Below are 57,671 nucleotides of genomic sequence, written 5' to 3'. Positions count from 1 at the left end.
AATATGGATAAAAATATTTCAAATTCCGATAAGATTGCAGAGAATTATATTCCTGGAATCAACCGTGTGGTAAAACTGGATATTGTGATTGATGGTAAAATCATCAAACATTTCAAAAATTTCCGTCTGCATCAAAGTGTCAGAAAACATCATGAGTTTGAACTGGTGCTTGTGAATGATACACTCTCTGAAAAGCAAAATCATGAGCTTGAACAGGCCAACAGATTTTTAGGAGGAAGATTAACCATCAATATCAGATACAAAGATGTTGACAACAGCCCCGAAAGAACTTTTGTCGGGGTAATTACCAAAGTTGGATTCAGCCAGGAAAATCACAGTCTTGGAAACATTGTATTGAAAGGATACAGCCCAACCATTTTATTGGATGCTGCTCCACATACCCAGAGTTTTGGCGGAAGCCAGCCTGTCAATATGGGCATTATCGCAGCCGATATTATCAAACAGGGAATTGAAAGCAGCAAGTTTGATGTGAAAATCAATGCAAAAGCTTCTTCACAGATTCTCTATAGTGCTCAGTATGACGAAACCCACTACAATTATCTTTGCAGAATGGCAGAAGCATACGGAGAACAGTTCTATTACGATGGAGAAGTTTTACATTTCGGAAATATGCCCCCTCAGAATAAAGCATTGGAACTGATCTACGGAAGCAATGTTTCCGACGTTAATGTTGAATTAAAAGCAGTACATATCAAACCCAGTTTTTATGGGTATAACAGCAGTACCAATGCGAAGCTCAGCTCAGGAGCAACATCAATACAACATATGGGGAATTTAGCAAAAACAGCTTATCAGAATAATGAGGGAATATTCAAAACACCGTCATTACAGGTTGCTCCTATAAAAGCGGCCACTGATATGGATGTGGTTATTTCCCAGACTTCTACATCAGGAAGCAAGGCCGTGGAAGTTTTTACGGTATCCGGAGGTACCACTCTTCCTTTTTTATATCCGGGCTGTATTGCTGATATTAAAATGCGAAAAACGGATAGCAACCAGACCGCCTATTTTACAAAACTGATGATGACTGAAGTCACTCATGAAGTTGATACTCTGGGAAATTATAGTGGAAAATTTGAAGCCATAGCTTCAGATACAGGATATATACCAAAACCGGACTTTACGGTACCTATTGCACAGCCTCAGATCGCTACGGTCATCTCCAATACAGATCCGCAGGGACAAGGCAGGGTAACCGTAAGATTCGACTGGCAGATGAATGACAATACCAATTTTATCCGTATGATGGCTCCCGATGCCGGAGGAACAGATAAGATCAACCAGAACAGAGGATATGTAGCCATACCCGAAGTCGGTGACCAGGTGATGGTAGGTTTTGTGCATAACCATCCGGACAGACCTTTTGTAATGGGAGGAATGTTTCATGGGGGAACCGCATTAGGAGGTGGAATAGACAATCATTTAAAATCCATACAGACTAGAAGCGGAATCAGAATTCTAATGAATGATACGGAAGGAAGTGTGACTATTATCGATCCGAGCGGCAACAATTATTTCATGGACGGAGCCGGAAATATTACGGTTACAGCTCCTAAAAATATGATATTCAATGCGGGGGAGAACATGACCATTAATGTTGGAAAGGATATGAAAACAATTGTAGGAAATGATCATACCACGAATATTACAAATGATCATCAGTTCACTTCAAAAAATTATAAGCAGACCGTTAATGAAAATAAAACGGTCAGTATAACAGGAGATTTGAAAGAGACGACTTCTACAACGACTCATCAGGCAAAGAACGGTGATATTTTATTACAGAGTGCCGGTGTTGCGAAAATGCTGGGTAAAATAGACGCCAAAGTGAATAAAGGTTAAAATTGATGATCATTAATATTTGATCAATCAATCCAATGTATGACTGTGTAAAAGAGTAATTTTCCTAAACAATGAACAAATCAATACAATATTTATTAAGCTTATTATTCTTCATTCAGATCTCGTGTCAGGAAAAGAAAGAGCATCAAAAAACAAAAGCTATGACAAAATATGAATGGTTGGATGCCACTTCGGCGCCTTTAGGTTACCCTGTTGATGTGTATCGTGGAGGATTTGAATCTGCAGACGGAGAATTTACAAGTTTGTTTAGCGGAACGACAGGCGGAATATGGGGAGATGCCAACAGAGGAATGAGTAATGGAGAAAAAAGCATTCCCAATCATTTGCATGTGATTTGGGTTTCTTATGCTGAGAAAATATTTTATGAGATCGACACTGATCTGGATAACGGGAAAATGACCGATCTTTTCAAAAACGGCTATTATACCCCTTCCAGTGGAGACAATCCAAATCCAAGGAAAGAAAATTATAACAAGATTATTGTAGGCTTTGCGCCGGGTGGTGTGGTTGTGCTTTGGCTTTCCGGACCGGGAAGACAGGTGGAAATAGGAAGATATCAGAGTAAGAAGATAGTCATACCGCAGTCTGAAATAGATGCTTTGAGCCCGGGACCTCAGAAAAATATGTTTGATGCTGAATACCAACGTAAAATTATACATGAATTTGGAATTGTTCCGGCGGAAGTGGCCAAGGCAAACGAAGGCAAGCCGATTCCTTACGGATTGTGGGACAGTTATAGAGAAGAATATAATTGGACACTGATAACAGAATTGCCTAATAATATGAAAAATAAAGATGTTGGTGTTTATGCTTACAATGGCAGTTGGGAGGAACTTTTTGGAGAAACATTAATTCAAAAATATCCAAAAATAATCCCAGACAACGTCAAATGGAATACCCCTACAAAAAGGGCCGTTCCAAGTAAAGTTGATTTTTCATGGGTAGATGAGAACAGGTATTACTGTGAAATTGAGTTTGATGGGAATGAAATATTTCCAGCGTTCAAGGAAATTTCTTCCGATAATCCTAATGCTAAAGTCGAATTAAGGGTGACAGTTAATATTCCCAAAACCTCTGCTTCGGTAAAGTTAGTGAATGGAGATAGGCAGGTTTGGTTGAAAAATAGTAAAATTATCGTACGTAAAACTAAATACAAAGACTAACCATGGGTAAAACCTTTGTTTACAATACGGGCAATCCGTTGCCAGATCCACCGGGAACTTTAAAAATTACCTGTGGAATATTCTTTGATGGAACCAGAAATAATCTGAAAAACACCGAGATACGTAAAAAGGTTCAGGGCAAGGGTGAGTTTCGCAATATTTCAGCATCAGAAGAAGAAAGAAAGATTTTTGAAAAATATGCTAAAGATGACAATAGTTTTGGTAATGATTTTACCAACGTTGCCAGAAAGTATATGTGTACCGAGAGAGCAAATTATTCAATTTATGTCGAAGGTATAGCTACCATTGATAAAGCAGATGATGAGGGGGGAGGCTTTAAATATGGCCGTGGAAAAACGGGAGTAGTAGGAAAGGTAAGAAATGGATCTCAAGCTTTAGCAAGAAAAGTTGTTGATTTAAAGAAAAAAGATACAGAATCGATTGAATTAATTGTTGATATTTTTGGATTTAGCCGTGGTGCAGCGGCAGCGAGAAATTTTGCCTATAATTTACAGATGGGAACGTATGCGCCAAAAGCCTATTATCCACCTGTACAGGGTGCATCAAGAATTGACGTAGACCATGAGACCAGTGAATTCATGTCCATAGACAAATCCTGGGTGAAAGATGGCAAACTTCCTGAATTTGGACATTTCGGTACTGCGCTTTTGCAGGCGGGATTATCCCGTGAACTGGTAGATTCCATGACCGTGAATGTTCGATTTATAGGGATTTATGATACGGTAGCTTCTTATGATCCTACCTGTCTTCTAATTCCGAATTTCAGGAAAAAAGTGGGTGAACTACACCTGCATCAGCTGGGTTCCCCAAGAAAGGCAGTGCATTTTACAGCAGCAGACGAACATAGAGAAAACTTTTCTCTCTCAAGATTTCTGCCTGTAGATCTTAAAACAGGCATAGAAAGAAATTTTCCGGGAGTGCATAGCGATGTGGGAGGAAGTTATAACCATGATGTAATGTCATCAGCAGAACTCAGTCAAAGCGGCTATCAGCCGGATCCTGTAGAAGGAGTGACGGAAAGGGAATATGTCTGGCTTGAAAAGGCTTATTTTTCAGGCTCGTTGGATGCTTTTAGGGATGAACTCATCGAGCAGGGCTGGTTTAAAAAAGAACAGTTAGCTATTGAAGCCCATTGGAAATATACACTTACCGGAACCCGTTATCTGTATAGAGGATACAGTTTTATTCCGCTTCATTTTATGTGTGATTATGCCTTGCCTTATCTTAATGAAGATAATAATTACCTGTTATACTCCAAAGTCATGGCAGATTATGCTTTGAATGATACTTTCCTGGATGAGGTAAAAGCCTATATGAAAGATCACATTATAGAAAAAAATGAAAGGTGGACGCTTAAGGGAAATTTCAAACACGAAGAAGAACCAGAAGTTGAGGAAGAAAGCCCAGTTGAGACAACCTCTGAAACTCCTGTTCAGAATCCGGTAGCGGCAATACAGTTAGAAGAGATAGTGGTGACTGCTTATAAATCAGATTATCTTCTTCGAAAGCTTAAAAACAAATATCTGCACCGATCTGCAAAAATTAATACGTTAATGGACAGTCTTGCTTATTCACCAACGGATGACCGGAGAAGAATGGAGTTTTAACCCAGAAACAAATTGATATTGGAACATCCTCTAAAGAATTTCAGCAAAACGTATAGATTGGAAACGATAGTTGTTTCTAATCCTGATACTTCTTACCGGACAGAAAAAAGTTATGTGAGAGTAGCTGAGGTTTATTATTTAGGGAATGAAAAAGACTATTTCAAATATCATGTTCTAGTGGTTGATTTCAATTTTTCAAACGATGATAATGCAATGGGGAAATTTTTAAAACAAATCAGTTATTTGTTTGATGAGCTGGAATTAGCAGTTGATAAAAATGGACATATTGTTGAAATTAATAACCTTGATTTTCTTCGCTTAAGATGGATGAAATTAGCTGCCAGGCTTTCGGAAAACCATGAAGGTGAAGCCATAAATAATTATTTCAGTCAGATAAGCAGTGTGCTTGAAGAGGAAAGCCGGCTGATCAGTTTTCTGGAAGGTTACAATATGTTTGGACTGCTTTTCAATGGCTTATTGCAGCCATTAGATACAAAAATAAAGAGAGTATCTTCTGAAGGGTTTACAGAAATTATTACTCCTGTGAGAGACGGAGATAAAATAATTCTAACAACTGCTGCTGAAGATCCGGAACCAGCTGGGATTGACCATTTCAGAGGCTTGTTTGTATTCAGAGAAGGTCACAATGAAGAAGGTTTTACGGAAATCAAAAAAGATAATACCCATTTAAAACATTCATTGCTATGGATAGGTTAAATACAGAAAATGACTCCTCTGCCGGACCACCTCAGGATTCTTCTCAGCAACCAAAGGATCCGAAAGCTGAAAACAGCCAGAAAATGGAGGAAAAGCGTTCCGAAAATGAGAAAAAAGATAAAAATGAAGAAGGATTGCTGTTGGCAATACATGGAGCAAAGATAAAATTCAATGCCCATTTGGGTGAATTTAAAGTTTTAAATGATGTTCCTACCACACAGGGAAAACTTACTGGAACAGTTGTGGAAAAACAGATTCCCAACTTTACATTTTATGATGGCTTTAAGATGATATCCCTCACAGCGTGGCAGGATTTCGGAACTGCAAAAGTACAGGACAATTATGTGTTATTAAAAAAATCAACCTTACCTGGAATAGGCAAAATGCCAGGTAATATACCGCCTGAAACCGGAAAGATAGAGTTTGTAACTTCAGGGCAGATCAATGAGCCAGAAAGTGTTGATGCGAAAGGTGCGCCGGCACCTCCGCCTCCTGTTTCAGTAAGTATTGGCAACGTAATCAGGGGAAATCCATATGTAGAAAAAAATGCATCAGTAGTAGCAGGGATGCCAGACAGTGTTCCTTTAAATAAAACCTATGAAGTGGAAGTTACAGTAACAGGAACAGGTTCTGTGGACTTATCAATTATAAATTCAAATGCAGACAACGGGAATGCCAGTGTTACACCTTCTACTATTACAGCTACCACTACAGTAATTATCAAGGGAACCGCCAAGACAAACCCGGGGCATGGCGGACAGCTTAAAATTGAAGCTAAAGTAGCAGGTGTTGTAAAGGCTACTTCACCAGGTTTTACGGTATGTTGCCATCCTATTAATTATACTGATACGTATGCGGGTGAAGTATATACATCTGCCAGATTGGGTGTCATTGTTCAGGATGGATGGAGTTCAGATAACGGTGTTTTTGCAGATTTGAAAGAAATAGAAATCAAAGAAGTGGTAGATTATGTAGGAAAAAATGACAGTCCTCCTTTTCAACCAAGAGGTGGGGCTGCAAGTAATTCAGGATACCTGCCGGGAGATCAGTTGACTCAGGATACCCATTCAATTTCAAGAGCTGGTATTACTTTAGGTAAGCCAGGAATTACAGAGGCCAACCAACTATGCATATATAAATGTAAATGCTGTGGTGCTAATGATATTGTTCACCCAAATTCAGGTTTTCAAAGAATTCATGAGGTATTTAATTCAGGGACAGCAACAGCTCCTCAGTGGAAACACAGAACTAAAAAAATAGGAGCAGCAGTTACGATCAATGGATTTATAACCGGTGCGGGAAATGCAAACGTAGTAAGCCTTGAGCATAGTTTACCATAAAAAAAGATTATGAAAAACTTAATAATAATTATTATCTTATTCATCAATGCACAATGTGCTTCACAAAATAATATTAAAATGAATAATAGCAACACTATACATATCAGCATGACACAAGGTCATGAGAAGAATCTACTGAATGGAGTCGTATCCTCTATTTTGACCGTTACAAATAATTCCACTCAGGATATTAGTGTTTTATTGTTTTATCCTAATCCTAATGACCTTTCTTTTAAATCACAGTCTTCTTTAGTAAAAATAAAAGACAGGGAATGGAATGATAGTGAACGCTCAATACCCATTAAAATTCCTGCAGGAAAATCTTATCAGGTAACTTATTTTTTAAACAGATATTTTGAGTTTCTGGAAGAAGGGGAGGTGACCATAAATTATGCTTTAGATTTATTTGTGACGACTGATGGAGGTTCTCCAAAAAGTACAGCGTACAACGGAACATTTAATCTTAAAATTAATAAAGGTTCAAAAGAAGAAATAGAAGAGCAGTTTTTAAATTACCAAACTAACCTAAAATCTGAAAATCTGAAAATAAAAATGGAAGCTGAAGAAGCTCTTCTTTATTTAAATGCTGTGAAAGATAAATAATTCTGGAAATAGCAATTATCATTTAAAACATTCATTACTATGGATAGGTTAAATACAGAAAATGACTCCTCTGCCGGACCACCTCAGGATTCTTCGCAGCAACCAAAGGATCCGAAAGCTGAAAACAGCCAGAAAATGGAGGAAAAGCGTTCCGAAAATGAGAAAAAAGATAAAAATGAAGAAGGATTGCTGTTGGCAATACATGGAGCAAAGATAAAATTCAATGCCCATTTGGGTGAATTTAAAGTTTTAAATGATGTCCCTACAACACAGGGAAAACTTACTGGAACAGTTGTGGAAAAACAGATTCCCAACTTTACATTTTATGATGGCTTTAAGATGATATCCCTCACAGCGTGGCAGGATTTCGGAACTGCAAAAGTACAGGACAATTATGTGTTATTAAAAAAATCAACCTTACCTGGAATAGGCAAAATGCCAGGTAATATACCGCCTGAAACCGGAAAGATAGAGTTTGTAACTTCAGGGCAGATCAATGAGCCAGAAAGTATTTATGCAAAGGGGGCGCCGGTAGTAGAAGATGAGAAAAAAATAAAAATAAAAGGCAAACAGGCTTCCTATACTGTAGTATTCGATAAAAGTGGTTCCCTAATGTCCGGATTTCCTATACTGGAATTTGAAATTGAGGATGGGATCCCTAATAACCTGATAGATATCCAAGCGGTAAAAGTAGATCAGGGATTATTAGCCCATACAGTGGGAATAGGGAATAGTTGGGATAAAACCAAGTTACCAAAAGACAGAGTGGTGGCGAAAGCATTCAGCAGCTATACGCATGGAGATAGGACGTTGAAACTGGATGGTTCGGGAAAAGCTACCTATAAAATGCCTTTGGATTGGTGGCGGGATTTGGCGAGACAACCTTTGAGTCAATTTACGACCATGAAGATATACTTTAAAGTGCTATCATTCCAGAATTCGTCAACTGTGAAAGAAGAGAGTCTAGTTTCAGATGCTGAGGTTTCCAATAATTTACAAAGTTTACAAATAGCAATAAACAGGTATGTCAATGAAGGCGGTATCGAAAAAAAGCATTTTGAACTGAATTTTACTGTTAAGGAAGCCAATACTACAGAAATGTATACGTTTGTTCAATGGAAAAAAGGAGGCAGAGAGAACTGGGATAATGCGAAAAGAATGTCGAGACCCAATGTGATGGATTATAATCAAACGCATACAAGTGATTATCCTTCCTGGACGTTAGACAGACTTAGAATGAATCCCCGATATGCAGATGGTGTGTACAATATTTCGAATGGAGGAAAAACCGCAACTTTGCTGGATAAACCTTCTTCCAGTACTGCAAATGCTGCCATGCCATGGACCTTTACGCATATAGATTTTGAATCCAGAATTCATCTTGATTTTGATGTTCCAGCAACTCTTCTGGTTGTTAACATTGCAGGAGGGAATATCAAAGGAATTATACCACCTCCAGAACCGTTGATTTTAAGCAGCCAGACCTGGAATACAAGGATTTTACAAATCTGGGATTCAGTAAGATCAAGAGTGACCATATCTCATCCAAATAATTATACAGGACCTTAAATTTATTTATATGAAAAATCTAATGGTAGTCATGACATTTATATGTTTAATTTCGTGTTTTGGGCAAGATGTAAAAAAGAATAATATGGATAATAAAGAATTAATACAGCTTATTTTGAATACTCAAAATGATTTGCATTCAAGAGTAAAAGCAATACATGATATAGATATTTCGGGAGAAAAAAGCAAAATAATTGTTGAACTTAAAAATATTTTGTCCCGTAAAAAAAACACAGAACAGGGTACGATGGATTGGGATCCTGCTGCTGAAGAAAGAGTAGTGGATATCCATGTCATTGGAAAATTGAACCAACTAAATGATGACTCGGAAAATCAGAAGATAGTTGAAATTGTTTCAAATGCCGTTCCTGATATAAGAGAATTTGGTGATGAAAGGAAAGAAGATGCAAAAGTTATCCAATCCATTCATCAAAAGGAAGTTTATGCCATGATAGTCAATTTAACTCAAAGTAGAAAGCAGAATGTAGCAGAGAATGCTGTTGTGGTCCTTAATCATTCCAAGCTTCCAAATGCACCGGTAGGCGGAGATGTAAAAGGTATTTTCCCAGGGACAACTTTTACATTTAAATACAGCCACTTAAAAGATGAAATGGATTCCTATGTACAAGCATCTGAAGGCAAAATTCAATTATCTGAAGGCGTAAAAAAGTATATTGGCGATAATAATACCCAACTTGCCAATGATGGTGAATTAATTACAATTCAAAGCACACTTAGTGATGCCGTAGAAAAGAATTTTAACAGTACCTTTAATTATTATATCGAAAACAATAAACTTATTATTTGCACCTATCAGGAAGCCGCTAAAAGATGGCTGGATTGGTGGAGTAAAAATGAAAATACTATCAAATAAATAAGAGTAGATTGTGTTGAAAAAGTGATATTAATCTTTTTTCCAAAATATCCTAGGAAATTTTCAGCAGTAACAGGAATTACCATTTTAAAACACTCATAACTATGGATAGGTTAAGTACAGATATAGAAACTGCCATTCCGGAGACTCAAAACCAGGTTGCAGAACAGGATAGCGATCAAATAAAGGCCGCCAATAGCCAGAAAATGGAGGGAAAACGTGCTGAAAATGAAGAAAAAGACAAAGCAGAAGCCGGACTGAAAGTAGTTATAGATACCGCTACTTTGGATTGTATACTATGTACCATTCCCAAAGGAATAATGAAGGTTAACTTCGATACCCCTACTATACAGGAAAAGAAAACGGCAACGATAAAAGAGAGAGGACCTAAAAGTCTTGTTTTTACGGGGACCTGCAAAAAAAGTCCACAAATGGCGGCGCCTTGTGCTTCTGTTATGAATGTAAGAGACTGGCAGGATGTGGGTACATATTTGTCCCAGGATCAATTTGTACTGTTGCAGAAAAGCACCATTCCTTGCACCTATGGAGGGGTTAATATTACCATTACTGACAGTGGACAGATTCATCAGCCTGAGACCATTGATGCAGCGGGAGCACCAGTGCCTGAATCGAAAGAAAAAATAAATGGCAACTTCTATAATTATAACGGAACTTATGAAGGTAGCGTAAAAGGCCAGAAAAAAGGAAATGAGACAGATGTATATGCCTGTGAAGGAAAAGGAGCAGAAGAGGATATCTATAAGAGCCCTAAAAAGCTGAACATTGTCCACAGCGAGTTCCAGAAAGTTTGTAACATTATTAAGCACGAAGGCTTATCAACAGAAAAAGAAGAATATCTGTATATAGCACATACCAATTATAACGAAGCAAAAAGAGTTGGAAAAACAATGTTTCAGTTATTAAATTCCAGCTATTCTAGTGTAGAAGCCAAGGATAAGGTTGAAATGAAAACGACGGAAAAAGACACCATATCTTTGCATTCCAGAGCAGGCGCTATTGATGCTCTTTTAAGGGATGTAGATGATGTGAAAACTGATCCTACGGATAATGCAACACAATGGGACGGCGAAGACTTTTTGGCGTGGGGTATTGATACTGACTTAAAACCCGACAGTAAAACAAAATATGGTCATAATAAATTTGATGAATATGATTATATAAAAATAAGCAAGAGCTTATACGATTCATTTGTAGCTAAGGTGACAGGAAGAAGAGGCTCAACTCTTGCATACACCTCAGTTCATGATGAGGGCTGTGATAAAGGAGTTCATACGCACAAAACGGTAAAGGAAAAAAATAAAGCAGTTTATGACCTTCCTAATGCAGATTTTGCAAAAACAGACTATTGGACTACAGGTGATTTTTACTTTAAGAATGCCACTAAACAATCTTTCGGTTTAGAAGCCACCCGGGTCGCCGGATACACTATATTTTGGAAAAAAATAAAAGTTTAATTAATGAAAAACTTAACCTATTTATTACTTATTCTGTTGACCGTTCCTGCATTTTTTTTTGCACAGGTACCCAAACCATATACCATAACTTACATCGTTAATAAAACCATTGACAAGGGAGAATATGTGGATGACCGGAGAATAGATAAGAAAGATAAAATAAGTACCAATACCTTAATTTACATATTCAATACAAAAAAAGACAGTATATCTTTTTATGATTTCAATGACTCTCAGGTATCAGAAAAGAAAGTTCCCAATTTATGTACTTTAACCAGGAATCAGAATGTCCTTTCGTTAAATTATAAAAATGAAAGTTACACTACAAAACTTAATATTGCATTCAAAGATGATGATAAGGCAGTGTTAATTGAGGATAAAGATATCTTCTACCTAAATGATTCTTATTATAAATATATCCGTAAAAGCATTGGTAACAATTTAAATATTCCCGATCTGATTGACTTTTTAGAAGACTTTTTGCCAGGCTATAATCTTGATGATTTAAAATATATTTCATCCTACGAAAAATATAAACATAAAGATTTTAAAATACTAAAAGGATATATGGAATCTTACAGAACGCAGGCAAGTGACTATCTGGATCAATGGAATATAAAGTTTTTATATAATGAAGCAGGGATTCCGAAATATACCTTAAAAGAATCTAAAGAGGGAGATCAGGAAATAGAGAAAAAACTGGTTTCTTCATCTAAAGGAATTTTTAAATATACAAAGCATACCAATATCGAAAGCAGACTTATAACTGACCATGAAATTCTGATAGATACTAACAAAAAGACTTATGAAGAAAAAGTAACATCACTTCAGGTGGGACTGGGCAAAGAAACTAGATTTGAAACTAAACCGATCTCCTATAGAAGTTTTCCTTCAAAAGAATTTATTCTAACCTCAGGCAGTATTTCAAAATTAAAGTCAGCAAAATAAATTAAGATTATAAAAAAAGTTCAGATAAGTTGCTACAGTGAATTACTGTCCCGAAAGAAAGAAAAAAGGCTATCCCAAATCTGGAATAGCCTTTATTATACTTAAGTCATCGCAATCTATTGAATCACAAATGTCTTTTTCTGTGTCGTATGCGCTGAGAAATATCCCAAAGCACCATTGTTGATATTACTTGGAGGATTGGAAGGCGTAACACCTGCTCCTCCGTCGTCTGTGATCTGAAGTAAAGCAGAATAATAGGTGAAAATATTGTGGTCGATAGACTGCATTTCTACATAAATCGTATCTCCCGGCACTACTTTATGATCAGTAGGATCTTTGTCATCATCCTCGTTCGGAAGGAAAAGAGGTCTCTGATTCACCATTCCGTTATTGATATTATCTGAAAATACTTCAAAGGTCTTTTTCGTCATATTATTGACCGTAAAATTGAAAAGATAACGGTTTCCTAATGCGATCGGATCTGTAAAAACAGGTAAAAGCGTATACGTAGTTTCACCTCCGAAATTAAACGAATCCTGAGTCAGACCATCAAAACTCACCACTTCAGGCATCGTACTTTGAGCGGTGTATTCCTTTCCTTCAGCCTGAATTTTCAACGTATAGGTACGCCCTGTTACGCCTGTAAAACTGGTGGTTTTATACTTTCCGTCACCTACGTACTGTAAGGTTTCCGTTTGTCCGGTATTATCGCTTAAAACAACCTGAGCTCCGGTAACTGCCGGATATTGATTGTTTTGCGTAAATGCCACCGACTTCGTTATTCTTACAAAATAAGGTCCGGCCTGATTCGTGATATTACCTTCTATAACGATGTTTCCGCTCTTGTCGTCCAGGTCCAGATCAATCTCCTTTTCACAAGAAGTTACTATAAACAGGGACAATATGATAAAAATAATATTCTTCATGATCTAAAATTTGAAATTATAAGTGATGTTCGGTACCCAACGGAACAGTGAAGTTTGCATAGCTCGGGTTGTTCCCGGATTGTTCGGATTGTCTTCAAATGTAATGGTGTAGGCATTTTCACGGCCGTAGAGGTTATAGATACCAAATGACCACGATCCTTTGAAACGTTTGGTAGATTCCGGCTCATACGTAGCACTCAGGTCCATTCTGTGGTAGGCTGGCATACGGTCCGCATTTCTGCTGCTGTACTGGAAAATAGTCTGTCCGTTCAGTTCGTATTTCGCAGTAGGGAAAGTCACCGCATTTCCTGTGCTGTAAAGGAATAATCCTGATAGAGACCATTTTTTACTCAATTCATAGGTCGCCACGATAGAAAGATCATGGGTCTTGTCCATTCTTGCATTGTACCAGTCATTATCATTGATGCCGTTTATTTTTCTTTCTGTTTTAGACAGGGTGTAAGAAATCCATCCGGTCAGTCTTCCGCTTTTCTTCTTGGCGATCAGTTCCAAACCATAAGCTCTTCCTTTACCGTACAGTAATTCACTTTCTACATCGGCTGCTGTATCAAACGAGATTTGGGCACCGTTTTTAAAGTCGATCTGATTCTGCATGGATTTGTAATAAATCTCAGCATTCACTTCATAGTTATTATTCTTGAAATTTCGGCTGTATCCCGCACTGATCTGATCTGCTATTTCCGGCTTTACACTGTAGCTGCTTCCGATCCACTGGTCGGTAGGATTTCCGCTGCTGCTGTTGCTCAGAAGGTGTAAATTCTGTGTGTTTCGGGAATATCCGGCTTTAACGCTGCTTACCTGATTGATACGGTAGTTGGCTGTCACTCTCGGCTCAAGATTGAAATACGTTTTTCCAAATTTTCCTTTCTCTAAAAACCTGCTTTCCGTAATCACATCGCCTTCGTAGGTATTATAAGTATCACCTCCTAAAACACTGAACGTAGAAAGTCTTAAACCGTAATTAACCGTAAGTTTATCATTGGCTTTAAAATCATCATTGATATACACCGCATTTTCCCACGATTTTCTCGGATTTCTTGGAAAACTGCTCACACTCGTTCCCGAAGCACTGCTTGGCGTAATCGTATGGTAAATAGACTGTAGTCCGAAACGTACAGAATGCTTATTTCCGGCAAACCATGTGAAATCCTGCTTAAGGTTCCAGTCCTCGATCTGTGAATCTAAGCCAAAGGTATTATCATTGCTTTTAAGGCTGATTTTATAATTGTAATTGCTGTAAATAAATGACGTATTGGAGAACAATTTACTGTTAATAATGCTGTTCCATCTCAAGGTAGCCGTTGTATTTCCCCAGTCCGTAGAAAAGGTATCTCCTAAGCCCAAAACATCTCTTCCGAAATATCCCGACAGATAAAGACGGTTGTTTTCATTGATCTGATAATTGGCTTTTAAATTTAAATCATAGAAATAAAGCTTGCTGTCTTTGAAATCCTCACTTCCTTTAAGAAAAAGGTCAGCATAAGTTCTTCTTCCTGATACAATGAATGAAGATTTTTCCTTTTGAATAGGACCTTCCACGCTCAGTCTGCTGCTAATCAGTCCGATCCCTCCATTCACATTGTAATCCTTATTGTTTCCGTCCTTCATTTTAACGTCCATCACAGAAGAAAGACGACCTCCGTACTGCGCCGGGCTGTTTCCTTTGATGATATTGGCATCTTTCAAGGCATCACTGTTGAACGTACTGAAAAATCCAAGTAAGTGGGAAGCATTATAAACAGGTGCCTCATCCAGTAAGATAAGGTTTTGATCCGTAGCACCGCCTCTTACACTGAATCCACTGCTACCTTCACCGTTGCTTTTGATACCCGGTAAAAGCTGAATCGTTTTCATCACATCCTTTTCCCCGAATAAAACAGGCAGTTTTTCTATGTTTTTGATGCTTAACGTTTCAGTTCCCATCTGGGCTGTAGAAAGGTTTTTATCCTTTTTAACCCCTGAAATAATAACTTCATCAATTTTTCCTACTTTTTCGCTCCCTTTTTCCTCCTGATTTAGCGGAAGATCCAGTTTGGTATTCTGTTCCACTTTTACAGGCAGTTCAAAATCCTTATAACCGGGATACGAAACAATCAAAGTGTAATTTCCCTCAGGAAGGGATAATGAGTAAAAGCCATATTCATTGGCAACCACCGCAATAGACGGGTCTTCACTCACTTTTACGGTAACCCCGATCAGCAGTTCCCCATTTTTGTGATCTTTCACGGTACCGCTTACGGAGTATTTTTGCTGCGCAAAGGCCAGGGAGCTGAAACAGAGGACAGCAGCCGTAGCGGCAGTTTTAAAAAACAATTTTTGCATTGAGTTTAAATTTTAATGTAGTAGAAGTCTATCAAATAGTCTATTTAATGGGGTGGATGTTACAGAAAATTAGAATAATGAAACTTTAAATGTTAGATATAGGGCTTTCAGTTTACTGTCAAACGTAAAAAAGCAACCGATATTACTGTCTTTGAAAAAAAAATGTGGTATTAAACACCTGGAAGCGAAATATTTGTTCTTCAGTGCTTTGAGTGGAGGTTTGTTGTGGGAAGGTTGTGCTGGAAAAAGAGTGTTTTTTTGAGATCGTATTGATACGCCCCGGCTTTCCGTTTTTGGGTAGAATAAATAGGCTGCATGTGGTCATCTGGTTCATAGTTTTGGTGGTTATTCTGAAAAAAGTGGAAAAATCCCTCTTTCGGGAATACAAAAATAGCAAAATACCTTTACCAAGCTTATAATTAATTGTTATCTTTTGGTAATAAACGGGATAGCCCGACAGTTTTGGAGAATCTAGCTTTTCATTTTCGATACGCATAGGGTCATTGTATGGCGCTAAACTATGCTTAAAAAAGTCTACAGATGTTCGGAGTTATCGAGACGAACGTATTTTTTTATCCATTTCAGGATTTTAAACCTTGATAGAGTTCTCCAGAGCAAATAATTATGAAATGATGTATATTTGTCAGTGAATTTTTTTAAATGCCGGGTAGCATTTTCCCGGTTACGTTCCACACAAATAAATGACCGGTAAACGATGATTCCACTTCACGACCTTCTGTTTTTTGTTCTGGCTGCCCTTATTTTAGTCATAAGCCCCGGACCTAACATGATTTATTTAATTTCAAAATCAATCACCCAGGGGAAAAAATCAGGACTTATTTCACTGGCCGGCGTAGTTTGCGGTTTCCTGTTTCACATTGTCATGGTTTCTTTTGGGCTTACAGCGGTATTGCTGGCGGTTCCGGTGGCTTACACAATTCTGAAAACACTTGGAACGGGCTATCTTTTATATCTGGCTTATCAGGCAATTAAACCAAAAAGTAAAAATATATTCGAGGTAGATAGCACCGGCAGACATGATGGTCCTAAAAAGCTATTCACCATCGGCTTCCTGACGAATGTCCTAAATCCAAAAGTAGCCATATTCTATTTGTCTTTTTTTCCACAGTTCATCAAGCCAGAATATGGTTCCGTCCTCACTCAAAGTCTGGAACTGGGAGTGGTACAGACTTTTATAAGCTTCAGTGTTAATTTTATCATTGTTCTGACCGCTGCAAAAGTGGCTGTATTTTTTGCAGGAAATCCTTTCTGGGTAAAGGTTCAGAAATGGTTTATGGCGAGTGTTTTAACCTTTTTAGCGGTAAAAATGGCCTTTTCAAAAGCTAAATAGAATAATTATAAGTTTTTCCTACCATTCTTCCAAAAGAGCAGGGACGGAATGATTTCTATCGAATTTTGTTGTCATCTTTTAACCTTTTCCGTCTCGAAGGAGAGGCAGGTTTATCCTTTTGATTTATATGAAAAAAACTGATTAGAGTCAGCCTCCCTCTGATAAATCTGTAGAAAGGATTGTGTAATTTTGCGGCGTGTTAGAAATAACACCAATTATAAAAAAACAATAATCATTATTCAATGAAAAAAATTATCTCTTTTTTAGCCTGCATCCTTTTTTTGCAGAGCTTTGCCCAGACCATGGCGTGGAGCAAACGTGACCATCTTAATGGTATGTATTCCTATTCCCAGACCACTAATAAAGTAGACAGTAACGGGAATGTATACCTGTTTTTTTCATCCGACCCTTCCCGGTACAGCACAAGCACACTTTATATAGAAAAATATACCCCACAGGGAATCCTTGATGCTAATTTTGGAACCAACGGTGTTCTCAATATCAACACTTTTTTAGGCTATCCAAGCACTGAAGAGCCGCACATATACTCCTTTGAAGTCACGGATAACGATAAACCGCTGCTCTTTATCGCTACAGAAGATGGTGGTAGTCCAAAGCTTTTGCGTCTGAATGCAAATGGCACCCCTGATCAGAGTTTTGGAGTTTCCGGGATTAAATATATTTTCACGGATACGTCAAAATACAGTAGCCATTACAGATCTGGTCTGGTTAAAACCAACGGGAAATATTTTATTTTTCATAATTATTCCGACCTTCAGAACAAACCAAAAACTGAAATCGGGTGTTTTAATGAATCAGGAGAACTTATTACAGGAATTTTTGATCAGGGCCTTAAGCAGATTGATTATGGAACCCCTTATAACTATACCCAGTTAGAAAGTTTGACAGTTGCAGGACCATATTTATATGCTCAGGGTATTGGATATCCTGCTATGAACAGACGGATAAGCAAAATAGACACTTCTTCCGGGATCCAGGATAATTCTTACCCTGATAATCTAGGCCTTTATCTGATGGGCAGTAATGATAATATTTTTCCGGATGGTAAAACCGTTGTAGGAAGGAATGTGACTGTAAGTCCATCGAGAACGGATCTGGAGCTTAAAAGATATCTTGCAGACGGAAGTGTTGATCCATCTTTCGGAACCAACGGCGTGAAAAGATTAGGTTATCCCTGGATAGCCCTTGATTTCGCTAACATAGTGAGTCTTCCTAACGGAGATTTTCTGGTCGGAATTTATTATGTGTCTACGGCAAGTTCGGGCGGAAAGCAGAATGCTTTGATTTATATTAAAAATAATGGAGAGGTGAAGGACAGTTTTGGAGGGAATATCCCCAATAACGGAGTTCCTATTCCCGGTATTTTTGGTATGGGATCTTATGCCACGCCCGAGTCATACAGTTTAAAACCGGATTATATTATTGTGACCTCCTCCAGAACATATATGGGGGCAAGTCTTAACACCTCAAAGGTCAATTTTAATTACAGTACATTGTCTACAGATGAAGTCAGTAAATCATATACTTTCAGTTTCCATCCGAATCCTGTGAAGTCAGTGGGTACGTTAACAGTAAAGGATAACAGCGAAGCTACCTTCAGTCTCTCTGATTCCAGCGGAAAGCTTATTTTCAGAAACCAGACCTTCAGAAATAAAACAGAAATTGATTTTTCTACGCTCACAAGTGGAGTCTACTATCTAAATGTTAAACAGAAGGATAAAGAAAGCACCCAGAAGATTATAAAAGAATAATCATACGAAAATAAACGCTCAGGTAATATATTTATCTGAGCGTTTTATTTGCAGTCATTCGCTGGTTCATTGCCACAATTTTATATTTTATTTAAAGGATAATTGCTTTCAGTTTCGTCTGTTCTAATGAATATTTCTAATTTTACACTACTATTGAAAGATGAAACAAAGCATCCCAACCTATGATCTCACCGGCATTACGCAGCATGGTATTCTGATCGAAAGGATTGAAAAACGCACGATGAGTACGGAAGACAATCTTTTTGATAAAGGAATTCACCGTGACAGTCATTATATCTTTACATTTCTTGAAAGTGGACGTGCTAAAATGATGGTTGATTTTAAAACGATTGAAGCTCATGGTTCTGCTGTTTTCTTTCTGCTTCCGGGACAGGTTCATGAAGGCATTTTAATGGAAGATGTTAGCGGATGGTTTATTGCTGTGAAAGCAGATTTGCTGTCCGATACTGTGAGATCTGTTTTTGAAGAATCATTGGTGGATATTCAGCCTGTTTCAATTGATGACGATTGGCTTGAAAAACTGAGTTCATGTGCCGGAATACTGAAAAGGTCCTGTACTGAAGAAATGCTGAGTTCAAAAGAAGGGTTTCTGGTGGTCAGATCTTTAATAAATGCTTTTACAGGAATGTATGCGATGGTTTTTTTAAGCGAAAACAATTGCAAAATATCCGGTGAAAGCCGCGCTGTCCAACTGACCAGAAAGTTCAGGATTCTGATACGGAAAGAATTTAAAACCATGAAAAGCCCATCAGTCTACGCCGGACTTTTGAATATCTCCCCGGGTTATCTTTCTGAAGTGATTCGTGAAGTGACCGGGAAATCTGCCCAGCACTGGATACAGCAGGAAATTTTAATAGAAGCGAAAAGACTCTTGTCGTTCACTCAGCTTACCGTTAAAGAAATTGCTTACGAGCTTGGATACAGCGATCATACCTATTTTTCAAGGTTATTTTCCAGAACGGAAGGTTTTCCGCCATCTGAATTCCGGGACAAAAATCGCAGGAAGAAGTAAACCGCGAATAGTCCAACCAATTCCCTGAAACAGCTATCGGTCTGCATTCGTTTTGCGCTTTCCTTTGCATTAAAATTATTTATGCCAAGCTTACCAAAATGGATCAATGATACTTTAGAAAATGTCATGTCCTCCAAGTTTAAAGAATGCACCGTTATCCATACAGAACCCGTTTCCAATGATCTTCGCCTTGTGCGTTTTGCTTCCGATCTGGAAGATGTTCCTTTTGAACCCGCTTATGCCATAGGAATAAGAGTAAACGAAAGGGATTACCGTAATTATTCACCATTCAATTTTAATAAACATACCGGCACTTTCGATGTAATATTTCATCTTCATGATACGGATTCAGTGGGCGGCCGCTTTGCCAATAACCTTTCAGAAGGAGATACTACAAAAATTTTAATGCCACGCGGAAAACGTTTTTTTGAAATTAACGCAGAAATTCATTTCTCCATCGGTGATGAAACCTCTCTTGGAAGCTCCCTGTCTATCAAAGAAGCAGCCGAAGAAATTGGGGGCTCATTTGTATGCCTCCATGAACTGGAAGAGGCTTCAACACTGAAAGATCTGGAATTATATGGCTATCATGCACCCAAAAATGATATACAGAACATTATGGAAGCGCTGGACGACTTTCTGAAAGAGGAAAAAGAAGCTGTCTACAATAACGAAGCAGTTTTCTATCTTACTGGAAACGGAAATACGATGTCTGTCATCCGGAAATTCCTTAAAGCCAAAGGGGTTGACGGCAAGTGCATCAGATCACAGGCCTATTGGATAGAAGGGAAGAAGGGGCTTTAAAAGTTGTTCATATTTTATCCAGAACCTCCACAGAACTTAAACCGTCATTGCGAGGAGCGCAGCGACGAAGCAATCTCAAAAACAGGTTGGAAAATTATTCAGATTAATTGTTAGTACTTGTTCAAACCTTATAGGTTTCGAAAACCTATAAGGTTTATAAATTGACAGCTACATTCTGCTTTTAGAAAAATTAGAGGTTTGTTGGTTAATCGCAAAGACGCAAATTTTAATAAACACGCTGTTGTAAGGTGCAATGATTTTATCTCCGATAAAATTGTATACCGTATATCATTACGGAAGAAAATAATCCCATAAAAAAGGATAGAATGATTGTCATTGGTCTTTACCTTGCTGAATATCTTCGATTTTCTTGCGCCTTACATACATCATGTGGGGAAAACCTTTGTGCCTTCGCGTTTAAAACCATTTTATTCCAATAAGTTTTAACACAAAATTCTTAATCTATATTTAGAAGCAAGCAGTTTATCTGTAATAATATTGAAGAGTACAGTTGCCTGTTTTTCATTGAATCAAAACCGTTAACATTGATCGTGACGGTTTTTTTATGCTCGTAATTTGCTTAGATCCCCATTAATAAATGGGTTTGTCCAGTTTTAAGTATTTGAAAATAAGGCTTGATTACTTTTTTATCACATAAAAGGGAAATACCTGAATTTCTAAAAACCAGTAAATTCCCTTAATGTGGATATATTTTTCTTTTGGAAATTTGTATCAGAAGAAAGAGAGAAACAGAAAATGAAGAGGAGGGAAGGCGTAGAACAGTAAACCGGGAGAAAAGTTCTTTAAAGATAAGAAGAATGAATGATCCTCAGAAATGTAATAACCATTAAAACCAAGTATATGTCAGATACAGTAAATAACAAGGTCACCGATGCGGTAACGCAGACCAATGTTACAGTGCTCGGCGAATCACCGGCTCAGGCAATGAGTATGTTGTACCAGATGGCGATGCATGCCAGCGGAATTTCGATACAGAACTCAGTAACCAACCAGCAGAACCTTAACCAGCTTAATCCGGCCATTGTAGCAGATGCCATTAAGATCTTAAAAGGATAATCTAAAACTTTAAAACCATGGGAACGCAAAATTCAGAAGGAGCCAAACCTACCAACGCTGCAGAAGAAGCGGTAGTTTTCATCAACAAAGAAGTATTGTCGCCACCGACAGCTTCCCCAATGACCGGTGCAGGAAAAGTAATGATCGATCAGTCGACGGGGATGATGGTTCAGGATCTGCAGTCTTTTTTAAAGGGATTTGAGCAGGTAGGTCTTATCGCACTGAGCAGATTGGCCAATAATTTCCTGACCTACGGAACGCCCAGCGAAAATAAGCCGCCGCCAAAGAAAAAACTTACGGAAGGAGCAGTTGAAGAGACAGGTAGTGAGACAGGCAATGAAATGATGCGGGATCTTTTTAAAATCGTGAGCGATTATGCTGAAGTGAAAACGAAAATTTCTACCGCGATTTTTGCTGTTAACAGCAATCTGAATCCTCCACCAAGTCCGGCACCCATCGAAGATCTTCCCACAGAAGATGCTGAAAAAAAAAACAATTGACATCAGCGCCTGTCAATGAAAAACCAGAAGAACAGGACAGCATGGGAAATAAAAATTTTGAGGCTGACGGCGGAGACGGAAAATTGGTACTGAAATCTATAAAGCTGACTCAGCCACTCGTAAAACCTAAGATCGAAGAAGCGGTCATTCCTGCAGAAGAGCCTGAAAAAGAAGGGCCAGGGAAGACTCTATCTATGCAAATTACAGACAAACTTAAAAAAATAGGATATGGATTATTCAAAAGATCATAATCTCAAAAAAATAGATCCGGCCGTTTACGAAGATGTTCCCCTTGATGAAGAGCAAAATGCAGCTGCAGTTGAAGAAACAGAGGAAGATAACCCTGTTGTAGAAACAGAACGTAAAGCCGTTGGAATAGACATCAGCGCCATGCCGTTTGTTCTGAGTCATGAAGATGAAATCATCAACTACATCAAAGACAAGGCAACCAAAGAAACCCTGAAATCTTTAGCACCACTGCTGGAAAAGCTGGAGGAAGCCGTGAAACAGCAGGAAGCGTATCAATCACCCGCTACAGCCAGTCCTGTAACAATGAACTATGATGACCAGTTAAAAAAACTGCAGGAAGCTTCAGTGGTGAAAATTAAAGAGAAGGAATTAAGAATAGCCGAAAGAATGAATAAGCTGCAGGTGAGATTTGCGAATATGAGGAAGTAGGAGATTAGGAATTAGGGATTAGGGATTAGGAATTAGGGATTAGGGTGGTTCTTTAGGTTCAAAAGCAGAACTTCAGAGCAATTATATTAAATTTTTGAAACTGTTAAATCCATTTTTTATAAATGATAGAAGTCAGTTGCCTGATAGTAACTTCCATCCTCCCTCTTCCAGCTTCCATCAACAATATACCAACCCAAAATAAAAAATAATATGAACGAAATCAATACAGCAGTAATGGGAATGTCTGCCTCTGTGCCCGCTGCCATTTCTATGCAGGTCAGTGCACATTCCACAGGATTAATGCATATCAATTCAGCATTGAACCAACAAAGGGACACAATGCTTGGAATGAGCAATTACGTCATGGGACTCAAAAAGATGAGCTCCGGAAAGGTAAGAATCAAAAGTTCAATAGCATTCGGAAAAGGCCGCTTTTAAAGCAAAAACTACGGATGCGGTGTATTTCTCTGTAAAGATAGAAAATGGTGCCCTCAGCATATATACAGTCAAGTTAGGTCAATATTTATTTCCACATCGTTTTCTAAATGCTCAATTTGCAAAACCGTCAAAGCATCCTCAATCCCCGATAGATCACATACAGCATACCTACAGAGTGATAGATAGTAAGGAAATAGATCCCAAAATCTCAACCGCATCCTTTCTTCAACATCACACAGGATGGCTGAAGCTTACAAAATATAGATTTTAACTCCTGCAGATTGTACAGGTCATGATTTCAGCCATTGTATCGAGAATCATCCATACAGCGAAACCCAATACCAGTCTGCAACAATGCCTTGAAAACCTGTTTCATCGTATCATTTGCGGGAGCTTAAAATAATCAGGAAACTAGTTTAAATCAAAATAATTTATTAACCGAGATCAGATCTCAAAAAAAACAATTACAACTATGGCAACAGTAAACGAACAAATCACAGACGCAGTAACGCAGTCGAACGTGAAAGTAGTGGGAGAATCTCCTGCAATGGCTTTAAGCAACGTCTATCAGGCAGCTGCACACTCTACGGGAATCATGTTTGAAAATGCAGTGAATACACAAAATCAACAGAACATTTTAGGACAGGCAGCCACTACTCAGGGTATTATGCAGATTTACAGCATGGATACAGTGGCAGACGCTGTTTCTATAGCTAAGATCCTGAAACCTTAATTTTTTCTGAAAACGTAGAAATTAGGCTTAAATCCGGCAGATCCGGTGTTTTTAATCCCAACAAACAATACTCATTATGGCAACAGTAAACGAACAAATTACAGACGCAGTAACCCAGTCCAATGTAAAAGTAGTAAGTGAATCTCCTGCAATGGCTCTAAGTAATGTGTACCAGACAGCGGCGCACTCTACAGGAATCATGTTTGAAAATGCGGTGAATACGCAGAACCAACAGAATATTGTAACTCAGGCAGCCACTACACAGGGCATTGCTCAGATCTACAGTAAAGATACCATCGCAGATGCAATTTCTATTGCTAACATCCTAAAACCTTAAAAGTTTTCATTTCATCCTAAAATAATCATTACAAACCGGAGGTACCGGTCAATTTTTAACCCAAATAAATAATAATCATTATGGCAACAGTTAACCAACAAATCACAGACGCAGTTACCCAATCCAACGTAAAAGTGGTAGCAGAATCTCCTGCAATGGCTTTAAGCAACGTGTATCAAACAGCAGCGCATTCCACGGGAATCATGTTTGAAAATGCAGTGAACACTCAAAATCAGCAAAACATCGTCACTCAGGCAGCCACTACGCAAGGTGTTACGCAGATCTACAGCCTGGATACAGTAGCCGATGCTGTTTCTATTGCTAAAATCCTGAATCCTTAATACATTCAGCAAACAACGAACATTAATCCTTATCACCGGGTGATCCGGTTTTCTTTTAACCCAAATAAACAATAACCATTATGGCAACAGTAAACGAACAAATCACAGACGCAGTAACGCAGTCGAACGTAAAAGTAGTAGGAGAATCTCCTGCAATGGCTTTAAGCAACGTGTATCAAACAGCAGCACATTCCACAGGAATTATGTTTGAAAATGCAGTGAACACTCAAAATCAGCAAAATATCGTCACTCAGGCAGCGACTACACAAGGTGTTACGCAGATCTACAGCCTTGATACCATAGCCGACGCTGTTTCTATTGCTAAAATCCTGAATCCTTAAGAGATTACGGCTAACGGCAAAAATCCCCCACAGCCGGATCATCCGGCTGTTTTCTAAACCCAAATAAACAATAATTATCATGGCAACAGTAAACGAACAAATCACAGACGCAGTAACGCAGTCGAACGTAAAAGTGGTAGCAGAATCTCCTGCAATGGCTTTAAGTAACGTCTATCAGTCAGCTGCACATTCTACAGGAATTATGTTTGAAAACGCAGTGAATGCGCAGAACCAACAGAATATTTTAGGCCAGGCAGCCACCACACAAGGCGTTATTCAGATCTACAGCATGGATACAATCGCAGATGCAGTGTCCATTGCTAAAATCTTAAATCCTTAATTATTAGCGTGTTTTTTAGATTCCAATCAGGGAGTGCATATGGTGTACTTCCTGATTTTTGTTTGGGGGAAGGGATGGGTTTGAGTGTCGGAGAGTTTTAGGGTTTGAGGGTTTTAGCGTTTCGTGGTGCGGGATACGGGTTACGAGGCTTCGGGGTGTGGGATACGGGTTTGTGAGTGAATAGAGAAGCTTTTGAGATCCGAAAGTAAAATTTCAATGTAATTTTGTTGTATTGTAAAAAACTCAAACCCTCCGACTCTCAAACTCTCCAACCCGTATCTCGCAACCCGCACCGCGCTTCCCCGATTACTTATCCAGCAAAACAATCTCATTCGCATCAATAATCCGATTCTGTACCGCATAAATAACCAGTCCGGCCATATTCTTGACACAGGTTTTGATCATCAGATTGGTCTTATGGGTTTCAACGGTTTTTGGAGAGATAAACAGGGCATCTGCAATTTCTTTGGTGCTCATTTGCTGACAAACCAGTCTCAGTACGTCGATTTCCCTTTCCGTAAGATCATCTTTGGAGTAGGCGTGAAATTCAGGAAGTTTATTGGACAGCTGATGCCTCATCACTTCTACCTGATCATTTGAAAAATAATGACCGTTTTCATGCACCGCATTGATGACAGCCGGAAGTTCACTCAGTTCGATTTCTTTCGATAGGAAAGCATGAGCCCCCATTTTCAACATTTGTCCCATAAAAGAACGCCTGTAAAAACTCGAAAGGACAATGATCTTCATTTCCGTATCAGTCTGTGATAATGCAGAAAGTACGTCAAGGCCGCTGCCGTCGGTCATTCTCAGATCCAGGATCAGAATATCCGGAGTGTTGGTTTCTATTTCCCCGAGGAAAGCTGTTCCGCCGGTACAGGTGAGTATCGTCTGATAGCGGCCATCTTTATCTATATAATCCTTTAAAAGCTGAACAAAGAGAAGATCATCGTCCACAATACCAATCTTTATTTTTTCTGATTCTTTCATAGTTTAATTTGATTTAAATGCCGTCAGGATCATCCATTGCGTTCCTTTTTCCGGCTTGGTTTTTAGTTTATATATTGCGTTGATCTGCTGGGTTCTTGACCGGATGTTTCTGAGGCCTATTCCTCCGTATTGGGTTCCTGTTTTAAAACCACAGCCATTGTCTTTCACGGTCAGAACAAGATATTGAGCTGAAATTCTGAGCCGTATTTCGACTTTTGTGGCTTGAGCGTGTTTCAGAACATTGCTGATCAGTTCCTGAACAATCCTGAATACATTTAATTTTACAGAGCTGCTGATCCTGCCTCCATGCGTTCCGGAATGATGAAAAGCCACGGGAATATCTCCAATCTGTTCAAGATAATCTGCAATAAGATCCGGGAGTTCAATGTCATCCAGATCCGGTGGGGTAAGGTTGTGGGAAAGTTCGCGGATCAGCTGCATGGAAACCCTGATGTCCTGGCTGAGCTCGTTCACGCTTTTAGTGGCTGTATTTAAACGGATGAGGTTTAATCTTGAAATAATATTATCATGAAGCTCCTCTGCCAGACGTTCTCTGTCTTTTTCCTGAATATAAAGCGTGTTTTCCCAGCATTCCGTCTGGGTATTTCCGACCATCTGCATGACTTTTCTTTTATTTTTTTTAATACTTTTCAGATAAGTGGTGGTGAGTACCGTTATAAATAAGGTTATTAAGAACAGCAGCCCAATCCCGATCCATATCCACAGGACTACTGCCAGATTCTGATTTTCCCGGTACGGCATCCCAGATTAACAATAGCAAGATAAAAGCACAGCAAAAGCACTCCTCTGAAAAGCCATACAGGAGCCACCCATTCCATATGGTTGTTGATCAGAAAATTAAAAGTCGTGGAAATCACTGTTTCAATCGAGAAAAACAGGAATACGGCTACATTCACAATGAATAAAGTGGTATCTGTTTTGGCCTTTCTGATCACCTGCAGAAAATAAAGCCCTCCAAAGCTGCAGATCACGATATTCGGGATGATATTTGAGTAGAAGGTAAGTGCTTCAATGCTCTGATGATACAGTATGTTGAATGTCAGTAGGATCAATGCGGAGACATAAATGGAGACTCTTATCCTTGGAGAAATTTTGTAGAAATAGGCATTGTAAATCTCCGTCAGGGCAAGCAGGCTCAAAAACTGGCTTAATGAATAATTGTAAACATTGTGGGTAGTCAGTCGCATTAACCTTCCGATAAGGTCGGAGAGTTCCAAAGCAGCTTCACCCAGAAAAAACAGGATCAGCAGGAGTTTTTCTCTTATTCCATTCATCATCAACAGGATAAGACCCGACAGCAAAACCAGGTTGATCAGGACTTGTAAAAATAGGGACAGGCTGTTATACAATGCCATCACTTTTGATCAGAAGTTGGAAATTTTGCTGGTCAGACATCGTGAATGGCGGTCTTGGCGTGGAAAAATCTTCTGCTTCTTTACTCATTTCATTCACTTCAAGATGCTTTACGGTGATAAATTCTATGTGATAATCCGAAAGGGAACTTCTGTCTTTTAACAGGGTAGTCAGCCCCAGGAAACTAATGCACAGCTGATCTTCCTCAAGACCCAATTTCTCATAATCTGAAAAAGGAATGACGATGAGCCTGAAAAACGGTTTTTCCCTGTTGAGGTCAAGCCATGTACTGCCGAACATATTCCACCTGAAATTCCTGTTGACGGCAGATTCCCAGTCAATGGACGGAGCTGCCAACGCTTCACTGAAATACTGCTGCCACGGATCCACCGAGTCGCGGGTAAATTCTTTCACGAGAATATGACTGAAATCTGCTTCTGCGTCGCTTTTGGAATCGATCAGGAAAAACTTCAGACGGCCTTCATCAATGCCTGCATACGCATGAATAGTCTGGATTTCTTCATGTTCCAGATTATTTTTCCAGTCCTGAATTTCCTTTCCCGTCACACTGAAATGCGTCCCCTGATTAAGCGCATTGAGGATCTCCTGTTCACTTACTTTATTCCCGATCTGATACAATTCCGTTAAAGTATTCCATTTCCTGATGGCATTGCAGATGTTCTCAATTTCCATAATATTGAATATTTGTGAATGATATTTCTTTATGGTTGAAATTTACGAAAAAAATGGATTTAAATCACGTTGTTTAGAAATAGGTATTGTGAGTTGTGAATAAAGAGGGCTTAATATGTGGGGATGTTTATCATGAAACCAAGGAATGTCTTGTATCTGACCAGTTCCTGTTAAAAAATTACGTTTTCCCGTAAGCACAATCAGATTTTTTTTAATATTATTGTTATAAACTATATAATCTGCTATGAAAATAAATCATTTCAAACTTTCTTTAGGCATCAAACGGCTATTTTCTGCATGAGACTATTTTAAACCGATTTATTTTTCTAATAGAAATATCTAAATTATACTTTAAGACTACTCAGGCTTCTCATTGAGAAATCTGTATAATATTAAATGAAAAACTCAAGATGAAAATATGATAGAAAGCCTTGCTGAAATAGAAAAGCAGGGGTCTTTAACTGTTGATGATTTCTTTAATCAATTTAAATTGAAAATATCCGATTATCAAAGACCCTATGTATGGACCGGAAAACAGATCATCAAACTCTATAGTGATTTGTTAAATTATTCACGAAAAAACAAAAATAAATGTCCGTTGTATTATCTTGGGACGGTCATTCTGGTTAAGAATAAAGAGGGGAAAACTTACGATATTATAGACGGGCAACAAAGAATTTCTAGCCTGTTGATTTTGGCCCATCTGCAGGAACAAAGTGTGGGATTAAATGATAATTTTTGTGTACAATCAGAGATTTCCAGAAATAATATTAAAAAGAATGTTTCTTCTCTTAAAGATCATATTGATGGTTTGAAGTTGACCGGGGCATATAATGGAATTGATTTTTCTGATATCAATATCACCTATATTATTGCAGAGTCTCAGGATCAGGCATTTAAATTTTACACGACTTTGAATACATCGGGCAGACGGTTAGATGGAATCGATATTATCAAACCGTTTCATCTGCAGGCTCTGGAGAAATCGAAGCAGATAGAAAAGGCTATAGCGTTAGAGTATTATCAGTTTGATTCTGCTAAACTGAACCAGATGTCTGAACTGCTGTTAAAAGCCAGATATTGGCAAGGGATTAAGTTCAGAGAATTTCCAAGACATAATTTCCAAGAATGGAAGCTGAGGCTGCCAGAAGAATTTGCGTATGAAGACATGCTGCCTGATGAAGATTACAAATTCGCGGAAGCCCGTTTGTCAAAGGGAAAGCTTACCGTGGACGCTCCAAATTATAAAGTGAGACAGCCCTTGTACAAGGGGGAAAATACCATCCATTACCTGATATACTATTGTGAAATCTGGGACCGTCTTGAGGAGAAGTTAAATTCAGATCATTCAGACATTTTGAATAGAATTAAAAAGCTACGTGGATGTGAATTTAATTATGAATATTATCAGATGGCTTTAATTACTTTGATTTCCCGATATGGAGAAGGTTTTATTGAAGATAGAAACTTCATGGGTATGGCCCAGCTGTTATTTAAAGTGTGTTTTTTCACAAGACTTTCGAAACCAGTGACCAAGAAAATCGTACATAATTTTGAACAGGGAGAAAAACTTCTTGACCGGATCTGTTATTCTCATAATGAGGCTGAAATTATTACGTACTGCAAAAAGAAGAAATACAGGAATTTATCAATTAGTAAAGATCATAAAGAAGGTGTTGTGGGGAATTTCTATCATGAATTCAGAGATATTTTAACGAATAAACAAATTGATAATGTGTAAGTTTGAAATTGCTGCTAAGCGGCTGATTCATTTTGATTATACGGTGAATGTGCCGGTGTATCAGAGACCATACTGTTGGGGAGAAGAAGAAATCGAAAGACTTCTGGAAGATTTTTTAGAAAATCAGAAAGATCCGGGATATTTTATTGGTAATATTATTGCCGTTGATAATGGTGGGATTTATGATTTGATAGATGGACAACAGCGTTTTACGACATTATGGATTCTGTGTCTTTATCTGGCTCATCAAAATCAACATAACGGGCAGTACAGGAATTTGCTTCAGTTCTGCGGTATAGGCTATAAGCCCAGACTAAGCTTTTCAATTAGAAAACATACGAATTTGTATCTGGAGGAGCTGCTTAGATCTCATGAGCAGATGGTAGAAGGGAAACGGTTTTGGGAAATAGATCATTTGCTGTCAGAAAAGAGTGGAGATAAAAAGCTCAAACCGGAACTGGAACAAAACAGAAATATAGCAGCAGCTTTCTCGATTATTGAAAACTGGATAAAAGACCGTAAACAAAATATTTCTATTGAATTTTTGCTGGAAAAAGTGAGTTTTCAGTTTTTAACGGCACCAGCAGGGAGCGATGAAAATAAACTTTTTATTCAGATCAATACCAATGGTACACAATTGCAGCATTATGATATCTTAAAGTCTGAATTAATCAATGCGATACTTCCTGGACATAGGATAGAGTTTGCTAAAATATGGGATAAGATGACGCTGCTGTACTATTCTAAAGCTGAGTCTAAATATAATGAAGATCATGCTTCACAGACTGCATTGAAAGATATTATACAGGATGTAATGACCAGTAGTTGTGAAACTGTAGATGAGAATGAGGAAGATGAAAAACAGGACGTAACACAGGATTATCACTATGAGTATATGACAGATTTTAATACACTGCTCATTCATACCTTATACATTTTTCAGAAAAAATATGGTAGCCAATATCGTATTGAGGGTCCCGAGATATTTGATAAAGAACAGTTGCTAAAGGTGTTCGGTAATTTCAGAAAGATGATCAGCGATGATAATCAGGAAGATATACGGCATCAGATTGCAGCGGATTTCATCATTGTTTTGAGAGAAGTAAAGAATAAGATGGATCGGCATATTATCTTTAAGGATCTTGAAGATAATGGGTTTGAACTATTAGATGTCAGTGTGAAGGAAAGTGAGGAAGAACATCAATATTCTGTCAGGAAAAAAGAGTCTGAACAGCTTCAAAGAATGTTATATCACAGCAATTGGGATAAAAAACATTTTTGGTTGGGATTATACATAGATTTCCTGCTGAATAATGAAAACGAAGATGATGATTTAAAACGTCTTGAAATTATAGATAATGCTTTATCCGGGTCTGTAAATGCATTCAAAATTTACGCATCTTACTTTAACGAAAATGTTTCCTTAGAGTGTGGACGAAAAGATTTTAAGAAAGCAGAGGATTTTAAATTTGAAAAAATACAGAGGTACTGGTTTTACAAATTGGAATATCTTCTCTGGAAGAATAACCGGGTGAAATATCCCAATTATAAAATTACATCACGAAGTTCAGTAGAACATGTTTTGCCTCAGAGTAAGCATGACGATTTTGATGAAAAAGAGATTGATATCCATACGTTCGGAAATCTCACTTTACTGTCTGTATCCGAGAATTCATCGTTCTCAGATGATCATTTGAATGACAAGCTTAAGTATTTGAATGGTATGAAAAACCCGCCTTTAAAACTCAAAAAACTTTTTGAAAAACTGGAAGAAAATGATCTTATTAAGGATTTTAATTTTCAGAAAGATACAGTGTCCTATGATTTTTCCGGATTAAAAGAGACGCTTAGAGAGCATGAGACCGAGATGCTTGGTCTGTTAGAAAGTCATTATACTGAGTAAAAGAATTAAAAACTGTAAAAGATAAATAACATGAAAATAAATGATTATCAGGATGTCATCACAAAATTCGACAGAGATATAACAATGCATGTAGAGAGTCTTAAAGAACACATTTCAGATATCCGTTTTGATACAGAGAATGCAGTTTGTTTTACGCTTTCCGATGATTTTGATTCTTCTTTGTTTTTGAAAAAAGAGAAAAAGCAGGGACTTTATATGTTTGAGCTAAATCTTGATACGTATTTAAATGCAGGAGTAAGAAGGGAAACGAGGATAAAAAACTTTGCACAGGCCTGGAAAAAGAAGAAGCAGGATTCTTTCTTTTCTTCCAGTACAATCCAAAAGAGGCTAAAAGTCAGAGAAGTGTTTAAAGAACAGTGGCTTCCTATTTATATCGGAAAAAATAAGAATATCTACTGTAGAATACGGGAACATATAGATTTGTCACCACAAAAACAGACGTATGCGATGAAGCTAAGACACAGAACAAATCTTCATGGACTGGAGTTCAGGGTGTCTACTATTGAACTTGACGTAAAAAATTATGACTTCATAGTTCCTTACGTAGAAAAATCCTTAAGAGAAGAGTATCATCCTATCATAGGTAAGCAGTAAAACGTAATATAGCTTATCTATAGACTTTTTAATAAATGACCAAAAAAAATGGCAGCCTCAAGGCTGCCATTCATATAAAACATTGTATTAATACATTTTATTTCTTAATAATCTGGTGGGTTTCAGATTTTCCGTTGTAGATTATTTTTAAAGTATATACACCTGGCAGTAGACCCGATGCAGACATCGTTCCTCTGAAATTATTCAGTTTAAGACTTCCGCTTCTGTTTCCTGTTGGATTGTATAATTCTGCCTGAATATCGGTTTTGATTTCAGATGTGTTGGCTGGATCCAGTAAAGAGATATTGATGATATCGTCTGTCGGATTGGGAGAAATCGTGAAATAGTTTTCTACCTGCATCATTCTGGAAGAATAGATATTCCAGTAGAACCATTTCCATGGACCCCATCCGCACGCACTTTTGGCTCTTCCTTTGAAGGCAAGGGTACTGTTACTTCCTGTTGCCTGAAGATTGGCCATTTTACCTTTACTTCCGTTTCCGTTGTTCTGAACATCGGCTACGTAAGGAGAACTTACAAATTTGAAGTTACCCATTACTTTTTCCCATTCCCAGGTATTTCCTGAGTGGTCTGAACTGTCTAATCCGGCGGCATCAAGGCTTAAAGATATCGTAGACCCTACCGGGAAAGAAGTCGTAATCCCCTGTAAATAACACATGGTCTGACTTGGATCTGTACAGTAATTCTGCATATAAACCATTGGGGCACCTATCCAAACATCTTTTGTGACACTGTTGCTGGCACCGTCTCCGGAAAGTGATGCCTGAAGTCTTACATTTCCGTTAGCATATGGTTTTGGCGTGAAAGTAATCTGAGGCAGATCGGTAGGCCCATTGATATCAACAAGACCTGCTCCGTTAATGATAGACCACGAGATAGACGGTGCAAAACCTGTAGTATACGTAAGAGGGGTAGCTCCACATGATGCGGCATCTCCTCCGATCTTGATTTTGGATCCGCACAGATAAGAAGAAGTAATTTTCTGATTCTGTACAGCCGTATTTGTTGAAAGCTGGTTCAGGATAAACTGCCCGTTTCTTGCGCTGAAAGTAATGTGTTCCTGATTGGCATCTACTTTTTCTGCAACAAAATTCGCGAAAGGAACATTCGCAGCGTCATCAACCGGAGAGAATGGTCTCTGATAATCTGCCTCTGTTAAAACGGTATTTCCTGATTTGTAATCCAGTGCACTTGGCGTAGGAATAAAGCTGAATGGAGTGGTGGTAAGATTCTCAGTTACGTATGATGGCAGCTGGTTTTGAGCCAGTTTAAATTTACCGCCTCCATATTTATCTATAGGAAGAATACCTCCCGGCTGTGTTCTGCTTCCTCCAAGTAAGGTTACCTGAGCATTGATCAGCCAAAGGACTTTCTTTTTATATTTAATGCTTCCGTTGTACACCTGTGTTCCGGCATTAAGCTGTGTCATAGGACGTACCGTGAAGTCAAATACATACTTAGAGCTTCCTGGAACAGATGACAGTAAAATCATATCCAGACGGTTAGTGGCTACTCCCACTAATGCGCCTATGATATCAGAGAATAAATGCTGTTTATTGGTTTCTTTGTAAAGACGAAGTAAATTGGAAAGAGTCTGATCCGTTCCACACTCACTGCCGTTAGATATGGCTACATTTCTGGTCAGCTGAGGATAACCTTTAAGTTTAAGCTCGTTTTGCCAGTTGTCATGGATCGTATTGTTAAGCTGATAATTACGGTCAGCATAATTGATGAGCATTTGTCTGGCAGCAGGAGTATCCGTCAAAGTAAGAACATCATTGATAGAGATCCCCTGATTAAACATCGGAACAATAAATTCTCCGATTCCCGCCACTAAAGGAGTCCTGATATAAGCTCTTGCAACATTAGTCAACATATACTGCATTCCCAATGGAATATTCGCACCCAGATGCGGGCTGTCATCAGAAATAAAAAGCTTGGTCACATGAGGGATTCCTTTTTGCTCCATGTCTTTCAATGCATATCTGGCTACAAGGCCACCCATACTTTGCCCGATCACTACGTTAGGCTCCATTCCGGACTTCTTTGCATTCACCCATTGGATAGCTGTTGAAAGCAGGGCTGCGTTATTCTGTATATAATCTACACCGTTATTCCAGTCTACATAGATGATATCATAACCGTTATTAATATCAAAATACAGTGAAGAGGATCCTCCCCAAAGACTTGAAATAAAAGTATCGATATTCGTCAGACCAGCTTCCTGTGTTGGAGCGACAATAGCACCCATGTCAAAACCTTCTGCTAGAATAAGCGGTTTGGTAATTTGGGTATGTCCCGGAGCAAGCTTGATGTACATCGTAGCTCTGTTGGCACCATTAAAAATCACGTTCTTGGTGTATTGACCTAAGTTCGTGTTTTTAGATTCCATGGCAGTATCCACATATTTCCCCATGTCTCCATTGACTGTAAATTGGGTATGGGTATACAGTACTTCTCCTGAATTAAGAGTAAGCTTGAAGGTCCAGTGATACGTTCCCAATGCAGCATAACTTACATTAATCAACTGGTTGTAAGGCAGTAGCTCATAAGGAAGCTGATCACTTAGTTTATATTCAATTTTCTGGATCTGTGAAGTCTGATTCGTCAGAAACAGATTGTTAGGAAGCTTAATCTTAAAATTAAGCTTATTGTGAGAAGATACGGAAGGAGAAAGAGCCAGTACATACTTTTCTTCATATGGATTTTGCCATACTCCGTTCACATATTTATCCTGTACCGTGCCGTTGTTAACGGTTAAAGTACCCGGATCTCCTGTATTTTGCGCATTCTGCTGAGTAGCCTGTGAAAACTGGCTGTACTTGTAGAAAACGCCTCCAAGAGGAATAATATCCATCTGCTGTTCCGCTTTCCATTGAGAAACAAGATCGTCGGAAGTATGCGTGATGCTGGCGTTGGCAGAAAGACGGCTCATAAGGACCGTATTGTATATATCGGCTACCAGTTTAGAGCTGGTATATGAGCTGTCGGGCATCGTACCGTCGTATTTTTTAAGATTGGCGAACTCTATCGCTGCATCCAGAAGAAGGCCGTTGGGAATTCTGTCCTTTTCCAGATTGGCAAAAACAGACTGCAGGGTATTGTCCTGAATATCCCTGACCCTGGGGATGACTTTTTTGGTCTGGCCGAAACCAATGAATCCCGATAAGGATACAATAAAGAGAAAAACTTTTGTTTTCATAAAGGTATTAGTTAAAAAAAATTATTGATATTTTCTGTCGAAACGGCCATCAGTAATGGTTACTGTATCTCCGTCGTAATAGTATTTGGCTTTAAAGCTGAAGGTTCCTGAAATGATTTTATTGGCTTTGTCAAATTTGGTGATGGATAAAATTCCAATATTGTCATGATCCGTAGAATACATTTGGGATGAATGGTAATACAACCCGTGATCATTTTCAGTTAAAGGATAGTCTCCAACCCCGAAATCCTGGCCGCTCACCATTACTATCTGAATGGTATTCCCGGATGGGTTTTCAGCATTTCTTAAATGGATTTTCAGTGAGTACTCATTGTTCACAAATTCATAGGTCGTATTATTTCCCAGTGCGGCAACGGTGGATTTTTCAATTTTGGAAACCCATATTTTTCCGTTTACCAATGCACCTCCGGTATCTGCTCCGGTTTGTGTGGCCTGCGGAAGTATAGGATCGGGATCATTGTTTTTATCCTTGCATGAGGACAAAATTCCTATGAGAGAAAGAGTGAGTAAAAAACTCTTCATAGCTTTCAGGTTATATGATGTTTTAAATATAAAGCATTCCCCAAATCTGTTAAAATTAAATTTCATTCATAAGGGAAATATTTTTTAAAGATATAAAAATATTTAACTTTTGGCCCTTTGTTACTGGGAAAATGACCAGTATTGCATTTATTTACATTGAAATTTTTTCTTTATTGTCTCATATTGTGGGAATTAACCGGAGATTTGTTAGATCAATAAGTCTGATCCATTTCAGATACAAAAAAAAACAGTCGGTGAAATATAAAATCTCATCGACTGCATTTTTGAAAATAATATATCAAGAATCTAATCCCGGATAACCATTTTTTTAGAACCTGTCACTTTTCCGTCTGTTGTCATTTTATAGACGTAGGTACCGGATGGCAGGTCAGAACCTGAAAGCTTAATGGTTCCGTTTCCTCTCTCACGAAGAGGAAGGGATTTCACCAGCTGACCGGAGATATTGTAGACTTCAATAGATGCTGTTTTTGCATGATCGGGAAGGTAGTAGCTGATGTTCGTTCCGTTTCTGGTAGGGTTGGGAACATTTTGAGAAAGCTGAGCGACATCTGAAGAGGTAAGGCTTGTTGAAGTTCCTTTATTCAAAAGCATTTGTTTCAGTTCTTCTACGGTGTTTTCAAGATTTTTAATGCGGTTTTCCAGCAGCTGGATCGTTTCATCGGAAGCAGCCGTTTTGCTGAGTGGAGTAGTTGAAACCATTACATTTCCGCTGACATCTACAACCAGGGCATTTCCACTTCCTGTTGGCAGACTTTCAAATCTTACCGTTCCTACCGTATGGAAATTGGCCGTAGGAGAGAGTGTAAGAATACCTACACTTTTATCCTTGATCAGCATAGTAGCAGTAGGAGATAAACCAAACATAATAGACAGCGGAATATTATTCGTCAGTTTCGCACTTCCTGTTCCGGATCCGATCACAAAAGAACGGTTTCCGGTAGCTGCCAGATCAATTCCGAATCCGCCGGAATACACATCTTTAAGATCGATGCCTACGCCCAATGCAAACTGGTTTGAGTTTCTGATAATGTTTTTCCAGCCTAATGCTACAGACTTTCCGGCATTATTCATGACCACATTGGCCTGTCCGCCAATAATATTGGCTCCTCCGCCATTGCTAAGGTCGTTTTCCCAGCCGCTCACTAAGGAACTGCTGGCCTGTGAACCCAAAACATTGGAAATACCGTTGACGATACTTCCTTTTACTTTAGCAACATTAGAGTTATTAACTGCGTCAACAATGAATGAACCTGTCTCGTTTAAAATAGCCTGCCCCGGATTGGACGAAGCCCCGTTAGTTCTGAGAAAAAATGGCCTTGGATCTACCGTGCCGGCATAATTGGCTGGAGTGATTCCTCCGTTTCCGGTAACCTGCCACTGTTGTGCACTTGCAATTCCTGTTAAAAGCAGCATAGCAGCTGTCAGACCATTTTTCATGGATAATAGTGATGTTTTCATAAATTTTGAATTTTGATGGTTTTTAGTTATCACTAATGTAGGAAATATTATAACCATAAACTATATTAATCACTTCTATGTGAATTTAAAATGTACTTTTGATGATTAAAATTCAGTGATAAAAGGAATAGTTTGTATTATTTGTAATTTCTATAGCTTTTATTTGTAAAATCTAATTTACTGAAAAACCTTTTCAATAAAGGGAATACTTAAACATCTGGTGGAAAATTGTTAGTCCAGACCTGATAACCATAGTTTCGATTTTTAGTGTTCAAACTAAATACTCCAAAGTGAAATCCTCTTATTTACCTTTTTAGATGATCTATGTTTCATATTAAATTATACAACTCAACGATATAGTTTTCAAAAATAAAAATCATTTTTTTTCACCACCATTTAAGTGCCTTCTATGCCGCCAAATAGGTTTGTTTAATTCAAAAAATAATAGAGCAGATAAGGGATGGAAAACGAACTTTGGTATGCATCTTGTTCAGTGATTTTGTGATGTAGAATTTTATTTTTCCCTCTTTATATTATGTAAAAAATACTAATTTATTATAAAATCATATGGATAATTTAAATTTTAGTGCCATTAATAAGAAATTCATTTTCTTGTTAATGGCTCTTTTTTACGGCATTGTGGATGCGCAATGTACAGCTTATACAGGCCAGGCCATGAATCCTGGGCAAACCTATTGTCTTACCGGAAACCTTACTTTAGTTAATGATATTATGATTCCTGAGGATGCACTTTTGATCATCCAGCCGGGAGCTGCACTTATCGTAAAAGGAATTACGGTGAATGGAAGTTTGGAAATTGGTGATACAGGAAGTGTAAAATCAGAAGGCTCGATTCTGATAGGGGTTTTCGGAAGTCAGAAAAACTCAAAAATAAAGCTGGGAACAAAAGCCTATCTTTCGCTTACAGGATCGGTATCCCAGGGAGATCCTACATTTTTAGGAACATTTCCGGGATCAATGTCAACGATTGACATGGGAACCTACAGTGTTGTGGAAATATGCGGAACATTCAGCCAGCAGTCCACCACTTATCCTTTTGTGAATTATGTGGGAGCCCCTTTGGGAAAAGCCTATTGTATTGCAAAAGCACAGGTGAGTGGAGGAGGAACTTCCATATTCAGTAATGACAGTCAGATCGTAGCCATCGCCATGGATACCGTAACAGGATTGTTGCCTGGAAATGCGAGCTTCTGTGGACCTAATGCTACCAAAGCTTCATGTCCAACCCTGTGGCCTGATGGGCTTCCTGAAGATAAGTTCGCTTGCGGGTTCGCAGATGAGATTGTTCATGAATTAGATGATTACTGTACCAAACCTGCAACTTTGGGGACGCCAGACGGCTTTACTAAAATGGGAATCACCATACAGCAAAAAACGACTGCCTGGCCGGAAAATGTTCCAAATGGTTTTCTCGCATTGGAATCAAAAACGAAAGGTTTCGTTATTACCCGGGTACAGCATGTAAGCCAGACACCTCAGTTGGGAGATGCCGTTGCAGAGCCGAAAGAGGGAATGCTGGTGTACGATATTCAGGACCATTGTGTAAAACTCTACAATGGAACCCAATGGAAATGTATCGAAAGAAGCTGTAATGATTAACTTAATTCGTGAATAATATGAAACCTATAAAAAACATAAGTATAGTCCTCGCATTAATAGTTTTTAATACTTTTTACGCTCAGATAGCTATAGAAAAAGAAACGATTGACGGCAACAGCACAGTGTTGGATTTCAACAATACTCCAACGAATACAAAAGGTATAATTCTTCCTGCTACACAGGGACTTCCGACAGGCAGTCCGGCAAACGGAACCTTTGTTTTCGACAAATCAGACGATAAAATAAAGGTATACGAAAATGATATATGGAAACCTCTAAGTGATACGGGGAATTCATCTGCAGTTTCCGTTAATACTTCGGATGAAACCGGTAATGGAGTAGTGATCGGCACTCAGGGTGGCAGCGCAGATGGAGTACTCGTCCTGGAATCACCGGATAAAGCGATGATTCTTCCTAAAATATCGGCGCCCCATCTCAACGTGAAAAATCCGTATCCCGGAATGATCTGTTATGATACTGCCAGTAAAACATTTGCTGTCTTTGACGGAACCGTTTGGAATTACTGGAAATAATTACAGTGTCAAACTGTTCAAAAAAGCCCTGCATGAATGATACGCAGGGCTTTTTTTATTTTTTCCTTCCATACAGAAGGATTCTTTTAAACGCATAAATGGCAGGAAGTTTCGGGAAGCTCTTCTCAATACGCTGTTTAAATTCTGTCGTAAAGATGGTCTGCTGTTCCTCGTCAAGTCTTTCCAAATAAGGAATTAAAGCTGATCCGGAGATAAATTTGAATAAAGTTTCATGATCTTCCGCGATAATAGGATACACCTTTTGTGATAAATTCAGATCTTCAATACCATTCTCAAACAAAATCTGTGCATATTCATCGATGGTAAGCACGGCAGACGGGCGGTTCCAGCCATTGAGCTGTGTACGGAAAGGCTCCTCAGTCGCCAGTTCGGAAAGAATAATATTCAGCGTGTTTCCTGGTTGGTAAGGCATCTGTACAGCCAGCTGACCGCCGGTATTCAGTTTGGAAATAAGTTTAGGGAAAAGTTCCTGATGGTTGTCGGACCATTGGAGAGCTGCATTGCTGAAGATAAGATCCCAGTTTTCATCAGCCTCTAGCATATCTTCTGTTGTTGCGATCCTGAAGTGTAGGCGTTCATTTTCCAGCGCTTTAGATTTTTCCAGCATTTCAGGAGATGAATCAATTCCTGTAAAGGTGGCATGAGTCAGTTTGTCCGTAAGTATAGACGTTTGTTCACCCGTTCCGCAGCCCAGATCTACTGCTTTCATCTCTTTTTCGTTAGTGATCAGTTCGGCAAGATCGTAAAACGGTTTAAAACGGATATCTTTAAATTGATTGTAAACATCAGGATTCCAAGGCATATTCAGTGATTTTAAATGAGACTTCAATTTAGTAATTACTGAATAGAACAAAGAATTTTAAGTATTAAAAGATTCTTAATAGAAGGAAGCGGGAAGATGGGAGCGGGAAGTTACTGGAAGGAGAAAGGGTAATCACTCCAGTTTTCATTGAATTTTTAAAGCTTATTAAATGAACCTGAATTTGGAAAACCCATGTCAAGGTTCAAAACCTTGACATGGATAGAAAACGTAAGTTAGCCTGAATGTCAGGTTAAGCTAAATAATTTACATGAAAAGTCTTAGGATTTATTGACAGACTAAAAGTGCTCCCATCTTCCCGCTTCCATCCTCAAACTCCTACAAAATCTGTACACTTTCCTTAATGCTGTTCATTACAAAAATACTCTTCGTCTGCCCGATGCCTTCAATTTCAGAAAGCTTATTGACAAAAAACTCATGGAAGTCATCCATATTCGGAGCAAGGATCTTAAGCATAAAATCAAAATCCCCGCTGATGTTGTAAAATTCTACGACTTCTTTCAGCCTACCGACTTCTTCAATGAATTTTCCTGCTGTTTTTTTATTGTGAACATTTAAAGCGATCATGCAGATCACCATCATGCCTTTATTCACTTTTTTACGGTCAACTACGGCAGTGTATTCTTTGATGATTCCGAGCTTTTCCATCCGCTTGATCCGTTCGTGCGTGGGTGTGGGGCTTAAATTGATCCTGGCGGAAATATCACGGACACTCATTTTAGCGTCTTTCTGTAGCAAACGCAGGATGGAAAGGTCTTTTTCGTCGGGTGTATATTGTTCTGCAGTCATTTGTTCTGTTTTTAAGCTTGTCATGAAGGGTTATAGTGCGTTTGTTCTTTTTAAGTTTATTAAATTAATAATTCGTTCCAAATTTAACATAAAATTTTGACATATGTTCTTTTAGAATTAATTTTGCAGGAAATTTGAATCTATGAGTACAAGGAAAAATTTAATATTAATTTTAGCATCGGTAGGAACTTTTGTAGAGGCTTTGGATATTGCCATTATTAATTTAACCATTCCTTCTATTCAGGAGCAGTTCAATATTGGAGCGGAAACGGTACAGTGGTTACAAACCCTGTATGTATTGTTTTTTGGAGGTTTTCTGATCATTGGCGGAAAGCTTTCCGATCAGATTGGACGTAAAAAAGTATTCCTGATCGGAGCTCTTATCTTTATGCTGACTTCTTTGGGTGCCGGACTTTCGCAGAGTTTTGAAGTTTTAGCCATATTCCGTGCCCTTCAGGGATTGGGAGCGGCTTTGATCATGCCTTCCGCTTTGTCTATTGTGACGAATACCTTCAGAGGTGAGCAGGAACGTAACCGGGCGATCGGGGTTTTCAGTTCATTTGCTGCCATCGGTTCGGGAAGCGGACTTTCAGTGGGAGGAATTATCAGTACGTATCTGAGCTGGCATTGGGTTTTCCTGATCAATGTTCCTATTCTTTTACTGACTCTGATTTTTGCGTATCAGTATCTGCCTGCGGATGAAAAGAGCGAGGCCGGACAAAAAACAGATCTCGTTTCAGGAATGCTGCTTGTTTTCGGACTATTAAGTCTTACCTACGGAACGCATGAATTGATTCATATCAAAGAGAATCCCATAATGATTATCGGTTCTCTGGTACTTGCTGTTCTGCTTTTAGTTGCTGTATTTATTCGATTGAAATCTGTAGCTCAGCCACTGATTGATCTGAAGATATTTAAACACCGGTCTTTAGTGATTTCTAATGCCGTTTTCCTCACATTAGGAGCGTTTTTCATAGGATTTTTGTTTCTTATTTCATTAATGCTTCAGAAAGATATGGGACACAGTGCGGCTTCGGCTGGACTGATGCTGGTGCCGTTCAGTATTATGTCTGCATTGGCAGCGAAATTTATACTGCCTTCTGTTTCTAAAAGACTGAGTTCTTCCCAAATGGGTGTATTCGGTTGGAGTTTTATGCTGGCCGGAGCTTTATCCTTACTGATTGCTGTGTATACAGGACATCCGCTGGCCGTTGTTTTACTGGGAGCTGCATGCATTTCAGGGATCGGAATGACCTTCTGTTTTACGGCACTTTCGGTGATGGGAATTCAGGATGTAGAACCTTCTCACTACGGGGTGGCATCAAGCTTGAGCTCTACCAGTTATTTTCTGGGAGCGGGTATCGGACTTTCGTTCATGACTTTGATGAGTCAGATCTTTCCGTCAAAATATGCGGTTGGAGATTTGAGTTTAATTATTCTGGCAGGTTATGCATTGCTGGCTCTTGGGATGCTCTTGTATTTTATCTTTAAAAGTTTAAAAATCAGAGAAACGGAAATTGCGGTTTCGTAAACGGATTAAAATATACAAACTATATGAAAAAGGATCGGCATATTGTGTCGGTTCTTTTTATTTTAGCAGAATGAAAATACAGATCATCAGCGACCTTCATCAGGAATTCGGATCAACTGATTTATGTTTTGATCAGGCAGATGTTGTCGCATTAGCCGGAGATGTTAATCTTGGGACCAAAGGTATTGAATGGATCAAATCAAAAATAAAAGATAAACCCATCATCTATGTTCTGGGAAACCATGAGTATTACAAAGGGTCTTACCCAAAAACGCTCGATAAAATCAAACACGCTGCGGTAGACTCAACCGTATTTGTTCTTGAAAATGAATCCGTGGATATTGACGGCGTTCGTTTTCACGGAGCCACGCTGTGGACGGATTTTTCTATTTTCGGAAATCCTATATACCACGGAATGGTCTGCCAGCCGGTAATGAATGATTATAAAAAGATCAGACGGGATCCTTCTTATTCAAAGATGAGGACTATTGATACATTTAAAATTCATCAGTTCTCAAAGCTTTGGTTACAAGAAAGCCTGGAAAATTCTGCGGGCTTACAAAATATTGTCGTTACCCACCACGCACCCAGCATTCAGTCTGTTCCGCAACAATACAAAGAAGATCCTGTGACTTCTGCTTATGCCTCCAATCTGGAAGATTTTATTACAGAACATCAGCCTCTATATTGGATTCATGGGCACATCCATACGCCATGCAGATACACCATTGGGAAAACTGAAGTGATCTGTAATCCACATGGCTATATCGATGAAAAATATAATGGCTATGAAAAAGAGCTGATTATTGAGATATAATGGTTAGTGGATTTCTTCCATAAACTTTTTTAATGCCTCATAAGCCTCTGTTTTATTGGTCAATGCCGGATAGATTTCCACTTGTGCAGCACCGGAATCTTTCAGCCATTTTTTCCAGATGATTTTCATAATCTCAAAATCTGTAGGTTGTACGGTTGTTGCTCCGTTTTTATCCAGAGAACGGTCCACCATTTCGAATACAAGAACATTGAGCTGATTAAGGTCTGAGGTTTTCCTTATGAGGTATTCTGGTTTTGATAGAATGAATTTTTCAAAATCAACAGAACCGCTGCTTACGAATTCCCTTCTGATTTTTTTTATAAGATCCTGGTCTAATCTAAATCCGGAACTGTTGTTGGCACTCTCAATATATCCATCCGTAAATAGAACGGCAATATTTCTGGTGCCTGTAATGACAAATTCATCTTCTGCAATTTCGACTTTTTTATCAGGTTCATTGATCATCGAATTTTTGATATTCTGATTAAAATAATTCCATACATCCGATCCGGCAGAGTGGCCCAGTGAATACTCATACACCTTCGCAATATTATTTTTAAAGGATGTAATATCTGTCTTCAGGTCATATCTTTTGTAATGGGATGCATCCTGTGACTTGTTTTTGAATTTTCTGAAATTGATTTCCATATGCTCCGTGTCGGCAATATGCTGATTGAGTATTCCCCGGTTGATAAAGTCAAATTTATAAACATCCAGCTGGTTCATCTGCCTGCCTTTTATTTTCAGCAAATCGTTGATGTGATCAGCAATTGTATTGATCAATAAGGTGTCACCCAGTGGTTTTGGGTGTATTTCAGGATTAATTCTGTTCGACAGATCCGGAACAATTAAGACATTATAGTCGTAAATTTTAGGTAAATTTTCCTGTTTAAGTAGTGAAGTATCTTCTTTGTTGCAGCAGGATGTAATGAATAGTATAGATAATACTTTCAGAATACCGGATATTGATTTTGTCTTTGTTTTCATCTGATGGTTTGGATTAGTTTTGAGACATTTCTGATGCGAAATTTTCATTAAATGCTATGATATTCAGCCAGTTTTCACATTCCCTGATGGCTTCTGTGGTTTTGATCTCCGCTTTATTCACAGAATAGATTTCGTACAGATATTTGCTCCAGCCTTCCATGAAGATATTCACCCTGTTTTCCATTTCTGGTTTTGAAATCGGAAGTCGGTCATTGTCAACCTGACTTTTATAAATTTGTGCAAGATTTTCCACCTTTTCCCTGAATGTAAGCAGGAGTTGTTTCAGATTGTTTATTTTGGTGTTGGTCAGTATAGGAAGATCCTGAAGCTGCTTATTCATCGTAGCTTTATTTCTTTCCAACCCCTGGATATCACCGTTCAGTTTGTTATTTTCCTCTTTTAAACTGTTTACCTGTAACTGATGCTCTTCTTTTTCCTCTTCAAGCTTGCTTACAATGAATGCTGTTTTTTCCTGATGGTGGGTTTTGGTTCTTTTGTGATAAGAATGGTAAAGTTTATCAAGCACAAGACCGAAAAGATAAACACTTAGCGTTCCCAAAGTGAAAACCAGTAAAAAGTTCTGTGAAAAAACAATTTCTGAGAATGTCGCTTTTTGATCTGTTTGGTTAATAAGGTATTCAATATCATTGATGTTTTTGGCCACTTTATATGCAATAAAACAGTCTACGAGAAAGATCAGCAGTAAGCCTTTATTTTGATCCAGAAAAAGAATAGTTTTTGATTTCCTTTTCTGCTCGCCGGTGGCAGGATCTGTAATATCCGTACTCTCCGGTTTGATAAGCTTCAGCATCCCGAGAGCGAGAGGTATACTCACGAATAGGAAAAGAAATAATATTCCCCCGGCGCCTTTGTTCCAGATCTTTGTTATAGCATGAGCATTAAAAACTTCCGGCATTTCCGTCACAAAACCTTTTCTGAGCGCAGCAGTAATGTCCTCCTTCGAAAAGATAAAAATATACGCTACTGAAGAATAGAATATAAAAATATACAAAACGAGCATCAGCGTAATGAAGCTTAATAATATAGTAAGCGGCCAGTTCACGGGAGGCTTTACAAAGTCAACTTTCAATTCGTTTATTTTTTGTGCCAACCCATTGATTTTGTCCTGGATAAAAGGAATTTTAATACTTACGTTAGATTCAATACTGTGCTTTTTATCTTCCATACTTTTCTCGGTTTCCCGGATGTTATCTTCAATATTCTGGGTTTCAGAAGTGAGATTGTAATGTAAGGTATCGGTTTCATTCTGAGTTTTCATTTCTACATTGCTGATGCTCACTTTAAGCTGCTCTTCAATCCTGTTTTTCAGTCTGGTTTTCTTTTCCGTGATCACTTCTATTTCATTGATGAAGTTCGAATACAAACTGTCCATCGCCTGAGGAAGCACCTGGTGGTCACCCTGATTTTCAAAAGCTCTCTGATATGCGTTTTCCTTTAAAAGACTTTTGTCAAAAGAACCTACTTCCGTAGCGATAATATTGTCCAGAACATCTTTAAACTCCTTCAGAGACTGTTCCTGGAAGTTCAGAGGTGTTGATTTTGCTTCCGTTTTCATCATGCTTAAGGGGGCTTCTGTGAATGCTTTTTCCTCTCTTTCAATTTCTTCCATGCTAAGCCCGCTGTTCAGTTTTTCAATCCTGTTTTTAATCCTGGAAAAGCTTCCGATGAGTTCGTGTACCGTTTTGGGGAAATTAGTCACCAAAACCTGTTCATGATTGTTTTTGGCGTTGTTGGACCAGTTGTATGAACCTGAAATGGCTATAGAACGGTCAATGACACAAAACTTGAGGTTCATCATTCCATAGCCTATATTTTTTATTTTTGTAAAGTTTAAACCCTGGCTGACCAGAATATCAAAATCCAGTTTTTCATTATCCGGCTGATCTGAGAGGATAAGAGAAACTTTTACATTTTCATGCAGTTTTTCCCGGATAATGGTGTACAGATCCTGATTCGTAAACCAGGCCATAGCAATAAGTATTTCTGATTTTGCATTTCGCAGTTCCGATTTTATTCTTTCCAGGATCTCATCAGTATTGGAAATAGAATCTTGAATCATTGTATTCATAGGTAAGGTTATATCGTTTAACTTTTTTTTGATCTTATGTCTTTTCAGTCACTTTTATTAACGATTCAAAATTAAAAACATTAAAAACCTGATTTTTACGGATTCCCGTAAATCAATGAATAGTCTTGAAAAAAATAAACTTCAGTTGTTTCTTTAATTAATATAAGTTTGGAATAAGAGACGGGTTTCAGACATCGGACTTGCAATTTGAATTAAAAACGTCAATGGTGAATTTTGCTTCGCAAGTGAATGGTGAATATAGAGTTGAGAATAAGGAGAAAAGAACAAAGACTTTTAGACATCAGATGCTGAATTCATTAGCTTAATGATTACAAACCAGCAACTAACATCCAGCAACAAAAAAAACCAGCAACCAAAACATCCCCCGAAACTCATAACTCTCAAACCTCTTTTGCCTCTTTCACTCAAATACCCTAATTTCGCAGTCTAATCCATCCTTCATGGCGAAAAAGTCCACCGCAGACCCCTCAGAATTTGTCTCCCTGTTTACCTTTGAAGAACTTCTCCGGGACGTAGAATTTGATCTCAGGGTAAAAGAATTTGTGGTCATGGAAATTGATAAGGCGAATTATCTCATCAAGCTCAATACACCGTACCGCTCAGATTATTTCTGCATTTTTATGGTGCAGGAGGGAAGTATCCGGTTCAGGCTGGATGACAAAAGCTATGACGTGTCTGAAGGGGATGTGATTTTCTGTCCTTTTTCAGAAATCTTCTGGGTAGATATGATTTCAGAGGATTACAGGGCGAAATACATCTTTTTTTCCCTGGACTTTATTTCTGATGCCGGGTTTAATTATAAATCAAATAATGTCCTGAAAAGTCTTTCATCAGATCCTACCCACATTATCAGAAATGAACCTGATCTGTACCGGAGAATGAATTTCCACCTCGATGAACTGAAAACCCTGAACAACACGGAAAAGGAAGATTATTACTTCAATGAAATGATCTGGCATCACTTTTCGCTGGTAATTTATGAGATTGACAACTATTTCAAAAAGATTGAAAAACCGCATCAGGTGACCCATCGTGAAGATGAGCTGACGACCAGTTTCTTTACTTTGGTCCGGGAACATTTCAAAGAAGAACATAATGTACAGTTCTATGCCGACAAACTCTGTATCAGCCGGAAATACCTGACTAAAGTGATCAATAAAACCATGTTCAAATCACCGAGAGATATTATTCATCAGGTACTGGCTGTAGAAGCACGACTTCTTCTCAGGAATCCCAACCTGAATGTCAATAATGTAGCTGTACAGCTGAAGTTCTCCGATCAGGCGTCTTTCAGCAAATTCTTTAAAAAACATGTAGGCAAGTCACCTTTGGAGTATAAAAAAGATGATTTGTACTGATAATCAATGATTTATGTTTTTGTTGGTTTAGAAATTGATGTCTTTTTGCTAAATAAACACTGTTTTCTGATACAAAAAATGGAATTATGTTATTTATATATTCTATTAAAGGTAAATAGTGACATTTCTCATGTTTTAAGAAATAAGGAGTCTTTTTGACAAAATAAGGAGTTTTTTGAATATTTCGATTGAATTTTTTTAGGGCGAATTTTGCCCGGTAAATTTAAAAGGAATATTGTTATGCAGAGATTTTTTATCCAAAAATCAACTATACTTTTCCTCTCGCTGATCGTTTTTACAGGGTGCAGGAAAAATAATCAAAACCAGGCTTACCAACAGCAGGCCCCTGAACTTCCGGTAGAAAAAGTGAAGCAGGGAGACGCTTCTGTTTCCAGAGAATATGCAGCTTCCGTGGAAGGAATTTCCAATGTAGAAATCAGACCACAGGTTACCGGATATTTAAGCAAAATCTTCGTAGATGAAGGAGATTATGTGAGAGCGGGACAGCCTCTGTTCAAAATAGAAGACCAGATCTTCCGCGAGCAGATGAAAAGTGCTCAGGCAGCCCTGATCACCGCACAGGCCAATCTTTCCACTTCTAAAATTGATCTCGACAGAAAAAAGGAATTATTAAGAAACAAAATGGTTTCTGATATCCAGGTGAAAGAAGCGGAAGCCAGTTACAACGCTGCAAGAGGAGCGGTAAGTCAGTCGGTTTCTGCCATTGAATCCGCAAAGATTAATCTTAATTTTTCCACGATCAAAGCGCCGGTAAGTGGGTTTATCGGAAGATTCAATTACCGTTTGGGAAGTTTAATGACACCTTCCAATCAGGATCCGATCACACTCTTATCTGACATTCATGAGGTGTATACCTATTTCAGCATGAGTGAAAATGATTTTAACAGCTTCCAGAAACAACAGGCAGGAAGTAATATCAATGAGATCATCAAAAATACACCTGCAGTTTCTCTTCTGCTTTCCGGAGGTGAAAAATATGCACAGACCGGGAAAATAGATGCGGTGGAAGGACAGTTCAACAAAACCACAGGCTCCATCACTTTAAGAGCGAAATTCAACAACCCGGAGAACCTTTTGAGAAGCGGAAATACCGGAAAAATCGTAATGGATCAGTTTTACAGCAACGTCGTTCTTCTTCCGGTAGCTTCTACGAGAACCATTCAGGATAAGATCTTTGTGTTCTCCATCAAAGGAGGAAAAGCAGTGATGCTTCCGGTAGAAGTCACTGGAAAAGCGGGTGATAACTTCATCATATCAAAAGGATTAAAAGCGGGTGACGAGTATATCGTAACAGGTTTCGACAGACTGCAGCCGGGAACTCCGGTAGTCGCTCAGAAAAAGAATGCTCAACCGAAAAAAGCGTAAGAAAAAATCATGTTAAAAACAATTATAAAAAGGCCCGTACTGGCAACGGTTATCTCCGTATTGCTCGTCATTCTGGGTATCGTCGGTATGATCAGTCTGCCGATTACAAAATTTCCTGATATCGCACCGCCTACCGTGATGGTAACGGCCGCCTATCCGGGAGCCAACGCGGAAACGATTGCGAGATCCGTAGCACCGCCTTTAGAAAACGCTATCAACGGGGTTGAAAATATGGACTATATTACGTCCACAGCCAGTAACGACGGTACTTTAAGTATCACTGTGATCTTTAAATTGGGTACAGATCCGGATCAGGCTGCCATTAACGTACAGAATAGGGTAGCGCAGGTGACGAACCAGCTTCCTGCAGAAGTTATTCAGGCCGGAATCACAACGGTGAAGAGGCAGAACAGTATGATTGCGATGGTTTCCTTAACCAGCAAAGACGGTAAGATGGATGACCTTTTCCTTGAAAACTATGCTAAAATCAACATCGTTCCCGACCTGAAAAGGGTAAAAGGAGTAGGAGATGCCATGGTATACGGAAATAAAGATTATTCCATGAGAGTATGGCTTGATCCTAATAAACTGACCTCTTACAATCTTACGCCGGCAGATGTTTCACGGGCGATCCAGACTCAAAACCTTGAGGCAGCGCCGGGAAGATTCGGGGAAAGAAGCAAGGAAGCCATGGAGTATGTTCTGCGCTACAAAGGAAAATTCACAGAGCCTGAGCAGTATGAAAATATTACGATTAAAGCACTGAGCGACGGTTCTGTTTTAAAATTAAAAGATGTTGCCAAAGTAGAATTCGGGGCGTATAGCTATACCGTTTCTTCTAATTTCAACAAAAAGCCGTCGGTGACGATGGCAATTTTCCAGATGGCAGGATCTAATGCGAATGAGGTACAGATCGCCCTTCAGGAAAGAATGAAAGAACTTGAAAAATCCTTCCCGGAAGGAATGGCGTATGAAATTCCTTATGCGACGAAAGAAGCTTTGGACCAGTCTATAGATCAGGTAATTCATACTTTGATTGAGGCATTTATCCTGGTATTCATCGTGGTGTATATCTTCCTGCAGGATTTCCGTTCAACACTGATTCCGGCGATTGCGGTTCCCGTGTCTATTGTGGGAACGTTCTTCTTTATGAATTTGTTTGGTTTTTCTATTAATATCCTGACGTTGTTTGCCCTGGTACTGGCCATTGGTATTGTGGTGGATGACGCCATTGTCGTCGTGGAAGCAGTCCATGCTAAAATGGAACATAAAAAGCTTAACCCAAGGGCTGCGACCATGTCGGCGATGAGTGAAATCACAGGAGCTATTGTTTCGATTACGCTGATTATGTCTGCGGTATTCGTTCCGGTAGCCTTTATGAGTGGTTCTACAGGATTATTCTACCAGCAGTTTGCATTAACACTGGCGATTGCAATTGTCATTTCAGCGATTAATGCATTGACATTGAGTCCGGCTTTGTGTGCTATATTTTTAAAACAGCATCATCCGGGAACGCATGAGAAAATGAATTTCAAAGACCGCTTCTTTGCCGGTTTTAACGCAAGTTTTAATAAACTGACCTTCCGTTATGGAAAAGCGATCCTGTTTTTATTAAAGAGAAAATGGGTGGCAGCAATCATCATTGTTGGGTTTGGAGGTTTGTTCGCATGGATGTCGATGACGACACCTAAAGGATTTATTCCTGATGAAGACCAGAGTTTTATCATCGTAACGGCTAATCTTGCGCCGGGAGCTTCGAAAGACAGAACGACCAAAGTAGTTTCTGATACGGAAGACCTGTTGATAAAAAATCCGGCAGTAGAAAAAGTGATTTCAGTGGACGGGCTGAACTTATTCAGTGGATCTATGTCATCTTCGGCGGCTTCTATTTTCGTTAAACTTAAAAAGACAGAGCAAAGAGGAAATGTAAGCAATATCAATGACATTATCGGTCAGGTTCAGGGAACACTTTCCCAGGATAAAAGAGCGAATTTCCTTGTCATCAATACACCTACGGTAGACGGTTTCGGAAATACCAGCGGGATGGAGCTTGTGCTTCAGGACCGTACAAACGGCGAGCTTCAGAATCTTGGAAATATTTCTTACGGAATGATGGGAGCCTTGATGCAGAGACCGGAAGTGGCAGTGGCATTTACAACGTTTGATGTATCCTATCCACAGTTTGAAGTGTTGGTAGATGAGGTAAAAGCAGCTCAGCTTGGCGTTAATGTTTCTGATGTATTGGGCGTGATGCAGGGCTATTACGGAAGTATTCAGTCTTCGGATTTCAACAGATTCGGGAAATATTATAGAGTACTGGTTCAGTCTACTCCGGAAATGAGAGAAGACAAAGAATCACTGAACGGTATTTTTGTTAAAAATAATTCAGGAGAAATGGTTCCTATTAATACGCTGGTTAGCTTAAAACAGGTGACGGGTGCAGAAGTGGTAGACCGTTTCAACCTGTTCAACTCTTCGAACTTAACCGTAATGCCGGCTCCGGGATTCAGTACGGGACAGGCGATGGCCGCTATTGATGAGGTGAGCAAGCAGGTGCTTCCTCCGGGATATACCTACGATTATAAAGGAATGAGCCGTGAAGAAGTAAGTGCAGGTTCACAGTCGGTGATGATCTTCGGATTATGTATTGTGTTTGTATTCTTCCTTTTATCGGCGCAGTATGAAAGTTATGTGCTTCCGTTTGCTGTACTGATCGCTATTCCTGTAGGTTTATCAGGAGTATTTGTAGGAATTACGATGGCAGATCTTTCCAATAATATTTATGTTCAGATTGCTTTGGTGATGCTGATTGGTCTGTTAGCGAAGAACGGGATTCTGATTGTAGAATTTGCCATTCAGCGTAGAAGGGCAGGGAAAAGCCTTATCGCTTCTGCAGTAGAAGGTGCCAAAGCGCGTCTGCGTCCGATTCTGATGACGTCATTAGCATTTATTGCGGGACTTCTTCCATTGCTTTTTGTCATAGGACCGTCAGCGTTAGGAAACCATTCTATCGGATATGCAGCGGTTTCCGGGATGATCTTCGGAACTGTTTTAGGAATCTTTGTGGTTCCGGTGCTTTTTGTAGTCTTCCAGGCTTTACATGAAAGAATGAGCGGAAAAGTAATAACAGAAGCCGACTGGGAATATTAATCCAAATGATTATTAAAATGAATTCAATTAAAAATATAGCATATATCGCATTGATCTCAGGAGTTGCCGTTTCGTGCAAAGTTCAGAAATTTGAACAGCCTGAAGTGAAAATGCCTGAAGCTTTCAGAAATGACAGCATCATTGCGGACGCTCAGGAAAATATAGCAAAGACCAGCTACAAGGACTTTTTTAAAGACCCGGTGTTGGTTGGTCTTATCGACAAAGCCATTGCACAGAATAATAATTTTCTTGTGGCATTAAAACAGATAGAATACGCCTCCCTTGCTTATAACCAAAGCAAGTGGGGGAATGTTCCCACGATCAGCGCAACGGTTGCGAATGCGAGTATCAGCCGTCCTTCAGACAACAGTATGAACGGAATGATGGCTGGGCAGTTCATGGGAAGAAAGTATACAGAAGATTATACCACGTCTGTCAACATTTCATGGGAAGCTGATATCTGGGGGAAGATCAGAGGAAGAAAAGAGCAGGCTCTGACAGAATATCTTAAAACCCAGGAAGCAGCAAAAGCGGTAAAAACCCAGCTGGTCGCTTCAGTGGTGCAGGGATATTACAACTTACTAATGCTGGATACGCAATTGCAGATTACAAAATCCAATTTAGAATATTCTGATACGACCCTGAAGTTTTTAACCAAGCAGCAGGAATTAGGCTTAACGACGGCTCTTGCCGTACAGCAGCAGGAAATTGTAAAAGATCAGATCTTAAAAACAGTTCCTGCCATTGAAAGTTCTATCGCGGTTCAGGAAAATGCATTGAGTATTTTGACAGGCTCAATGCCGGATAAAATTGAGAGAAGTGCGAGTCTGAATAATGTACAGTCGCCGGACCGCATTGCAGCAGGAATTCCATCAGAACTGCTAAGTTACAGACCCGATATTAAAACGGCTGAACTCGAAGTCAGAAAAAGTGCAGCTGCGATCCATGTGGCGAAAATGAGCATGTATCCTTCTCTGAATATTACGGCTCAGGGCGGATTGAATGCTTTCCAGGCCAGCCATTGGTTCAGTGTTCCCGGTTCGCTTTTCGGAATGGCGGCAGGAATGATTGCCCAGCCTATTTTAAACGGAAAACAATTAAAGACCCAATACGAACAGTCTAAAGTGCTGGCGGATCAGGCTGAAATTAATTTCAAACAGTCTGTTTTAAAAGCGGTTGGAGAAGTTTCTGATGCACTGGTGCAGATCCAGAAGCTGGAAGAACAGCAGAAAATTGCAGAAGGATTAGCTGCGAAATCCGGTGAAGCGGTGAAGAAAGCTGATATTTTATTTAAATACAATTCAGCGACGTATGTAGAAGTGATTATCGCGCAAAGCAATAAGCTTCAGGCAGAACTGGATCTCGCTTCCCTGAAAGCCCAACGCTTAAATGCCATTACTTCTCTGTACAGAGCAGTGGGCGGCGGCTGGCAGTAAAGTAAAATGAAACCTGCTTCGTCTATAAGGATGCAGCAGGTTTTTAAACTAAATCATTATGAAGAATACAAATATACATGAGGGTGTTATTCTTATTCCTGATTTCAGCGGGTTTACTGAATTTGTGTTCAATACAAAACTTTATACAGGAGAATATATTGTAAGACAACTACTATCTACGCTGATCGATATGAATGATCAGTATTTTGAAATTTCAGAGATCGAGGGCGATGCCATTTTATTTTACAGATACGATGACAAACCTTCTTATGAGAGTATTTCAACGATACTTTGGAAAATGCGGAATGCTTTTAACCAAAAGATAAATGAACTGAGTAAAGAGCTCAGTATGTCCATAGACATGTCGCTGAAGTTCATTGTACACTATGGAAAATTTTCGCAGTATACGATCGGAAGTTTTAAAAAGCTTTATGGAAAAACGGTAGTGGAAGCCCATCAGATGTTGAAAAATGAATTTGCCGAACAGCCGTCTTACGCTCTGTTCAGTCATTCTTTTTTAGAAAACAGCGGGAACAGGGAGTCAGAAGCCCACACACAGAAATATCATCTTCCGGAAGGAGGAATGATTCATTATTTTGAAAGTGTCAACTAGCATATCTATTTTTTTAATCCTTGTAAATTTGCTATGCGGTGCCCGGGTGAGATCCGGGCATTTTTTTGTGGATAAAAGTGATTTTATTTTTTTGATAGTATCATTTGATACTATCATCCAGTGTATGTAGTTTGTAATTTTTTATTAAATTGTACTTAAAAGATGAAACAAAAATATTTTCTTTTTTTATTCTGTTCTTTAATCACTGTAAGTTGTATGGCTGATAAAGAAGATTTGATTGGACGATACTCCTATCATAGTAATCAACTTACTGATTCGTTGATCTTAAAGGATGATTTGTACATTCATAAAATATTCAATAAGGATTCATTGATGTATGAAGGAAGCGGGAATTGGAATTTACACGCAAATAGAATCACATTGATGGGATTCTATAATAATGAAAATGATCCCATGGAAGAACCATTATCCAATGAAGCTGCTGAAAAGTTTCTGATGCGCGCTTCCTGTCCCGTTTATAAACAAGGTAAAGAAATTACCATTGAAATCAATGCTGATGAAGGAATTGAATATAAAAAAGAAGCTGAAAAGGAATAAATTTTATAAGTAGCTCCTTCAACTTGTAATACCGACCAATCATTGACCTAAGAAACTGGAGCGTCAAGAAAATGAATTCTGTGAACGTTAAAAAAACTCTTCTGTCTGAGTGCGGGACAAATCCTGATTCTCAATATAGAGTGTTACCGCACGAGTTTTAGAGTTTTTAGAGAACAGATTTCATTTTTAGCGGAAGGTTCTAAGTCTTGAATTTTTGGTTCATTTTGCTTCAAGGCAAAAGAACAAATTATAGAATATAAAAAAGCAGATCCCATAGAACCTGCTTAGATATTTAAATATATTAATAAAAATTACTTCAACGTAAACTTCACCTTCGTCTTAATCCCATCAGAAGAATTCCCGATCTGCGCCTCAAAATCTCCAGGCTCAGCCGTCCATTCATGCTTATCTGCATCAAAATAGCTTAATGCCGTTTTATCAATCGTGAATGTCACTTCTTTCTGCTCACCAGGATTTAAATATACTTTTTCAAAACCTTTCAGTTCCTTTGCAGGACGAGGTACAGATGCTTTAATATCACTGATGTATAACTGCGCAACTTCAGCACCGGCTTTCTTCCCTGTATTTTTTACAGTCACCGTGAAAGTGATCTTATCGTCCGCAGACATCACCGTTTTATCAGCAGTGGCCTTTCCAAACTCAAAGGTGGTATAACTCAATCCATGCCCGAAACTGAACAATGGTTTGATCTTCTTCGTGTCATGCCAACGGTATCCTACAAAAACACCTTCGTTATACGTAATATTGATAGGGTTTTTCTGGTCTTTTCCTTTTCCGGCGGCCAGTTCGTCTTTCTGCCCGGGATATTCTCCCAACTGATGTGCCGAATTGTCTTCAAGTTTCACCGGGAAGCTAAACGGAAGCTTCCCGGAAGGATTCGCATCACCTGCCAAAACAGAAGCAATGGAATTTCCAGCTTCAGAACCCAGATACCACGACTGCAGAACAGAAGGAACATCTTTTATCCACGGCATAGCTACTGCGTTTCCGGAAACTAAAACGACTGCAAGATTTTTATTAGCTTTCGCTAATGCTGAAATTACGTTGTCCTGATTGTATGGCAGTCCGTAGCTTTTTCTATCGTTGCCTTCACTGTCCTGAAAGTCTGCTTTATTCAGTCCACCTACGAAAATAACGTAGTCTGATTTTTTCGCTAACTCTACAGCTTCGTTCAATAATTCTGCTGCAGAACGGTCGTCTTTTAAGTTCTGTCCGGATTTTACCCCGTTGTATTCTCCGCCGATATCTCCTACATAACCTCTCGCATACTGTACATCCGCCTGTTTTCCAAATCTGGACTTGATTCCGTCTAATGGAAGCGTTTCATATTTTACCTTTAAAGAAGAAGAACCACCACCAACGGTCATGATTTTGATGGCATTTTCACCAATAACGGCAATTTTTTTAGCTTTATTAAGATCGATGGGAAGTACATTTCCCTGATTTTTCAATAATACAATTCCTTCTTCACCGATCTCTTTGGCTACCGCTTTATGTTCTTCAGAAGCAATATTCCCGAAAGGTTTGTTCCTGTTCATCGTCGTTTTATAGGCTAAACGAAGGAGTCTTGTTACCTTATCGTCAAGTTCCTGAGTTCCTACTTTTCCGGCTTTGATGAGGTCTAAATAAGGTTTTGCTAAATAATAGTTGTCGTAAGCATTTTTAGTACCGGCAGAAAGTCCGTTGGTCCAACTCCCGAATTCAAGATCGAGCCCGTTGTGGATGGCCTGTTCGGTATTGTTAACCGCTCCCCAGTCGGAAACGACAACCCCTTTATAGCCCCATTCTTTTTTCAGAATGTCGTTTAAAAGATATTGGTTTTGGCTGGCATATTGGTTTTTGTACATGTCATAAGCGCCCATGATTGTCCATGAATCACCTTCAGTTACTGCCGCTTTGAAAGGGGGAAGGTAGATCTCATAAAGCGTTCTGTCATCAATATTCACATTGCTTGTATGACGGAACATTTCCTGATTGTTCAGGGCAAAATGCTTCACAGAAGTCGCTACACCATTGGATTGTACCCCTTTGATGTAAGGAACCACCATTTTTGAAGTTAAGTAAGGGTCTTCACCCATATATTCGAAGTTTCTTCCGTTCAGGGGTGTTCTGTAGATATTGACACCAGGTCCCAGAAGAATGTCT

General features: G+C 38.8%; 51 protein-coding genes (1 of these 51 only partly in view). 37 read left to right on the top strand and 14 right to left on the bottom strand.

The window, feature by feature from the left end:
* Positions 1-3 precede the first annotated feature (3 nt).
* From IW22_RS15580 to IW22_RS15535, 10 genes are all read left to right on the top strand, one after another.
* The gene (locus tag IW22_RS15580; protein WP_117616589.1) at positions 4-1,863 is read left to right on the top strand and encodes a type VI secretion system Vgr family protein; all 1,860 of its coding nucleotides are present in this window, start codon (positions 4-6) and stop codon (positions 1,861-1,863) included.
* A 71-nt stretch (positions 1,864-1,934) separates the two neighbouring features.
* Positions 1,935-3,047, top strand: coding sequence for a DUF2931 family protein (locus tag IW22_RS15575; protein ID WP_034728119.1), 1,113 nt, complete (start codon positions 1,935-1,937; stop codon positions 3,045-3,047).
* Positions 3,048-3,049: 2 nt separating this feature from the next.
* Complete coding sequence (locus IW22_RS15570) at positions 3,050-4,675, top strand: T6SS phospholipase effector Tle1-like catalytic domain-containing protein (protein WP_034728118.1); 1,626 nt, start codon at positions 3,050-3,052, stop codon at positions 4,673-4,675.
* A 57-nt stretch (positions 4,676-4,732) separates the two neighbouring features.
* Positions 4,733-5,392, top strand: coding sequence for a hypothetical protein (locus IW22_RS15565; protein ID WP_034728117.1), 660 nt, complete (start codon positions 4,733-4,735; stop codon positions 5,390-5,392).
* Positions 5,380-6,732: a hypothetical protein gene (locus IW22_RS23725; RefSeq protein WP_051891263.1), complete on the top strand. Its 1,353-nt coding sequence runs from the start codon at positions 5,380-5,382 to the stop codon at positions 6,730-6,732. Before IW22_RS15565 ends, IW22_RS23725 begins: the two co-directional genes overlap by 13 nt.
* A gap of 9 nt (positions 6,733-6,741) precedes the next feature.
* Positions 6,742-7,335 carry a hypothetical protein gene (locus tag IW22_RS15555; protein WP_131401744.1) on the top strand — a complete coding sequence of 198 codons (594 nt, stop codon included), beginning with the start codon at positions 6,742-6,744 and terminating at the stop codon, positions 7,333-7,335.
* 39 nt (positions 7,336-7,374) lie between these two features.
* Positions 7,375-8,904 carry a hypothetical protein gene (locus IW22_RS23720; protein ID WP_051891262.1) on the top strand — a complete coding sequence of 510 codons (1,530 nt, stop codon included), beginning with the start codon at positions 7,375-7,377 and terminating at the stop codon, positions 8,902-8,904.
* 85 nt (positions 8,905-8,989) lie between these two features.
* On the top strand, positions 8,990-9,778 hold the full coding sequence (locus tag IW22_RS15545; RefSeq protein ID WP_034728113.1) for a hypothetical protein: 789 nt from the start codon (positions 8,990-8,992) through the stop codon (positions 9,776-9,778).
* A gap of 104 nt (positions 9,779-9,882) precedes the next feature.
* Positions 9,883-11,253, top strand: coding sequence for a PAAR-like protein (locus IW22_RS15540; RefSeq protein WP_034728111.1), 1,371 nt, complete (start codon positions 9,883-9,885; stop codon positions 11,251-11,253).
* Positions 11,254-11,256: 3 nt separating this feature from the next.
* Entirely contained in the window at positions 11,257-12,201 is a 945-nt protein-coding gene (locus IW22_RS15535) for a hypothetical protein (RefSeq protein WP_034728108.1), read from the top strand.
* Between the two features lie 116 nt (positions 12,202-12,317).
* Here the strand turns inward: IW22_RS15535 and IW22_RS15530 are convergent, their stop codons facing one another.
* Together IW22_RS15530 and IW22_RS15525 are read right to left on the bottom strand one after the other, a co-directional pair.
* A complete protein-coding gene (locus IW22_RS15530) occupies positions 12,318-13,127 on the bottom strand; it encodes a DUF4249 domain-containing protein (RefSeq protein ID WP_034728106.1) in 810 nt (269 codons plus the stop codon).
* Between the two features lie 3 nt (positions 13,128-13,130).
* A complete protein-coding gene (locus IW22_RS15525; RefSeq protein ID WP_034728103.1) occupies positions 13,131-15,470 on the bottom strand; it encodes a TonB-dependent receptor in 2,340 nt (779 codons plus the stop codon).
* Between the two features lie 715 nt (positions 15,471-16,185).
* Between IW22_RS15525 and IW22_RS15520 the strand changes: the two genes are divergently transcribed.
* From IW22_RS15520 to IW22_RS15455, 14 genes are all read left to right on the top strand, one after another.
* Positions 16,186-16,821 carry a LysE family translocator gene (locus IW22_RS15520; protein ID WP_034728101.1) on the top strand — a complete coding sequence of 212 codons (636 nt, stop codon included), beginning with the start codon at positions 16,186-16,188 and terminating at the stop codon, positions 16,819-16,821.
* A gap of 242 nt (positions 16,822-17,063) precedes the next feature.
* Positions 17,064-18,593 carry a T9SS type A sorting domain-containing protein gene (locus tag IW22_RS15515; RefSeq protein WP_034728099.1) on the top strand — a complete coding sequence of 510 codons (1,530 nt, stop codon included), beginning with the start codon at positions 17,064-17,066 and terminating at the stop codon, positions 18,591-18,593.
* Between the two features lie 160 nt (positions 18,594-18,753).
* Positions 18,754-19,626: an AraC family transcriptional regulator gene (locus IW22_RS15510; protein WP_034728098.1), complete on the top strand. Its 873-nt coding sequence runs from the start codon at positions 18,754-18,756 to the stop codon at positions 19,624-19,626.
* Between the two features lie 81 nt (positions 19,627-19,707).
* The gene (locus tag IW22_RS15505) at positions 19,708-20,430 is read left to right on the top strand and encodes a siderophore-interacting protein (RefSeq protein ID WP_034728097.1); all 723 of its coding nucleotides are present in this window, start codon (positions 19,708-19,710) and stop codon (positions 20,428-20,430) included.
* Positions 20,431-21,291: 861 nt separating this feature from the next.
* Positions 21,292-21,507, top strand: coding sequence for a RebB family R body protein (locus IW22_RS15500; protein WP_034728290.1), 216 nt, complete (start codon positions 21,292-21,294; stop codon positions 21,505-21,507).
* Positions 21,508-21,524: 17 nt separating this feature from the next.
* Positions 21,525-22,007, top strand: a complete 483-nt coding sequence (locus tag IW22_RS15495) for a hypothetical protein (protein WP_034728095.1) — start codon at positions 21,525-21,527, stop codon at positions 22,005-22,007.
* Positions 22,004-22,258, top strand: coding sequence for a hypothetical protein (locus IW22_RS15490; RefSeq protein WP_034728093.1), 255 nt, complete (start codon positions 22,004-22,006; stop codon positions 22,256-22,258). The genes IW22_RS15495 and IW22_RS15490 overlap by 4 nt, the downstream gene beginning before the upstream one ends.
* A complete protein-coding gene (locus IW22_RS15485; protein WP_034728091.1) occupies positions 22,236-22,685 on the top strand; it encodes a hypothetical protein in 450 nt (149 codons plus the stop codon). Before IW22_RS15490 ends, IW22_RS15485 begins: the two co-directional genes overlap by 23 nt.
* A gap of 210 nt (positions 22,686-22,895) precedes the next feature.
* A complete protein-coding gene (locus tag IW22_RS15480; protein WP_034728090.1) occupies positions 22,896-23,123 on the top strand; it encodes a RebB family R body protein in 228 nt (75 codons plus the stop codon).
* Between the two features lie 472 nt (positions 23,124-23,595).
* Entirely contained in the window at positions 23,596-23,856 is a 261-nt protein-coding gene (locus IW22_RS15475; RefSeq protein WP_034728088.1) for a RebB family R body protein, read from the top strand.
* Between the two features lie 76 nt (positions 23,857-23,932).
* Positions 23,933-24,193: a RebB family R body protein gene (locus tag IW22_RS15470; RefSeq protein ID WP_034728085.1), complete on the top strand. Its 261-nt coding sequence runs from the start codon at positions 23,933-23,935 to the stop codon at positions 24,191-24,193.
* Between the two features lie 80 nt (positions 24,194-24,273).
* Positions 24,274-24,534 (top strand): RebB family R body protein, encoded by a 261-nt coding sequence (locus tag IW22_RS15465; protein ID WP_034728083.1) that lies wholly within the window; start codon positions 24,274-24,276, stop codon positions 24,532-24,534.
* A gap of 80 nt (positions 24,535-24,614) precedes the next feature.
* A complete protein-coding gene (locus tag IW22_RS15460) occupies positions 24,615-24,875 on the top strand; it encodes a RebB family R body protein (protein ID WP_034728080.1) in 261 nt (86 codons plus the stop codon).
* A gap of 79 nt (positions 24,876-24,954) precedes the next feature.
* Complete coding sequence (locus tag IW22_RS15455) at positions 24,955-25,215, top strand: RebB family R body protein (protein WP_034728079.1); 261 nt, start codon at positions 24,955-24,957, stop codon at positions 25,213-25,215.
* Positions 25,216-25,521: 306 nt separating this feature from the next.
* On the opposite strand, the gene IW22_RS15450 is transcribed toward IW22_RS15455, so the two are convergent.
* Genes IW22_RS15450 through IW22_RS15435 form a run of 4 tightly spaced genes read right to left on the bottom strand, consistent with a single transcriptional unit; the run spans position 25,522 to position 28,272 of the window.
* On the bottom strand, positions 25,522-26,205 hold the full coding sequence (locus IW22_RS15450; RefSeq protein WP_034728077.1) for a response regulator transcription factor: 684 nt from the start codon (positions 26,203-26,205) through the stop codon (positions 25,522-25,524).
* Positions 26,206-26,208: 3 nt separating this feature from the next.
* Positions 26,209-26,967, bottom strand: a complete 759-nt coding sequence (locus IW22_RS15445) for a sensor histidine kinase (protein WP_034728075.1) — start codon at positions 26,965-26,967, stop codon at positions 26,209-26,211.
* Complete coding sequence (locus IW22_RS15440) at positions 26,934-27,581, bottom strand: hypothetical protein (protein ID WP_034728072.1); 648 nt, start codon at positions 27,579-27,581, stop codon at positions 26,934-26,936. The genes IW22_RS15445 and IW22_RS15440 overlap by 34 nt, the downstream gene beginning before the upstream one ends.
* On the bottom strand, positions 27,568-28,272 hold the full coding sequence (locus IW22_RS15435) for a hypothetical protein (RefSeq protein WP_034728070.1): 705 nt from the start codon (positions 28,270-28,272) through the stop codon (positions 27,568-27,570). Before IW22_RS15435 ends, IW22_RS15440 begins: the two co-directional genes overlap by 14 nt.
* A 418-nt stretch (positions 28,273-28,690) precedes the next feature.
* Here IW22_RS15435 and IW22_RS15430 point away from each other — a divergent pair, with 418 nt between their 5' ends.
* From IW22_RS15430 to IW22_RS23715, 3 genes are read left to right on the top strand one after another with little or no spacing between them, the layout of a single operon-like run.
* Positions 28,691-30,013, top strand: a complete 1,323-nt coding sequence (locus IW22_RS15430) for a DUF262 domain-containing protein (protein WP_034728068.1) — start codon at positions 28,691-28,693, stop codon at positions 30,011-30,013.
* Positions 30,006-31,916 carry a DUF262 domain-containing protein gene (locus IW22_RS15425; RefSeq protein WP_034728066.1) on the top strand — a complete coding sequence of 637 codons (1,911 nt, stop codon included), beginning with the start codon at positions 30,006-30,008 and terminating at the stop codon, positions 31,914-31,916. The genes IW22_RS15430 and IW22_RS15425 overlap by 8 nt, the downstream gene beginning before the upstream one ends.
* A 30-nt stretch (positions 31,917-31,946) precedes the next feature.
* Positions 31,947-32,531: a hypothetical protein gene (locus tag IW22_RS23715; RefSeq protein ID WP_051891261.1), complete on the top strand. Its 585-nt coding sequence runs from the start codon at positions 31,947-31,949 to the stop codon at positions 32,529-32,531.
* A gap of 97 nt (positions 32,532-32,628) precedes the next feature.
* Here the strand turns inward: IW22_RS23715 and IW22_RS15415 are convergent, their stop codons facing one another.
* From IW22_RS15415 to IW22_RS15400, 3 genes are all read right to left on the bottom strand, one after another.
* Positions 32,629-35,754 (bottom strand): T9SS type A sorting domain-containing protein, encoded by a 3,126-nt coding sequence (locus IW22_RS15415; RefSeq protein WP_034728065.1) that lies wholly within the window; start codon positions 35,752-35,754, stop codon positions 32,629-32,631.
* Between the two features lie 21 nt (positions 35,755-35,775).
* Positions 35,776-36,297 (bottom strand): DUF6252 family protein, encoded by a 522-nt coding sequence (locus tag IW22_RS15410; RefSeq protein ID WP_131401743.1) that lies wholly within the window; start codon positions 36,295-36,297, stop codon positions 35,776-35,778.
* Between the two features lie 306 nt (positions 36,298-36,603).
* Entirely contained in the window at positions 36,604-37,776 is a 1,173-nt protein-coding gene (locus IW22_RS15400) for a T9SS type A sorting domain-containing protein (protein ID WP_165571896.1), read from the bottom strand.
* A gap of 567 nt (positions 37,777-38,343) precedes the next feature.
* On the opposite strand from IW22_RS15400, the gene IW22_RS15395 reads away from it, so the two are divergent.
* Both IW22_RS15395 and IW22_RS15390 read left to right on the top strand, forming a co-directional pair.
* The gene (locus tag IW22_RS15395) at positions 38,344-39,396 is read left to right on the top strand and encodes a hypothetical protein (RefSeq protein ID WP_131401742.1); all 1,053 of its coding nucleotides are present in this window, start codon (positions 38,344-38,346) and stop codon (positions 39,394-39,396) included.
* A 17-nt stretch (positions 39,397-39,413) separates the two neighbouring features.
* On the top strand, positions 39,414-39,929 hold the full coding sequence (locus tag IW22_RS15390) for a hypothetical protein (RefSeq protein WP_081873961.1): 516 nt from the start codon (positions 39,414-39,416) through the stop codon (positions 39,927-39,929).
* 55 nt (positions 39,930-39,984) lie between these two features.
* Here the strand turns inward: IW22_RS15390 and IW22_RS15385 are convergent, their stop codons facing one another.
* Both IW22_RS15385 and IW22_RS15380 read right to left on the bottom strand, forming a co-directional pair.
* Complete coding sequence (locus tag IW22_RS15385; RefSeq protein WP_034728053.1) at positions 39,985-40,752, bottom strand: methyltransferase domain-containing protein; 768 nt, start codon at positions 40,750-40,752, stop codon at positions 39,985-39,987.
* A 336-nt stretch (positions 40,753-41,088) separates the two neighbouring features.
* Complete coding sequence (locus tag IW22_RS15380; RefSeq protein ID WP_034728283.1) at positions 41,089-41,559, bottom strand: Lrp/AsnC family transcriptional regulator; 471 nt, start codon at positions 41,557-41,559, stop codon at positions 41,089-41,091.
* A 142-nt stretch (positions 41,560-41,701) separates the two neighbouring features.
* Here IW22_RS15380 and IW22_RS15375 point away from each other — a divergent pair, with 142 nt between their 5' ends.
* Together IW22_RS15375 and IW22_RS15370 are read left to right on the top strand one after the other, a co-directional pair.
* Positions 41,702-43,090 (top strand): MFS transporter, encoded by a 1,389-nt coding sequence (locus tag IW22_RS15375; protein WP_034728050.1) that lies wholly within the window; start codon positions 41,702-41,704, stop codon positions 43,088-43,090.
* Between the two features lie 70 nt (positions 43,091-43,160).
* Positions 43,161-43,907, top strand: coding sequence for a metallophosphoesterase (locus IW22_RS15370; RefSeq protein WP_034728049.1), 747 nt, complete (start codon positions 43,161-43,163; stop codon positions 43,905-43,907).
* A 3-nt stretch (positions 43,908-43,910) separates the two neighbouring features.
* On the opposite strand, the gene IW22_RS15365 is transcribed toward IW22_RS15370, so the two are convergent.
* Both IW22_RS15365 and IW22_RS15360 read right to left on the bottom strand, forming a co-directional pair.
* Positions 43,911-44,894 carry a hypothetical protein gene (locus IW22_RS15365; protein WP_131401741.1) on the bottom strand — a complete coding sequence of 328 codons (984 nt, stop codon included), beginning with the start codon at positions 44,892-44,894 and terminating at the stop codon, positions 43,911-43,913.
* 13 nt (positions 44,895-44,907) lie between these two features.
* Positions 44,908-46,983, bottom strand: a complete 2,076-nt coding sequence (locus tag IW22_RS15360) for a phospholipase D-like domain-containing protein (protein WP_081873960.1) — start codon at positions 46,981-46,983, stop codon at positions 44,908-44,910.
* Positions 46,984-47,444: 461 nt separating this feature from the next.
* Here IW22_RS15360 and IW22_RS15355 point away from each other — a divergent pair, with 461 nt between their 5' ends.
* The 6 genes from IW22_RS15355 (at position 47,445) to IW22_RS24260 (ending at position 55,505) form a co-directional block, all read left to right on the top strand.
* Complete coding sequence (locus IW22_RS15355; protein ID WP_034728043.1) at positions 47,445-48,362, top strand: helix-turn-helix domain-containing protein; 918 nt, start codon at positions 47,445-47,447, stop codon at positions 48,360-48,362.
* Between the two features lie 240 nt (positions 48,363-48,602).
* Complete coding sequence (locus tag IW22_RS15350) at positions 48,603-49,748, top strand: efflux RND transporter periplasmic adaptor subunit (protein WP_034728039.1); 1,146 nt, start codon at positions 48,603-48,605, stop codon at positions 49,746-49,748.
* A 9-nt stretch (positions 49,749-49,757) separates the two neighbouring features.
* Positions 49,758-52,898 (top strand): efflux RND transporter permease subunit, encoded by a 3,141-nt coding sequence (locus tag IW22_RS15345; protein ID WP_034728036.1) that lies wholly within the window; start codon positions 49,758-49,760, stop codon positions 52,896-52,898.
* Between the two features lie 17 nt (positions 52,899-52,915).
* On the top strand, positions 52,916-54,334 hold the full coding sequence (locus IW22_RS15340) for an efflux transporter outer membrane subunit (protein WP_034728281.1): 1,419 nt from the start codon (positions 52,916-52,918) through the stop codon (positions 54,332-54,334).
* A gap of 58 nt (positions 54,335-54,392) precedes the next feature.
* Entirely contained in the window at positions 54,393-54,947 is a 555-nt protein-coding gene (locus tag IW22_RS15335; protein WP_034728034.1) for a DUF2652 domain-containing protein, read from the top strand.
* A 162-nt stretch (positions 54,948-55,109) separates the two neighbouring features.
* Entirely contained in the window at positions 55,110-55,505 is a 396-nt protein-coding gene (locus IW22_RS24260; protein WP_131401740.1) for a hypothetical protein, read from the top strand.
* A gap of 311 nt (positions 55,506-55,816) precedes the next feature.
* On the opposite strand, the gene IW22_RS15325 is transcribed toward IW22_RS24260, so the two are convergent.
* A protein-coding gene (locus tag IW22_RS15325) for a glycoside hydrolase family 3 C-terminal domain-containing protein (RefSeq protein ID WP_034728032.1) crosses the window boundary here: on the bottom strand, positions 55,817-57,671 show its 3' portion. The gene runs 407 nt beyond the window's last position; the window shows 1,855 of its 2,262 coding nt (coding positions 408-2,262); the start codon falls outside the window, past its right edge; the stop codon is at positions 55,817-55,819.

The organism is Chryseobacterium sp. JM1 (assembly GCF_000737715.1).
Taxonomy (GTDB): domain Bacteria; phylum Bacteroidota; class Bacteroidia; order Flavobacteriales; family Weeksellaceae; genus Chryseobacterium.
Note: the sequence above shows the minus strand (reverse complement) of the source record. Positions and strands in the feature narration are given on the sequence as shown.

Coding starts and splice junctions, on each gene's coding strand:
- IW22_RS15360 (WP_081873960.1), bottom strand. CDS start 46,983: ATGAATACAATGATTCAAGATTCTATTTCCAATACTGATGAGATCCTG.
- IW22_RS23725 (WP_051891263.1), top strand. CDS start 5,380: ATGGATAGGTTAAATACAGAAAATGACTCCTCTGCCGGACCACCTCAG.
- IW22_RS15475 (WP_034728088.1), top strand. CDS start 23,596: ATGGCAACAGTAAACGAACAAATCACAGACGCAGTAACGCAGTCGAAC.
- IW22_RS15430 (WP_034728068.1), top strand. CDS start 28,691: ATGATAGAAAGCCTTGCTGAAATAGAAAAGCAGGGGTCTTTAACTGTT.
- IW22_RS15365 (WP_131401741.1), bottom strand. CDS start 44,894: ATGAAAACAAAGACAAAATCAATATCCGGTATTCTGAAAGTATTATCT.
- IW22_RS15455 (WP_034728079.1), top strand. CDS start 24,955: ATGGCAACAGTAAACGAACAAATCACAGACGCAGTAACGCAGTCGAAC.
- IW22_RS15445 (WP_034728075.1), bottom strand. CDS start 26,967: ATGCCGTACCGGGAAAATCAGAATCTGGCAGTAGTCCTGTGGATATGG.
- IW22_RS15485 (WP_034728091.1), top strand. CDS start 22,236: ATGGATTATTCAAAAGATCATAATCTCAAAAAAATAGATCCGGCCGTT.
- IW22_RS15545 (WP_034728113.1), top strand. CDS start 8,990: ATGGATAATAAAGAATTAATACAGCTTATTTTGAATACTCAAAATGAT.
- IW22_RS15570 (WP_034728118.1), top strand. CDS start 3,050: ATGGGTAAAACCTTTGTTTACAATACGGGCAATCCGTTGCCAGATCCA.
- IW22_RS15345 (WP_034728036.1), top strand. CDS start 49,758: ATGTTAAAAACAATTATAAAAAGGCCCGTACTGGCAACGGTTATCTCC.
- IW22_RS15440 (WP_034728072.1), bottom strand. CDS start 27,581: ATGGCATTGTATAACAGCCTGTCCCTATTTTTACAAGTCCTGATCAAC.
- IW22_RS15370 (WP_034728049.1), top strand. CDS start 43,161: ATGAAAATACAGATCATCAGCGACCTTCATCAGGAATTCGGATCAACT.
- IW22_RS15415 (WP_034728065.1), bottom strand. CDS start 35,754: ATGAAAACAAAAGTTTTTCTCTTTATTGTATCCTTATCGGGATTCATT.
- IW22_RS15410 (WP_131401743.1), bottom strand. CDS start 36,297: ATGAAGAGTTTTTTACTCACTCTTTCTCTCATAGGAATTTTGTCCTCA.
- IW22_RS15510 (WP_034728098.1), top strand. CDS start 18,754: ATGAAACAAAGCATCCCAACCTATGATCTCACCGGCATTACGCAGCAT.
- IW22_RS15435 (WP_034728070.1), bottom strand. CDS start 28,272: ATGGAAATTGAGAACATCTGCAATGCCATCAGGAAATGGAATACTTTA.
- IW22_RS15400 (WP_165571896.1), bottom strand. CDS start 37,776: ATGAAAACATCACTATTATCCATGAAAAATGGTCTGACAGCTGCTATG.
- IW22_RS15450 (WP_034728077.1), bottom strand. CDS start 26,205: ATGAAAGAATCAGAAAAAATAAAGATTGGTATTGTGGACGATGATCTT.
- IW22_RS15515 (WP_034728099.1), top strand. CDS start 17,064: ATGAAAAAAATTATCTCTTTTTTAGCCTGCATCCTTTTTTTGCAGAGC.
- IW22_RS15575 (WP_034728119.1), top strand. CDS start 1,935: ATGAACAAATCAATACAATATTTATTAAGCTTATTATTCTTCATTCAG.
- IW22_RS15480 (WP_034728090.1), top strand. CDS start 22,896: ATGAACGAAATCAATACAGCAGTAATGGGAATGTCTGCCTCTGTGCCC.
- IW22_RS15465 (WP_034728083.1), top strand. CDS start 24,274: ATGGCAACAGTTAACCAACAAATCACAGACGCAGTTACCCAATCCAAC.
- IW22_RS15495 (WP_034728095.1), top strand. CDS start 21,525: ATGGGAACGCAAAATTCAGAAGGAGCCAAACCTACCAACGCTGCAGAA.
- IW22_RS15535 (WP_034728108.1), top strand. CDS start 11,257: ATGAAAAACTTAACCTATTTATTACTTATTCTGTTGACCGTTCCTGCA.
- IW22_RS23720 (WP_051891262.1), top strand. CDS start 7,375: ATGGATAGGTTAAATACAGAAAATGACTCCTCTGCCGGACCACCTCAG.
- IW22_RS15580 (WP_117616589.1), top strand. CDS start 4: ATGGATAAAAATATTTCAAATTCCGATAAGATTGCAGAGAATTATATT.
- IW22_RS15395 (WP_131401742.1), top strand. CDS start 38,344: ATGGATAATTTAAATTTTAGTGCCATTAATAAGAAATTCATTTTCTTG.
- IW22_RS15390 (WP_081873961.1), top strand. CDS start 39,414: ATGAAACCTATAAAAAACATAAGTATAGTCCTCGCATTAATAGTTTTT.
- IW22_RS15500 (WP_034728290.1), top strand. CDS start 21,292: ATGTCAGATACAGTAAATAACAAGGTCACCGATGCGGTAACGCAGACC.
- IW22_RS15530 (WP_034728106.1), bottom strand. CDS start 13,127: ATGAAGAATATTATTTTTATCATATTGTCCCTGTTTATAGTAACTTCT.
- IW22_RS15380 (WP_034728283.1), bottom strand. CDS start 41,559: ATGACTGCAGAACAATATACACCCGACGAAAAAGACCTTTCCATCCTG.
- IW22_RS15425 (WP_034728066.1), top strand. CDS start 30,006: ATGTGTAAGTTTGAAATTGCTGCTAAGCGGCTGATTCATTTTGATTAT.
- IW22_RS15470 (WP_034728085.1), top strand. CDS start 23,933: ATGGCAACAGTAAACGAACAAATTACAGACGCAGTAACCCAGTCCAAT.
- IW22_RS15375 (WP_034728050.1), top strand. CDS start 41,702: ATGAGTACAAGGAAAAATTTAATATTAATTTTAGCATCGGTAGGAACT.
- IW22_RS15520 (WP_034728101.1), top strand. CDS start 16,186: ATGATTCCACTTCACGACCTTCTGTTTTTTGTTCTGGCTGCCCTTATT.
- IW22_RS15350 (WP_034728039.1), top strand. CDS start 48,603: ATGCAGAGATTTTTTATCCAAAAATCAACTATACTTTTCCTCTCGCTG.
- IW22_RS15460 (WP_034728080.1), top strand. CDS start 24,615: ATGGCAACAGTAAACGAACAAATCACAGACGCAGTAACGCAGTCGAAC.
- IW22_RS15335 (WP_034728034.1), top strand. CDS start 54,393: ATGAAGAATACAAATATACATGAGGGTGTTATTCTTATTCCTGATTTC.
- IW22_RS15525 (WP_034728103.1), bottom strand. CDS start 15,470: ATGCAAAAATTGTTTTTTAAAACTGCCGCTACGGCTGCTGTCCTCTGT.
- IW22_RS15555 (WP_131401744.1), top strand. CDS start 6,742: ATGAAAAACTTAATAATAATTATTATCTTATTCATCAATGCACAATGT.
- IW22_RS15355 (WP_034728043.1), top strand. CDS start 47,445: ATGGCGAAAAAGTCCACCGCAGACCCCTCAGAATTTGTCTCCCTGTTT.
- IW22_RS15505 (WP_034728097.1), top strand. CDS start 19,708: ATGCCAAGCTTACCAAAATGGATCAATGATACTTTAGAAAATGTCATG.
- IW22_RS15340 (WP_034728281.1), top strand. CDS start 52,916: ATGAATTCAATTAAAAATATAGCATATATCGCATTGATCTCAGGAGTT.
- IW22_RS24260 (WP_131401740.1), top strand. CDS start 55,110: ATGAAACAAAAATATTTTCTTTTTTTATTCTGTTCTTTAATCACTGTA.
- IW22_RS15540 (WP_034728111.1), top strand. CDS start 9,883: ATGGATAGGTTAAGTACAGATATAGAAACTGCCATTCCGGAGACTCAA.
- IW22_RS15385 (WP_034728053.1), bottom strand. CDS start 40,752: ATGCCTTGGAATCCTGATGTTTACAATCAATTTAAAGATATCCGTTTT.
- IW22_RS23715 (WP_051891261.1), top strand. CDS start 31,947: ATGAAAATAAATGATTATCAGGATGTCATCACAAAATTCGACAGAGAT.